Origin of the sequence: Tenacibaculum sp. 190524A02b, assembly GCF_964036645.1 — a bacterium.
Classification (GTDB): domain Bacteria; phylum Bacteroidota; class Bacteroidia; order Flavobacteriales; family Flavobacteriaceae; genus Polaribacter; species Polaribacter vairaonense.
In genome coordinates this window covers 3,729,731-3,787,401 of sequence record NZ_OZ038525.1, presented here as the reverse complement: position 1 = coordinate 3,787,401, position 57,671 = coordinate 3,729,731, and the positions used below count along the sequence as shown (strand labels likewise).

At 30.7% G+C, this 57,671-nt stretch carries 27 protein-coding genes (2 of these 27 running past the window's edge); 14 read left to right on the top strand and 13 right to left on the bottom strand.

Annotated features, from left to right (window positions below; translation table 11 throughout):
• From ABNT65_RS15430 to rsmI, 5 genes are all read right to left on the bottom strand, one after another.
• A protein-coding gene (locus tag ABNT65_RS15430; protein WP_348746236.1) for a non-ribosomal peptide synthase/polyketide synthase crosses the window boundary here: on the bottom strand, positions 1-9,720 show its start. Its footprint begins 16,041 nt before the window's first position; the window shows 9,720 of its 25,761 coding nt (coding positions 1-9,720); the start codon lies at positions 9,718-9,720; its stop codon lies off the left edge, out of view.
• A 13-nt stretch (positions 9,721-9,733) separates the two neighbouring features.
• Positions 9,734-28,702 carry a non-ribosomal peptide synthase/polyketide synthase gene (locus ABNT65_RS15425; protein ID WP_348746235.1) on the bottom strand — a complete coding sequence of 6,323 codons (18,969 nt, stop codon included), beginning with the start codon at positions 28,700-28,702 and terminating at the stop codon, positions 9,734-9,736.
• Positions 28,703-29,028: 326 nt separating this feature from the next.
• Positions 29,029-30,687, bottom strand: coding sequence for an ATP-binding cassette domain-containing protein (locus ABNT65_RS15420; protein WP_348739572.1), 1,659 nt, complete (start codon positions 30,685-30,687; stop codon positions 29,029-29,031).
• Positions 30,688-30,723: 36 nt separating this feature from the next.
• A complete protein-coding gene (locus tag ABNT65_RS15415) occupies positions 30,724-31,470 on the bottom strand; it encodes a thioesterase II family protein (RefSeq protein WP_348703018.1) in 747 nt (248 codons plus the stop codon).
• A gap of 774 nt (positions 31,471-32,244) precedes the next feature.
• Positions 32,245-32,916 (bottom strand): 16S rRNA (cytidine(1402)-2'-O)-methyltransferase, encoded by a 672-nt coding sequence (gene rsmI, locus ABNT65_RS15410; protein ID WP_348703019.1) that lies wholly within the window; start codon positions 32,914-32,916, stop codon positions 32,245-32,247.
• 66 nt (positions 32,917-32,982) lie between these two features.
• Between rsmI and dxs the strand changes: the two genes are divergently transcribed.
• Positions 32,983-34,752, top strand: a complete 1,770-nt coding sequence (gene dxs, locus ABNT65_RS15405) for a 1-deoxy-D-xylulose-5-phosphate synthase (protein WP_348746234.1) — start codon at positions 32,983-32,985, stop codon at positions 34,750-34,752.
• An 80-nt stretch (positions 34,753-34,832) separates the two neighbouring features.
• Here dxs and ABNT65_RS15400 read toward each other — a convergent pair whose 3' ends face one another.
• Positions 34,833-35,645, bottom strand: coding sequence for a M57 family metalloprotease (locus tag ABNT65_RS15400; RefSeq protein WP_348746233.1), 813 nt, complete (start codon positions 35,643-35,645; stop codon positions 34,833-34,835).
• Positions 35,646-35,892: 247 nt separating this feature from the next.
• Here ABNT65_RS15400 and ABNT65_RS21045 point away from each other — a divergent pair, with 247 nt between their 5' ends.
• The 7 genes from ABNT65_RS21045 to ABNT65_RS15370 are packed head-to-tail and all read left to right on the top strand — an operon-like array spanning position 35,893 to position 41,404.
• Entirely contained in the window at positions 35,893-36,363 is a 471-nt protein-coding gene (locus ABNT65_RS21045; RefSeq protein WP_412766825.1) for a prepilin peptidase, read from the top strand.
• Entirely contained in the window at positions 36,363-37,772 is a 1,410-nt protein-coding gene (locus ABNT65_RS15395) for a GspE/PulE family protein (RefSeq protein WP_348746232.1), read from the top strand. The genes ABNT65_RS21045 and ABNT65_RS15395 overlap by 1 nt, the downstream gene beginning before the upstream one ends.
• Positions 37,773-37,778: 6 nt before the next feature.
• The gene (locus ABNT65_RS15390; protein WP_348746231.1) at positions 37,779-38,240 is read left to right on the top strand and encodes a hypothetical protein; all 462 of its coding nucleotides are present in this window, start codon (positions 37,779-37,781) and stop codon (positions 38,238-38,240) included.
• Positions 38,240-39,493: a hypothetical protein gene (locus tag ABNT65_RS15385; protein WP_348746230.1), complete on the top strand. Its 1,254-nt coding sequence runs from the start codon at positions 38,240-38,242 to the stop codon at positions 39,491-39,493. The genes ABNT65_RS15390 and ABNT65_RS15385 overlap by 1 nt, the downstream gene beginning before the upstream one ends.
• Positions 39,481-39,822: a hypothetical protein gene (locus ABNT65_RS15380; RefSeq protein ID WP_348703025.1), complete on the top strand. Its 342-nt coding sequence runs from the start codon at positions 39,481-39,483 to the stop codon at positions 39,820-39,822. The genes ABNT65_RS15385 and ABNT65_RS15380 overlap by 13 nt, the downstream gene beginning before the upstream one ends.
• On the top strand, positions 39,809-40,264 hold the full coding sequence (locus ABNT65_RS15375; RefSeq protein ID WP_348703026.1) for a type II secretion system protein: 456 nt from the start codon (positions 39,809-39,811) through the stop codon (positions 40,262-40,264). Before ABNT65_RS15380 ends, ABNT65_RS15375 begins: the two co-directional genes overlap by 14 nt.
• Positions 40,265-40,270: 6 nt before the next feature.
• Entirely contained in the window at positions 40,271-41,404 is a 1,134-nt protein-coding gene (locus tag ABNT65_RS15370; RefSeq protein ID WP_348746229.1) for a type II secretion system F family protein, read from the top strand.
• 57 nt (positions 41,405-41,461) lie between these two features.
• Here the strand turns inward: ABNT65_RS15370 and ABNT65_RS15365 are convergent, their stop codons facing one another.
• A complete protein-coding gene (locus ABNT65_RS15365) occupies positions 41,462-41,872 on the bottom strand; it encodes a type IV pilin protein (protein WP_348746228.1) in 411 nt (136 codons plus the stop codon).
• Between the two features lie 292 nt (positions 41,873-42,164).
• Between ABNT65_RS15365 and ABNT65_RS15360 the strand changes: the two genes are divergently transcribed.
• From ABNT65_RS15360 to ABNT65_RS15345, 4 genes are all read left to right on the top strand, one after another.
• On the top strand, positions 42,165-44,306 hold the full coding sequence (locus tag ABNT65_RS15360) for a hypothetical protein (protein ID WP_348703029.1): 2,142 nt from the start codon (positions 42,165-42,167) through the stop codon (positions 44,304-44,306).
• Positions 44,306-45,496, top strand: coding sequence for a PilN domain-containing protein (locus ABNT65_RS15355; protein ID WP_348746227.1), 1,191 nt, complete (start codon positions 44,306-44,308; stop codon positions 45,494-45,496). Before ABNT65_RS15360 ends, ABNT65_RS15355 begins: the two co-directional genes overlap by 1 nt.
• Positions 45,486-46,007 carry a hypothetical protein gene (locus ABNT65_RS15350; protein ID WP_348703031.1) on the top strand — a complete coding sequence of 174 codons (522 nt, stop codon included), beginning with the start codon at positions 45,486-45,488 and terminating at the stop codon, positions 46,005-46,007. Before ABNT65_RS15355 ends, ABNT65_RS15350 begins: the two co-directional genes overlap by 11 nt.
• A 132-nt stretch (positions 46,008-46,139) precedes the next feature.
• A complete protein-coding gene (locus ABNT65_RS15345; protein WP_348746226.1) occupies positions 46,140-46,643 on the top strand; it encodes a hypothetical protein in 504 nt (167 codons plus the stop codon).
• Positions 46,644-46,713: 70 nt separating this feature from the next.
• Here ABNT65_RS15345 and ABNT65_RS15340 read toward each other — a convergent pair whose 3' ends face one another.
• The 3 genes from ABNT65_RS15340 to ABNT65_RS15330 form a co-directional block, all read right to left on the bottom strand.
• Positions 46,714-48,405: a glutamine--tRNA ligase/YqeY domain fusion protein gene (locus ABNT65_RS15340; RefSeq protein ID WP_348739563.1), complete on the bottom strand. Its 1,692-nt coding sequence runs from the start codon at positions 48,403-48,405 to the stop codon at positions 46,714-46,716.
• A 71-nt stretch (positions 48,406-48,476) separates the two neighbouring features.
• Positions 48,477-49,109 carry a hypothetical protein gene (locus tag ABNT65_RS15335; RefSeq protein ID WP_348703033.1) on the bottom strand — a complete coding sequence of 211 codons (633 nt, stop codon included), beginning with the start codon at positions 49,107-49,109 and terminating at the stop codon, positions 48,477-48,479.
• Positions 49,110-49,422: 313 nt separating this feature from the next.
• On the bottom strand, positions 49,423-49,983 hold the full coding sequence (locus tag ABNT65_RS15330) for a YceI family protein (protein WP_348703034.1): 561 nt from the start codon (positions 49,981-49,983) through the stop codon (positions 49,423-49,425).
• Between the two features lie 101 nt (positions 49,984-50,084).
• Here ABNT65_RS15330 and ABNT65_RS15325 point away from each other — a divergent pair, with 101 nt between their 5' ends.
• The gene (locus tag ABNT65_RS15325; RefSeq protein WP_348703035.1) at positions 50,085-50,921 is read left to right on the top strand and encodes a helix-turn-helix domain-containing protein; all 837 of its coding nucleotides are present in this window, start codon (positions 50,085-50,087) and stop codon (positions 50,919-50,921) included.
• Positions 50,922-50,956: 35 nt separating this feature from the next.
• Here the strand turns inward: ABNT65_RS15325 and ABNT65_RS15320 are convergent, their stop codons facing one another.
• From ABNT65_RS15320 to ABNT65_RS15310, 3 genes are all read right to left on the bottom strand, one after another.
• Complete coding sequence (locus ABNT65_RS15320) at positions 50,957-52,801, bottom strand: M1 family metallopeptidase (RefSeq protein WP_348703036.1); 1,845 nt, start codon at positions 52,799-52,801, stop codon at positions 50,957-50,959.
• A gap of 72 nt (positions 52,802-52,873) precedes the next feature.
• Positions 52,874-54,514 (bottom strand): S8 family peptidase, encoded by a 1,641-nt coding sequence (locus ABNT65_RS15315; protein ID WP_348703037.1) that lies wholly within the window; start codon positions 54,512-54,514, stop codon positions 52,874-52,876.
• An 11-nt stretch (positions 54,515-54,525) separates the two neighbouring features.
• A complete protein-coding gene (locus ABNT65_RS15310; protein WP_348703038.1) occupies positions 54,526-55,371 on the bottom strand; it encodes an MBL fold metallo-hydrolase in 846 nt (281 codons plus the stop codon).
• 302 nt (positions 55,372-55,673) lie between these two features.
• Here ABNT65_RS15310 and ABNT65_RS15305 point away from each other — a divergent pair, with 302 nt between their 5' ends.
• Positions 55,674-57,671, top strand: the 5' portion of a protein-coding gene (locus ABNT65_RS15305; RefSeq protein WP_348746225.1) for a T9SS type A sorting domain-containing protein. The gene runs 408 nt beyond the window's last position; the window shows 1,998 of its 2,406 coding nt (coding positions 1-1,998); its start codon is at positions 55,674-55,676; its stop codon lies beyond the right edge, outside the window.

The window sequence follows — 57,671 nt, the reverse complement described above, 5'->3', positions numbered from 1 at the left end:
TTCTGTTTTACGAATCATAGATACCAATCGAGTTGCTAATAAACTATGACCTCCTAATTCAAAGAAATTATCATAAACTCCTACCTGTTCTACTCCTAATAAATCCTGCCATATAGCTACTAAAATCTCTTCTGTCTCATTTCTTGGCCCTACATATTCTTTACTAGATAACAAAGTAATATCCGGATCTGGTAATCTTTTTCTATCTAACTTACCACTTGATGTTAATGGCATCTCCTCCAATTCAACCCATAGCATTGGAACCATATACTCTGGTAAACTTGCCTTTAATTCTCTTTGAACCGTTTCTTTATCAAATGAATCTCCTTCTACAACTACATAACCTACTAATCTCTTGGTACCTGATACATCTTCCTTGGCTAATACACAACTACTTTGAATTGTACTTAAAGATGATAATACAGATTCTATCTCTCCCAACTCGATTCGATAACCTCGTACTTTAACCTGATCATCCTTTCTTCCTACATACTCTAAAGTTCCATCAGGTAACCATTTCGCTAAATCACCTGTTTTATAGATTCTTTCTCCTGCTCGAAATGGATTATCTATAAATTTATATTGGGTTAATTCTTCTCTGTTTAAATAACCTCTTGTTACTCCTTTACCGCCTACACATAATTCACCTACAACTCCTTTGGGTAACAACTCATTTGATTCACTTAAAATATAAATCTGTGTGTTAGATATAGGCTTTCCAATAGTTTGAACTCCTTCTAAGCTTCGTTTGATAAACGTACTATAGGTAGTGGCTTCTGATGGTCCGTATAAATCATAAACCGCTTCTACTGAACTTTCCTTATAAATACGATCTACCAAACTTGGTAATAAGGCCTCTCCTGCTAAATTGATCGTCTTTACCGTATCTGGAATTGAACCCGATTCTAATAAACCTAATAATACACTTGGAACGGTGTTTATCAAGGAAACTGAAGCCTCTGAATCCTCTACTAAAGACAGTAAGTTGTCTACCAAATGTAGGGTTGAACCACATGATAAAGTGGTGAATATTTCAAAAATAGAAAGATCAAAGTTTATCGAAGTACTTCCTAACATTCCTACTTCTAAAGAATCCTTGAAGTTAGTTATTGCCCAATTTACTAAGTTGAACATATTACCATGTTCTATTAATACGCCTTTTGGCTTACCTGTACTTCCTGAGGTGTAAATTACATAGGCCAAATCACTTGTTGACATTGATTTGTAACTCAGTCCTCGAGTTGAATAATCTGAAATAGCATCCCAATCACTGTCTACTAATACAATCTTTATTCCTGACTTAGCCTCTAAAATAGAGCGATTGGATTCATTACTTAGTACTAAGCTAGTAGCTGTATCTTCTATTATAAAATCAATACGTTCTTTTGGATACGATGGATCAATAGGTACATAAGCTCCTCCTGATTTCAAGATTCCTAGTATTCCTACAATCATATCCAAACTACGATCCATACAAATACCAACTAATGTATCTGACACTACTCCTTCTTCTCGTAAATAACGAGCTAATTGGTTAGAACGTTTGTCTAATTCTTGATAACTAAGTTGCTCTCCTTGATAAACTACAGCTATACTTTTAGCGGAACTCTTAACCTGTGTTGAAAATAAATCTAAAAAAGTAATATCTGATGGATAGCTTACTGAGGTATCATTAAATACTTCTAATAATTCTTGTACTTCTGACTCTGGTAAAACATTTAAATCTGACACTTGAGACGCGTCTGCTTTTAACCCTTCCAATAATGCTCTCAGGGTTGCTTCCATATAAGATAATACTCGATCTGATCCTACACTGGATTCAACCTGAGCGGTTAATCCAAAGTCTACTCCATAATCATCTACATTTAACGTAAGCGGATAATTGGTACGTTCCTCACTCCCTATTACTGTGATCCCTAAATCAACAGCATCTGCTGGTTCTTCTTCCGAAACACTTGAAGAGTGACGGAAATTTAATAAGGCACTAAATAAAGATACCTCATTTGAAATTCCACTCCAACCTTGAACAGATGACAATGGTGTTTGCTCATATGATAATAACGTTCCTAGTCTGTTTTTTATCTCTGACACATAATCCGAAACACTTCCTTTAAGTTCTGCTAAAAATGGTAAGGTATTGATAAATAAACCTAACGAATCTGCAGCTCCCAAAGAACCTTGTAAACGACCTGAAAATAATGAACCGAAAATTGCATATTCCTTATTACTGCATTTTCCTATTACCAATCCATAAGCGGCATGGAATAAAACAGCTGGGCTCATCCCTAAATTGGTACTAACCTCTCGAACCTCTTTGCTTAAACTCGATGCTAAAACTATGCGAGACTCCTCTATATCATTTCCATTTCCTCGAATATCTGATAAACCAAATGGATACGTTGGCTCATCAATGTCTCCTAATAATTCCTTAAAATAAGAAGCACTATCATTGATAGATTGTTCATGTAAAGTATGACCTATAAAGTCTCTATATAAAACTGGTGTTGGTAAACTTGATTCTTGACCTAATAAATAGGCTTCTACTTCTGAGATAACTTTCTCCAAACCTACATGATCCAATACCAAATGATGCTCTAATAAAACTAAGTAATAATTATTATTTTCTACATCATCTGCCGACTTTAGTCTTATTAAAGGAGCCTTAGAAACATCCATCCATTGGCTTCCTGGAGCTGTTAAATCTTTTAATTCTGATACTATATCCTTAGAGCTATCAATTGTTAAACTCTCTACTGATAGTTTAGCTTCTCTAAGTACAACTTGAACTGCACTTGGTAAACCTTCACTTAAAACACAAGTACGTAATACATCATGACGGTTCACTACAAACTGTAATGCTTCTATAAAGTTAGCTCGCTTTTCTTTATCAGTAAATGATAATAGACTTGGTAAAACATAAGGATCTCCTGCTTCTTTATCACTCATTAAATGATGGAAATACATTCCTTCTTGTAAAGGTGATAATGGATACATATCTTGAATATTTGAAACTCCTCCCTCAACACTAGCTACAACTTTATCAATATCTTCTTGCTCGAAATCTAATAAAGAAACCATTTCTGGTACAATACGCTCTGTATCTGTAGTTATACCATTCGCTGGTACTTGATAAATAGACGATGAATTCGATACCTTTTCACTTATACTTGCTATGTTAGGATTCGAAAAAATATCTTTTACTGTGATATGATAATCTATCTTCTGTAAACGCGATATTAACTGAACTACCAATAAACTATGCCCTCCTAATTCAAAGAAATCATCATAGATTCCTACTTTTTCTACTCCTAATAAGTCTTGCCAAATAACTACTAACTCCTCTTCTGTCTCATTTCTTGGGGCAACATATTCCTTTGTTGATAATTTAGCATTATCTAAATCTGGTAAGGATTTTCTGTCTAATTTACCATTACTCGTTAATGGCATTTCTTCCAACTCAATCCAAAAACTAGGAATCATATAGTCTGGTAAAACAGCTTTTAAATCTTCTTGAAGAGCTTCTTTATCAAATTCCTCTTCGCTAACCACATAACCTACTAAACGTTTGTTCCCTGCGGTATCTTCTTTGACTAAAACACAAGAATGACTTACTGATGCTAAACTAGATAATGCATTCTCTATCTCTCCTAACTCGATTCGATAACCTCTTATCTTGACCTGAGCATCTTTCCTGCCTACAAATTCTAAATTCCCATCTGGTAACCATCTTACCAAATCTCCTGTCTTGTAGATTCTCTCACCTTCCTTAAATGGACTGACAATAAACTTCTCTTGAGTTAACTCTTCATTGTTTAAGTAACCTCGGCCTACTCCTGAACCTCCTACTAATAATTCGCCTACAACTCCTAATGGTACTAAATTCAAGTCTGCATCTGTTACATAAGCTGTACTGTTCTTGATGGGTGATCCAATAGGTAATGAACTATTGCTTGTTTCAATAGTATATGTGGTTGAGAATGTAGTATTCTCAGTTGGTCCATAACCATTGATAATGGTCAAATCCGGATACAACTCTTTTAACTTGTTCGTGTAATTAAATAGTACTACATCTCCTCCTACTAATAAGTATTTTAACGCTTTAAAAATACTTGCATCTTCTTCTACTACTTGATGAAACCATGAAGCCGTCATCCATAATGTATTCACCTTCTTGGCTTCTATTATTTCTTTGAAGCTTGTAGTATTTAATAAGGTATCTGTACTGGTTAATACTAATTCTCCTCCATTTAATAAGGTTCCCCAGTATTCTATAGTAGTCGCATCAAAGGATATAGAACCTGTTGACAACCAGACAGTATCACTATTTAAAGAAATATAATCACAACTGGTACATAAACTAACTACGTTTTTATGCTCTATTTGAACACCTTTTGGACGCCCTGTACTTCCTGAGGTATAAATTACATAGGCTAAATTGGAAGGGGTTATAATTGTGGTTAAACTTTCTTTTGAATGTTCAGCTATTCTATTCCATTCTTCATCTATAGTGATTGTGGTTAATCCCTCAATATCAGACAAAATACGGTTACTTGAAGTGTTACTTAATACCAAGTTGATATTGGCATCTGCTAACATGTAATTAACGCGATCTTGTGGGTATTCTGGATCAATAGGAACATAGGCGCCTCCAGACTTTAAAATACCCAAGATACCTACCAACATTTCTAGACTACGTCCGATACAAATTCCTACAAAGGTATCTGTTGTTACACCTTGTTCTTGTAAATAATGAGCTAATTGATTAGATCGTTCGTCTAATTCTTGATAACTGAATGCTTCTCCTTCATAAACTATTGCTGTTCCATTTGGTGTCTTTTCTGCTTGTTCTTCAAATAAGTCGACAATCGTTTTTTCTGATGGATATACTAATTCTGTAGCATTAAAGTCTTTTAATAATTGGTTCTGCTCTACTTTAGGTAAAATTGTTAATGTGGAAATCGATGTTCTCTTTTCTGACTTTAACTCTTTCAAGAGTTGAGTTAAAGTAGTTTTCATATAAGAGAGTACACGATCTGGTTCAATAGTATTATCCACCTGAACTGTCAAACCAAAATCAATTCCGTAATCATCAATATTTATTACTAATGGATAATTAGTACGTTCTTCTCCACCTAGAAAGTTAATTCCTAAATCATTGGTTTCATTAGTATCCACTTCAGATGGAGCTGAAGAATGACGGAAATTTAATAAAGCACTAAATAAAGGGGTTTCATTAGCAATACCACTCCAATCTTGAATTTTTGACAATGGTGTTTGCTCATAGGATACTAATTCCTCTAATTGTTTTTTAACTTTCTGAACATAATCTAACACACTACCGTTTAGTTCTGCAAAAAATGGTAAGGTGTTTATAAACAATCCTAACGAATCTGCAGCTCCTAGAGATCCTTGTAAACGTCCTGAAAATAATGAACCGAAAATAGCATAATCTTTATTACTGCATTTACTTATAATTAAACCGTAAGCCGCATGAAATAAAACGGCTGGGCTCATTCCTAAATGTGTACTAAATTCTCGAAGATTTTTACTTAACTCTGTTGGTAAAAGTATACGAGATTCTTTTATATCACTTCCATTTCCTCGGATGTTTGATAATTCAAAAGGATAAGTAGGTTCATCTACACTTTCAAATAGTCCTTTGAAATATGTAGCACTATCATTAATAGATTGTTGATGTAATGTATACCCTATAAATTCTCTATATAAAACAGGTGTTGGTAAATTTGCTTCTTTTCCTAATAGATATGCTTCTACTTCCTTTACAACTTTTTCTAAAGCTACATGGTCAAAAACTAAGTGATGTTGATTAACTACTAAGTAGTAATTGTTATCAACAGGATTATCAACTGTTTTTAATGATAACAGTGGTGCTTTAGAAACATCCATCCATTGGTTTCCAGGTGATGTTAGGTGTTCTAATTCAGATACTATATTTTTAGAGCTATCAATTGTTAAACTCTCTACTGATAGTTTAGCTTCTCTAAGTACCACTTGAACTGCCTGTGGAAGACCTTCACTTAAAACACATGTTCGTAAAACATCATGACGGTTTACTACAAACTGTAAAGCTTCTATAAAAGAAGTACGTTTTTCTTCATCTGCAAATGATATTAGATTTGGTAAAACATATGGGTCTCCTTCTTTTTTATCACTCATTAAATGATGAAAATAAATCCCCTCTTGTAATGCAGATAATGGATAAATATCTTGAATATTAGAAACACCTCCCGCTACACTTTCTACAATTCTATCTAAATCTTCTTGTTCAAAGTTTAACAACGGAACCATTTCTGGAACGATACGATCTGTATCTATTTCTATTCCATTAGATGGTACCTTATAAACTGAATCAGATGATGCTATCTTTTCACTTATAGCAGCTATTGTTGCGTTAGAAAAAATATCTTTAACAGCTATGTTATATCCATTTTTTTGTAAACTAGATATTAATTGAATAACTAATAAACTATGGCCTCCTAACTCAAAGAAACTATCATAAACTCCTATTTTTTCTACACCTAATAACTCTTGCCAAATTGTTACTAAAACTTGCTCAGTTTCATTTCTAGGAGCCACATATGTTTTAGTAGATAATATAGCGTCATCTGGTTCTGGCAAGGCTTTTCTATCTAGCTTTCCGTTAAATGTTAATGGCATTTCTTCAACCTCAACCCATAAGGTAGGAACCATATAATCTGGTAAGCTTTTCTTTAATTCTTCCTGTATTATCTCTTTATCTAACCTTTCTTCACAAACTACATAACCTACCAAACGTTTATTTCCTGTAATATCTTCTTTTGCTAAAACGCATGAATGACTTACTGAATCCAAACTAGATAATATGTTCTCTATCTCTCCTAACTCAATACGATAACCTCTAATCTTAACTTGATTATCTGATCTACCTACAAACTCTATATTACCATCTGGTAGCCATCTTACTAAGTCTCCTGTTTTATATAATTTTTCTCCAAGTTTAAATGGACTATTAATAAATTTTTCTGCAGTTAATTCTTCTCTATTTAAATATCCTCTAGCAACTCCTCTACCTCCCAAACATAGTTCTCCAACTACTCCTACAGGAACTAAATTCATCTCTGAATCTGTAATATAAGCTTGAGTGTTATTTATAGGTTTACCTATGTTTAATTGTTTATCATTAGTATTAATATCGTAAACAGATACTGTAGAAGTTACTGTTGTTTCTGTTGGACCATATTCATTGTAAAATGTATATTTTTCACTCCATAGTAACATTAGTTCTTTACTACAAACCTCACCTCCAACAACAACTCTTTTTAAAGACTTTAATTCTTTCTGTACAGGTAACGTACTTAACATACTTGGCGTTGTATGGAAATGCGTAACTTTTTCTTTTTCAATAATGTTTAATACTTCCTCTGGATTTATAATTTTATCTTTATCAATAAGAACTAATTTCCCTCCGTTTGATAAGCTTACAAAGATTTGTTCTACGGAAGCATCGAATACAAAATTTGAGAACTGTAAAACAACTTCTTTTGAATCAATAGAAAATTTTTCTGTTTGAGAAGCTATTAGGTTTACTACATTCCTATGTTCAATCATAACACCTTTTGGACGTCCTGTACTTCCTGAAGTATAAATTACATAAGCTAAATTATTTGGTGTTATTAACTCTTCTGGTTTTTCAGTTGAAAAATCAGCTATAATATTCCAATTCGTATCTAATGAAACAACTCTTAGATCAGGTTTATTTTCTAATATTTTATTGCTAGATGTGTTACTTAGTACTAAATTAATTCCAGCATCATCCAACATATATCTAATTCGATCTTGAGGGTAATTAGGATCAATAGGAACATAAGCACCTCCTGATTTTAAAATTCCTAAAATACCTACAATCATCTCCAGACTTCTTTCTAAACAAATACCTATTAAAGCATCAGGTGTAACTCCTTGTTTTTGTAGGTAATGAGCTAATTGGTTAGAACGTTCATCTAATTCTTTATATGTTAACGTTTCCTCTTCATAAATTACAGCTATTGCTTCTGGTGTGTTTTTAACCTGCTCTTTAAATAAGTCAACAATTGTATTCTCTAATGGGTACGATAACTTATTATCGTTAAAAACCTCTATTAATTGACGCTCTTCTTTTTCTGTTAGCATTGACAAGCTACCAATAGGCTGTGTGATATCATTTACAATATCTTTTAATAGTTCTTGATAATGAACTAATATTTGTTCAATGGTAGTTTTATTGAATAAAGCTGTACAATATTCAAGAGTTAACAAAATACCTGACTCTTTTTCAGAGGCGTTTAATGTTAAATCAAATTGAGAAGTTCCTCTATCTAAATTGTATTCTGAAATAACAACTCCTTCCATTTCTACACCTGAATTTGATGGTGTATTCTGTAACACAAACATTACTTGAAATAAAGGACTTACACTCATTTCTCTAGACTTAACGACTCGATCTACTACTTTTTCAAAAGGAGCTAACTGATTATCGTAACTCTTTAAAGTGGTTTGTTTAACTTCTGCTAATAGCTTTTTAAAACTAAGATCTGAGGTCAAATTACTTCGTAACGCCAAAGTATTTACAAAGAAACCTATCATTTCTTCTAACTCTGACTGTGTACGATTTGCTATAGGAGTACCTACACAGATATCTTCTTGACCGCTATATCTTGCTAACAACACTTTAAAAGCTGATAACAAGAACATAAACAACGTAACTCCTTCTTTATTAGACAAAGCTTTTATTGATAAACTCAATTCTTCATCTAATTCTAAAGAGCAATTTGATCCTACTGTACTTTGTGTAGAAGGGCGTGCATAATCAGTGGGTAATGATAAAGTACTTATATCTTTTAATTTCTCTTCCCAATAAGATAATTGCTTATCTAAAACTTCACCTTCTAAATACTCTCGTTGCCAAATTGCATAATCTGCATATTGCAAGCTTAACTTAGGAAGATTTACTGTTTTATTTTGTTTTAATGCACTATATAATTCTACAAATTCATTTGTTAAAATCCCTGATGACCAACCATCACTAGCAATATGGTGGAAAACACATGCTAATACATACTCATTATTTCCTAAACTGTATAAACATGATCGTAATTTATAATCTTTGGATAAATCAAATGGAATATTAATATACTCTTGTAAACTACTAGTTAGTAATTCCTCATTTGTTATTTTATTCTGATCTAATGACCAAGCATCAGCGCTCATTAAATCTTGATATCCTATACCATTAGTTGATAAAATATTAGTACGTAATACTTCATGACGAGCTACAATCGTTTTTATTGACTCTTCTAATACAGGTATATCTAACGCTCCTTCTAAGCGAATAATAGTAGGTATATGATAAGCTAATGTTCCTTCTAACTGATCTAAAAACCATAAACGATCTTGACTAAAAGATAATGGTATCTTATCAAGATCTTTTTTATCAAATGGCTTTATTTTTTCTAATAATTCTTTATTTGTACCTCTACGTTGATATTTTTGTTGTAATTCGGTAGTAGCATTTCCTCCTTGATATTCTTTTAAATGATCAATTATCAACGATTTATTACTTTTTATTTCTAAAAGTAATTCTTGACTTATTTTTTTATTTGATTTAACACTTAGTGAACCGTCTTTTAACACCAACTTCACCCCTTCCTTGTTCAACCTCTGAAAAAAACTTAATACATCCATAATTATTATAAAATTATATATCAATACTCATACTATACTCATCTACTGAATCACTAAAGTTGACTACCTTATAGTGTATAAAAGATGACATTTCTTCTATGGTACTGAATTCAAAAATATCTTGAATAGCAATCTCTATTTCTAATTCTTTACGAATCATAGAAACTAAACGAGTAGCTAATAAACTATGACCTCCCAACTCAAAAAAGTTGTCATAAATTCCTATACGTTCAATCCCTAATAATTCCTGCCAAACGGCTACTAATTTTTCTTCTGTTTCATTACGTGGTGCCATATATTCTTTGCTCGACATTTCAATTCCTTCCGGACTAGGCAAAGATTTTCTAGCTATTTTTCCATTACTTGTTAATGGCATAGTCTCTAATTCAATCCATAATGTAGGAATCATATAATCTGGTAAATGATTCTTTAATTCTTCTTGAACTATCTCTTTATCAAACTCTCCTTCTGCAACTACATAACCTATTAATCGTTTATTACCACTAGCATCTTCCTTAGCTAAAACACAACTTTGACTAATAATTGTTAGTGATGATAATGCATTTTCTATCTCTCCCAATTCTATTCGATAACCACGAATTTTAACTTGATTATCTTTTCTACCAATAAATTCTAAGGTCCCATTAGGTAACCACCTTGCTAGGTCACCAGTTCTATACAACCTAGCTCCTTCTTTAAATGGGCTCTTTATAAATTTATCTCTAGTTAATTCTTCTCTGTTTAAATAACCTCTTGCAACTCCTATACCTCCTACACATAATTCTCCTACTACTCCTATTGGCAATAATTTAGCTTCAGTATTTAAAATATAAGCTTGCGTATTATGAATAGGTTTTCCTATTGGTACAAGATCTTTTATAGCTCCATGATATGTTGTAGCACAAATACTTGTTTCTGTTGGTCCATAAGCGTTTACATACTTGTATTTTTCTGAAAAAGCTTTTGCTAATCCTAATGGAATTGCTTCTCCCGCAGTTACCAAGGTTTTTATGCTTTCTAAATCCTCAACTGCTAATAATTGTAAAAACGCTGGTGGTAAAGTGGCAAAAGTGATATTATTCTCTTTTATAAATTCTTTAAAGAATGATGTATCCGATTTTTTACCCTCTTGTATTATATGTAAACTTGCTCCACTTAAAAGGGTAATACCTATTTCCCAAATAGAAGCATCAAAAGATGGACTTGCAAACTGCAAACAATTGTCTTTTGAATTAATAGAGAAAGACGCTATTTGAGATAATAGTGTATTGATTATACTACAATGTTCAATCATTACTCCTTTTGGTTTTCCTGTACTTCCAGATGTGTAAATGATATAAGCTAAATCTTTTGGTTTAACCAAAAGGTCAAGTGACTCTGTAGAATATTTTGTAATACTTTCTTTAAATGTATTTAAAAAAGCATCATCTATGATTAAAATACTTCCACTATCTGTAAGGATATATTCTTTACGTTCATCCGGATAAGTAGGGTCTATTGGCACATATGCTCCGCCAGTTTTTAGAATTGCCAGTAAGGAAACTATTAACCAATCACTTCTTTCTAAAACAACTCCTATTGGATTCTCACTATTTATAGTATAAGTAGCAACTAAATAATTAGCTAACTGATTAGAAAGTTCATCTAATTCTTTATAAGTTAATTTCTTTCCTTTATAAACTACAGCGGTAGTTTCTGGACTAACCTCAACCTGATTAGTAAATAAATCAATTAACGTTTTATCTTGTGGATACGAAGCAGAAACATCATTAAAAGTTTCTAATAATTTTATTTCTTCTTTTTCTGTTAGCATAGATAAACTCTCTATACTAGTTCCATTAATTAAACCTTCTATAAGTTGCGTTAATATTTCTTCCATATAGGAAAGAATACGCGTTGGTTTAATACTTGGATCCGTCTGAGCTGTTAATCCAAAATCAATTCCATAATCATCCACAGATAATGAAAAAGGATAATTTGTACGCTCGTTTGCTTTTATAAAAGTAATTCCTAAATTAGCTTCAGCATCTTCCTCTTCTTGAGAAATAGAAGTGTGACGGAAGTTTAACAAAGCACTAAATAATGGCATTTCATTAGAAATACCACTCCAATTTTGAATACTAGATAGTGGCGTTTGTTCATAAGGTAACAATCCTCTTAATTCTTCTTTAATTTTATCTATATATTCAAGTACGTTTCCTTTTAGTTCAATAAAAAATGGCAGTGTATTAATAAATAACCCTAAAGAATCAGCAGCTCCTACTGAACCTTGCAAACGCCCTGAAAATAACGATCCAAAAAGTGCATAATCTTTGTTGCTACACCTACCTACAACGATTCCATATGCAGCATGAAATAAAACTGCTGGACTCATTCCGAAATCAGTACTAACTTTTCGAAGTTTTTCACTTAATTTTTTTGGTAGAAGAATAGTAGATTCAACTATATCACTTCCGTTTCCTTTTATATTTGATAATTCAAATGGATACGTAGGCTCATCAACCTCTCCTAATAATCCTTTAAAATAAGATTTACTATCATTAATAGATTGTGAATGCAACGTATGTCCTATAAAGTCTCTATATAAAACAGGAGTTAATAAACTTGATTCTTTTCCTGATAAATACAGAATAATCTCTGAAGTAATTTTATCTAATCCAACATGGTCTAATACTAAATGGTGCTGATCAATCATTAAATAATATTTACTATTACTTATATCATCTGCAGTTTTTAAGTTTAGTAATGGCGCTTTTGAAACATCAATCCATAATTTACTTGTAGCTTTCAATGATTCTAATTGTAATAACACATCTTCAGAAGTGTCAATATTCAGTTCTTCCACTGATAGAGTAACTTCCCTTAATACCACTTGAACAGCTTGTGGCAAGCCTTCGCTCAAAACACAAGTACGTAAAACATCGTGACGATTTATAATAAACTGTAAGGCTTCTATAAAAGACTTACGTTTTGATTGATCAGTAAATGATAATAAACTTGATAAAATATAAGGATCTCCTTCTTCTTGGTTACTCATTAAATGGTGAAAGTAAATCCCTTCTTGTAAAGGAGATAAAGGATACATATCTTGAATATTTGAAACACCTCCTTTAATACTATCTACAACTTTATCTATATCTTCCTGTTCAAAGTTTAATAAAGGAGTCATTGATGGAGTAATTCGATCTGTATCAATTGTAATACCATTAGCTGGTACTTGATAAACCGAAGTTGATGACGATAATTTTTCACTAATAATAGCTACTGTAGCATTAGAAAATATTTCTTTTACGGGAATATGGAAGCCTATTTTTTGTAAGCGAGTAATTAATTGAACAACTAACAAGCTATGACCTCCTAATTCAAAGAAATTATCATGAATTCCTATTTTTTCGATTCCTAACAATTCCTGCCATATAGCTACTACTTTTTCTTCTGTTTCATTTCTTGGCGCTATATATTCATTTTTAGTTAGCATTATCCCATCTGGGTTTGGTAACGCTTTTTTATCTAGTTTACCATTACTCATTAATGGCATTTCTTCCATTTCAATCCAAATAAGAGGTACCATATAATTTGGCAAACTCTTCTTTAATTGTATTTGAATATCTTCTTTATCAAACCCATTATCAGCTACAACATATCCTACTAATCGATTATTACCATTTACATCTGCTTTGGCCAGTACACAATTATTATGAATACCTTCTATTTGTGATAATGTATTTTCTATCTCTCCTAGCTCTATACGATAACCTCTTATTTTTACTTGGTTATCTTTTCGCCCCATATATTCTATAGTTCCATTAGGTAACCACCTTCCTAAATCTCCTGTTTTATATACTTTACCTTCATCTTTAAATGGATTCGCTACAAACTTCTCTTGAGTTAATTCTTCTCTATTTAAATATCCTCTAGCTACTCCTCTTCCTCCTACGCATAATTCTCCAATTACTCCAATTGGCAATAACTCTAAAGCGTCATTTAGTATATAAATCTCAGTATTATCTATTGGTTTTCCAATTGTTTGGATTCCATTTACTAAACGTTTAGAATAAGTGCTATAAGTGGTAGCTTCTGAAGGCCCGTATAAATCAAACACTTGACTAACTGAACTTTCCTTATAAATTCGGTTAACTAGATTTGTTGATAATGGTTCACCTGCTAAATTGATGGTTTGTACCGTATCTGGAATTTTACCTGATTCCAATAATCCTAATAAAACGCTAGGAACTGTATTCATTAATGAAACCGAAACTTCTGAATCTTCAACCAAAGACAGTAAATTATCTACTAGATGAAGCTTAGATCCTGATATCAATGAAGTAAAAATCTCAAATATCGACAAGTCAAAATTAATTGAGGTACTTGCCAACATTCCTACTTCTAATGAATCCTTAAAGTTTGATCTAGCCCAACTAATTAAATTGAACATATTACCATGTTCAATCATTACTCCTTTTGGTTTTCCTGTACTTCCAGAAGTATAAATAATATAGGCTAAATTATCTGAAGAGATTATATCACTTAAAGCTTCATCAGAATATGCTGCAATAGTATGCCATTCTGTATCTAAAGATATAATTGTTATCTCCTCTTGTTCTATTATGGTTTCACGACTATCAGCACTACTAAACACTAAACTTATCTCTGTATCTTTAATCATATAATCAATACGATCTTTTGGATAAGTAGGGTCTATTGGAACATAAGCTCCTCCAGACTTTAAAATACCTAAAATACCAACAATCATTTCTAAACTACGTTCTAAGCAGATACCAACTAAAGTATCTATTTGAACATCTTGATTACGTAAATAATGTGCTAGCTGATTAGAACGTTTGTCTAACTCTTGATAGGTTAACTGACTATCTTTATAAACAACTGCAATAGCTTCTGGTGTGTTTTTAACCTGTTTAGCAAATAAATCTAAAACTGTTTTATCAAATGGATACTTAACTGTTGTTGCATTAAAAACTTCTACTAGTTGTTTCTTTTCCTCTTCTGGTAAAATAGTTAGTGTATTGACCAATAACTCCTTTTCAGATTTTAACCCTTCTAACAACTGATTTAAAATCTTTTGCATAAATGCAAGCATACGGTCAGCACCTACACTTGTATCTACCTGAGCTGTTAACCCAAAAATATCTCCATAATCATCTACGTTTAATGTAAATGGATAGTTGGTTCGTTCTTCACTATCTATTACAGTTATACCTAAATCATTTTCTTCATTATCTCCCTCTATATTAGAGGAAATAGAAGAATGACGATAATTCAGTAATGCGCTAAACAATGGTGTTTCATTGGAAATATCACTCCAATTATGAATATCTGACAATCTTGTTTGTTCATAAGGTAACAACCCTTCTAAACTCTTCTTAACAACTAATACATATTCAGATACGCTTCCTTTTAATTCGGTAAAAAATGGCAACGTATTAATAAAAAGACCTAATGAATCTGCAGCTCCAACTGCTCCTTGTAATCTTCCTGAGAATAAAGAACCAAAAATTGCATACTCTTTATTACTACACTTTCCTACAACTATTCCATACGCTGCATGAAATAGAACAGCTGTACTTACTCCTAAATCAGTACTGATATTACGGAGTTCTTTACTAAAATCATTAGATAAAAGAATACTTGATTCTTCAATTTTGCTAGTATCTCCTATAATATTTGATAATTCAAACGGATATGTAGGTTCTTTAACCTCTCCTAATAATTCTTTAAAATACCTCTCACTATCATTTATGGATTGTGAATGTAATGTATGACCTATAAAATTTCTGTATAAAACAGGTTCTGGTAAACTTGATTCTTTCCCAGACAAATAAAATTCTATCTCTTGAATTACTTTCTCTAAACCTACGTGATCTAATATCAAGTGATGTGCAAACAACATCAAATAATAGCAATCATTGATTGAATCATCAACCGACTTTAAATCTAATAAAGGCGCTTTTGAAACGTTCATCCATTGCTCTCCTGGATTCATTAATGATTCTAGTTCAGTTAAAACATCTGCATTTTGTATATCTAAATGTTTTACTGACAAAGTAGCTTCTCTAAGTACTACTTGAACAGCATTGGGTAAATTTTCACTTAAAAAACAAGTACGCAAAACATCGTGACGATTGATGACAAACTGTAATGCTTCTATAAATGATGTTCGTTGTTTTTTAGTTTTAAAAGACAGCAAGTTTGGTAATATATAAGTATCTCCTTGATTTTTATCACTCATTAAATGATGATAATATATTCCTTCTTGCAATGGAGATAATGGATATAAATCCTGAATATTTGAAACACCTCCATCAACCATAGAAACAACCATATCTATATCCTCTTGATCAAAATTTAATAGAGGCAACATAGATGGAACAATATGATCAGTATTTTTTGTAATTCTATTAATTGGAACCTTATAAGAAGATGTTAATCCTAATACTTTTTCACCTATAGTAGCTATAGTGGGGTTTGAGAAAACATCTTGTACCGATATATGGTAGCCTACCTTTTGTATACGAGAAATTAATTGAACAACCAATAAACTATGACCTCCTAACTCAAAGAAATCATCATTAACACCTATTTTTTCAATACCTAGTAACTCTTTCCAAATGACTACTAATTGCTCTTCCGTTTGATTTCTTGGTGCTACATATTCTTTAGCTGATAATAATGTTTTATCTGGTTCTGGTAACGCTTTTTTATCTAGTTTGCCATTAGCCGTTAAAGGCATTTCATTTACCTTAATCCATAGGGTTGGAACCATATAATCAGGTAAGCTTTCTTTTAATTCTGTTTGAAGAGCTTCTTTATTTAAATCTCCTTCTAAAACAACATACCCAACTAAACGTTTAGTACCGTTACTATCTTCTTTAGTTAAAACACAACATTGGATTACTGATGGTATATTTGACAGTACATTCTCTATCTCTCCTAATTCTATTCGATAACCTCTAATTTTTACCTGGTTATCTACTCTCCCAATAAAATCTATATTACCATCTGGTAACCATCTACCTAAATCTCCTGTTTTATATAATTTTCCTCCTTCTTTAAATGGGTTTAACGTAAACTTTTCATTTGTTAAATCTTCTCTATTTAAATAACCTCTAGTAACTCCATCTCCTCCAATACATATTTCTCCTACAACACCTAAAGGAACTAAGTTCATTGTTGAATCTGTAATATAAACCTGAGTATTATTGATAGGTTTTCCAATAGGAATTTTTATAATATCAGCATCAACTACCTTATAATTAGTAGCTACTACTGTAGTTTCAGTTGGACCATAGTTATTATAAATATTAAGGCTTGTATTAGTATTTACAGATAAAGCATCTCCTCCAGTTAGAATAGTAATCTTTGATAAAGAAATTTCTTCTTCTATAAAACGTTCGCATAATAAGGTAGGTATATATGCGTGTGTAATAGTATTATATTCCAAAAACTCTGAAAACAAGTTTAAATCATAACGAATATTGTTTGATACAGGATACAAGCTTGCTCCTTTCAGTATATAAGGGTAAATCTCCCAAACACTTGCATCAAATCCTATTCCCGCAAATAAAGTACCTCTACTTAAACTTGTTACATTATATGCCGATTGATGCCAAAAACACAAATGAAGTAAGTTTTTATGCTCAACCATTACTCCTTTTGGTTTTCCTGTACTTCCTGAAGTGTAAATAACGTAAGCAAGGTCAGAAGGTGCTATATTAATTGATGGTGAATTTATTGAATAGACTGAGCTTGTCAACTTAAACTCTTCTAATAACGAATTATCTATTATAACATTGATGCCACTATCTTTACGGATGTATTCTTTTCTATCCTCTGGGTAAGAAGGGTCAATAGGAACATAAGCAGCCCCTACTTTTAAGGTTGCTAAATAAGCTACTATTAACCAATCACTTCGTTCTAAAACAACACCTACTAAGTCATTTATATTAACACTATAATTAGATATTAAATACTGAGCTAGCTGGTTAGATTTTTCATTTAATTCTTTATACGTTAATTCTTCTCCATTGTATACAACTGCTATAGCTTCTGGGGTTTCTTGAGCTTGTAACTCAAACAAATCAACCACTGTTTTATCTTTCGGGTAATCTAATGCAGTATCGTTGAAAACATTTAACAATTGATTTTCCTCTTCATTTGTTAGCATTGATAAACTACCAATAGATTGTGTAACATCATTTATAATATTACTCAATAACTCTTGATAATGAACTAACATTTGTTTAATGGTAGTTCTTTTAAACAAAGCGGTACAATATTCTACATTAAGTAGTAAACCTTGATCATTTTCAGATATATTTAATGTCAAATCAAATTGAGAAGTAATTCCTTCTAATTCATATTCAGAAATAGTTACATTTTCTATTGCTAATTTTGAGTTTGAAGGTGTGTTTTGTAACACAAACATTACTTGAAACAAAGGAGACATACTCATATCACGAGTAGTAACCATCTTGTCTACTACTTTTTCAAAAGGAACTAACTGATGATCATAACCTTCTAAAGTAGTAGTCTTTACTTCTTTTAATACTTCCTTAAAACTGGGGTTTCCGCTTAAATTACTTCGAAGTGCCAAAGTATTTACAAAGAAACCTATTACTCCTTCTAACTCTGCTTGAGTACGATTAGCTATTGGTGTTCCTACACAAATATCTTCTTGACCACTATAACGAGATAACAATACTTTAAAAGCAGATAATAAAAACATAAACATTGTTACTCCTTCCTGCTTACATAAAGTATTAATAGCACCTGTTAATTCTTTATTTATTGCAACAGAAATACCTGATCCTTCTGTACTTTGAATAGTAGGACGTGTGTAATCTAACGGTAGTTTTAAATAATCAACTCCAGACAACTTATTTTCCCAATAAGTCAGCTGACTTTCTAAAGCACTACCTTCTATGTATTTACGTTGCCATATTGCATAATCTTTATATTGTAAAGATAACTCTGGAAGAATTACTTCTTGTTGGGAATTAATTGAAGCGTATAATTCATCAAATTCAGACATCAAAATCCCACTTGACCAACCATCACTAGCAATATGATGAAAAACACATGCTAATATATACTGATTATTATCTAGATTATACAAACATGAACGTAACATATAATCTTTAGATAAGTCAAAAGGTAAGTTAATGAAGCCACTAATTTCTTTTTCTATTTTGGCTTCTTTTGCGATGGCTTCTTGATGTAAAAACCATTTGTTTGATTCAATTACTTTCTGGTAACCTATTCCTTCTTTTTCATAAATAACTGTACGTAATATTTCATGACGATTAATTATTCTACGTAGAGCTTCTTCTACAATACTTATATTTAAATTTCCTTCTAATTTTAGTACTACTGGAATATGATATTCTTGACTACTACCTTGTAATTTATCTAAAAACCATAAACGTTCTTGACTAAAAGATAAAGGAATCTGTTCAGAACAGTCTTCAACAACTACTGATGGAAGTAATATTTCTTCAAATTTAGTAGATATGTATAAACCTAAATCTGATATCGTATTGTATTCAAATATATCTCGAATGGCTATTTCTTTTCCTAATTCTTTACGAGTTAAAGAAACCAACCTAGTAGCTAATAAAGAGTGTCCTCCTAATTCAAAGAAATCATCGTAAACACCTATTTCCTCTACTCCTAATAGTTTTTGCCAAATAGTTACTAATTTCTCTTCTGTCTCATTACGCGGAGCAACATATTCTTTTGTAGATAACATTGATCCATCTGGCTCTGGTAATGCTTTTCTGTCTAACTTACCATTGACAGTTAATGGCATCTCCTCTAACTCAATCCATAAAGTAGGAACCATATAGTCTGGCAATACTTCCTTTAACTCTAACTGAAGCGCTTCTTTATCTATAGCTCCTTCTAAAACTACATAACCAACTAAACGTTTACTGCCAATACTATCTTCCTTAGCTAAGACACAACTCTGAGTGACCATAGATAAGTTCGATAAAGCATTCTCTATCTCTCCTAACTCTATACGATATCCACGTATTTTTACCTGATTATCCTTTCTACCTACATACTCTATATTCCCATCTGGTAACCATTTCGCTAAATCACCTGTCCTATATAATCTCTCTCCTTCCTTAAATGGATTCGATATAAACTTTTCCTCTGTTAATGCTGCTTTATTATAATAGCCTCTTGCTACCTGAACTCCGCCAATACATAACTCACCTGCCACTCCTAATGGAACCAAATTCATAGAATCATTTAAAACATACAAACTTGTATTAGCCACTGGACGACCTATTAATACTTTTGATATTGGTTCTTCTAATGGAACTGACCAGTAACTAACATCAATGGCGGCCTCGGTTGGTCCATATAAATTATGCAACTCTACATTAGGTAATTTCTCTTTAAATAAGTTTACATGATCTACTTGTAAAGCTTCTCCACTACATATAACTCGACGTAAACTACTACAATCTCCTGTACTTATCTCTTCTAAGAAAACACGTAACATTGACGGAACAAAGTGCATGGTCGTTATATTTTGTTCCTCTATTATTTCTTTTAAATAACGGGCATCTTTATGTCCTTCTGGTTTTGAAAAGACTAATCGTGATCCGCAAATTGAACTCCATAATAATTCCCATACAGAAACATCAAAACTAAAAGTAGTTTTCTGTAAAATAGTGTCATCTGACTGTAACTGATACTCTGACTGCGTCCATAATAAACGATTCACAATACCATTATGCTGATTCATTACTCCTTTAGGCTTTCCGGTACTTCCTGATGTATAAATCACATACGCTAAATTTTCTGCTGTGATTATTTTATTTAACCTCTCTGATGAATAAGTTGTAATGATTGTTTCCCATTCTGTATCTAATGAAATAGTAGTAATTCCTTCTCGGTTTGCTAATACTTCTTCACTTACCTTTTCACTTGTTAGTACCATATTTATGTTGGCATCAATCAACATATAATCAATACGATCTTGAGGATATTCTGGATCAATTGGAACATAAGCTCCGCCTGATTTTAGAATTCCTAAAATTCCCACTAACATTTCTATACTACGTTCTAAACAGATTCCTACTAAAGTATCGGGCTCCACTCCTTGTCCTTGTAAATAGTGACCTAATTGATTGGAACGCTTGTCTAATTCCTGATAAGTTAAACTTTCATTTTCATAAACTACAGCTATAGCTTTTGGAGTTTTGGCTACCTGTTCTGTAAATAAATCTACCAACGTTTTATCTAAATCATAAGCTACATCTGTTGCATTGAAATCTTCTAATAATTGAACACTCTCCGCTTCTGTTAAGATTGGTAAATCATCTATTGGTTTGTTAATATTTTTGATAATACTAACTAGCAATTCTTGATAATGTGTTAAAAAACGAGTAGCTGTTTCTTCTTTAAATAAAGCAGTACAATACTCTAAGTTTAAATTTATTACTTCATTACGTTCCTCTGCATTTAGTGTTAAATCAAATCTTGAGTTTGTACTTTTATTTGTAGCTAAAGAAATTTCTAAATTCTCTATATCCAAATCCAACATTTCAGGTGTATTTTGTAATACAAATACTACTTGAAATAAAGGAGACATACTCATGTCTCTTGAGTTTACAACTCTTTCTACTATTTTTTCAAAAGGAACTAATTGATGATCTCCTGCTTCTAAGGTTACTTCTTTGGTCTGTTTTAATACTTCCGCAAAACTTGGATTTTCACTTAAATCTGTTCGTATTGCTAGCATATTTACAAAGAAACCAATCATTCCCTCTAATTCTGATTGGGTACGATTTGCTACTGGAGTTCCTACGCAAATATCTTCTTGACCACTGTATTTATGCAATAATACTTTTAAAGCTGAAAGCATTACCATAAATAGTGTTACCTCTTGTTCTGCACAGATTCTTTTTATAGAACTTGTTAACTCTTTATTTAATGTAATAGAAATATCTGCTCCTAAATTACTTTGGATTAAAGGACGAGGATAATCAGTAGGTAAAGATAGAGGTGTAGTATTTTGAAGTTTATCTTTCCAATATGATAGTTGACTTTCTAAAAAGTCTCCTTTAATATTCTGACGTTGCCATAAAGCATAATCTGCATATTGTAAAGATAATTTAGGAAGTATTACCTCCTGCTTACTTTGTAATGCATGATATATAGTAATAAACTCATCTGCAAAAATAGTCTCTGACCAACCATCATTTGCTATATGATGAAATACTACCACTAAAATATTTTGATCTGAGCTTGTTTTATACACACAAGCTCTAAACATATAGTCTTTAGATAAATCAAATGGTTTTTCAGAAAAATCCTTTATTTTATTTTCTAAATCTGTATGTTCACTAACATTTTCAATGTTTAGCTTCCAATTTTCAGATGAAATTGCTTCTTGATACCCAATCCCGTCTTCTGATTTTATTACTGTTCGAAGTACTTCATGGCGGTCTACAATTGTAAATAAAGCTTTTTCTAAAATAGTAACATCTAAATCTCCTTTTAACAACAACCTACCAGGCATGTTGTATTCTGAACTGCCTTCTTGCAATTGGTCTAAAAACCACAAGCGTTCTTGACTATATGATAAAGGAATACGATTTTCTTTCTTCTGTACAGTTATTAATGGTAATAAACTTCCTCCAGCTTCATCTTCTATATGTATTCCTAATTCTGCAATTGTAGAATTAGCAAAAATAGCTCTAATGGTAACTTCAACATTCATCTCATTACGAATTAGAGATACCAATTGCGTAGCTAATAAAGAGTGTCCACCTAATTCAAAAAAGTTGTCATAAATACCAGCTTTTTCTATTCCTAGTAATTCTTTCCATATCTCTGATAACTTTTTTTCTGTTTGGTTACGTGGAACTACATATTCTTTTGTTGATAAATCTGAGAAGTCAGGAGTTGGTAGTATTTTTTTATTAACCTTACCGTTCGCTGTTAGTGGAATTTCTTTTAGTTCCACCCATAAGCGAGGAACCATATAACTTGGCAAGCTTTCTCTTAAAAAGTCTTCAATACTATCTTTATCAAAAGTAGTGCTTGTTACAACATATCCTACTAAACGTTTATTTCTACTCGCATCTTCTTTTGCTAAAACACAACAATTAACAATAGTTTTGTGATTAAATAATACGTTTTCTATTTCTCCTAACTCAATGCGATATCCTCTTACTTTTACTTGGCTATCTCCTCTCCCTATAAAATCTACATTTCCATCTGATAACCATCTAGCTAAGTCTCCTGTTCTATATATTAATGTTCCTTCTTCAAATGGGTTTTTAATAAATTTCTCTTTGGTTAATTCATTGTTGTTTACATACCCATTTGCTATTCCTTCTCCACCTATGTATAATTCTCCAACTACGCCTTGTGGTGTTAAGTTCTTATATGAATCCAGTATATAAAAACTCATATTGTGTAAGGGCTTTCCTATTGGAACATTCGATGAATAGTTTAAACTTTCTAGGCCATTAGTTTCATAGAATGAACTATCTATTGTTGCCTCAGTTACTCCATAACTATTTGTTATTCTAATTTTTTCACCAAAATTTTCATACAATTTTCTAAAGTCATGTACATGGAATATATCAGACCCCAAAATAATTTGTTTAAGTGAAGAATATTCTAATTTATTTTCATGAATATAATCCATTAAAGGTACTCCTAATGATGGTGTTGTCTCAAATATTGTTACTTGATGATTAGTAATCAACTTATATAACGCTACTAAATCAAAACGAACTTCATAAGGACAAATAATCATTTTACCTCCAAACAATAATGATTTACATAGGTCTCCTACAAAAACATCAAAAGCATAACTTGCCATTTGTAACAAGCAAGTCTCTTCACTAATTTCAAAAGAGCTATACCAACTTAAAGCAACATTATAAATACCTGAATGATTTACTGCTACTCCTTTAGGCTTACCTGTTGTTCCTGATGTATAAATTATATAGGCTAAGTCTTTAGGACTTGTTACAATACTCAACTTATTTTGAGGTTCTTTATTTATAACCTCAGCCTCTACATCTAATAAAATTCTATGAACCCCCTCATATGACGCTAACAACTCATTATCAATACTGTTAGTAATTAAAAGGTTTAACTCAGCATCTTTTATAATATGTTCTACGCGATCAGAAGGGTAGGTTACATCTATTGGCACATAAGCATTACCAGATTTAAGTGCCCCAAGAACACTTACAATCATATTAATTCCTCGAGAAACAAATATTCCTACTATCTCATCTGCTCCTATACCTTTTCTATTAATGTAATGCGCTAGTTGATTTGATTGGTTATTTAACTCTTCATAAGTTATTGAAGTCTCTTCATAAACAACAGCTACATTGTTTGGTGTTTTTAATACCTGCTCTTCAAATAAGTCTAAAATTGTCTTATCTTTTGGATAAATAGCAGTAGTGTTATTAAAAACATGTAGTAATTGATATTCTTCTTTTTTTGTAAGTAAGGGTAATGTATTAATTTCCTGATTGATATCATTTACAATACCTTGCAGTATTACTTGATAATACCCCAGCATACGCTGTACTGTTTCTTTTTTAAATAAAGCAGTACAATACTCCATTGTTAATGAAATACCTAATTCATTTTCATTAGCTTCTAAACTTAAATCAAACTTCGATGTATTTGATTGCAAGTTATACGATGAAATTTCTACTCCTTCAATTACCATAGATCTATCTCCAGGAGTATTATCCATGTCAAACATCACTTGAAACAGTGGACTCGTACTCATATCACGAGTTTTCACCACTCTATCAACTACTTTTTCAAAAGGCGCTAATTGATGATCATATCCTTCTAAAGTGGTGCTTTTTACTTTTTGTAAAACTTCCTTGAAACTATTTAACTCACCAAAATCTGAACGTAAAGCTAAAGTATTTACAAAAAAACCTAGCATACTTTCTAACTCAGATTGTGTTCTATTTGCTATAGAAGTTCCAACGCTAATATCTTCTTGACCGGTATACCTATACAATAATACTTTAAACGCTGATAATAATAACATAAACAAGGTTACCTTCTCTTGTTTACATATTTCTTTAATACTATCAGTTAAATCTTTAGATAGTTCAAAGTTTAAAATGGCACCTTCGTTACTTTGAATTAATGGTCTAATATAGTCAGTAGGTAACGCTAAAGTAGAAACATCCTGTAATTGTTTTTCCCAGTAAAGAAGTTGGTTTTCTAAAAACTCACCTGAAACATACTTAGACTGCCATAGAGAGTAATCAGAATATTGGAATGGTAATGGTAATACCTCTAAAACCCCACCTGATTGTAATATTCTATAATTCTCTAAAAATCTATTGATAAAAATAGGTATCGACCAGCCATCACTTGCAATATGATGAAAAATACAAACTAAAATATTTTCATTTTCACCTATAGTATATAAACAAGCTTTGAACATATAATCTTTTGCAAGATTAAAAGGTTCAGATATTAAACTTGCAACTTCATCCTCAACCTTAATATCTTCTTTTAAAATTTCTGTGCGTAACTTCCATTTATTTGAAGGTATGACTTCTTGATATCCTTTTCCTTTTTCTTCTTTAATTATAGTTCTTAAAACTTCATGCTCCTCAACTATAGCTACTAATGCTTTTTCTATATTTTCTTTGTCTATACTGCCTTTTAATTGTAAGCCACCAGCCATGTTGTACTCCACACTTCCTCCTTGCAACTGGTCTAAAAACCATAGACGCTCTTGATTAAATGATAAAGGAATATTTCCTTTTTTGTTTTGTGAAGTAATGACAGGTAATAAACTTTTATTTTTTCCTCCTTCTATATGAAGACTTAACTCAGCAATAGTAGGACTAGAAAAAACATCTTTGATAGCAACTTCACTTTCCATTTCATTACGAATCTTAGACACTAATTGTGTAGCTAATAAACTATGTCCTCCTAACTCAAAAAAGTTGTCATTAATACCTATTTGGTCTACCTCAAGTAAAGCTAACCATATGTTAGCCAATTGTTGTTCTATTTCATTTCTAGGAGCTACATATTCTTGGGTAAATAAATCAGAAAAATTAGGCTCAGGTAATGATTTTTTATCTAGCTTTCCATTAGTTGTTAAAGGCATTTCTGCTAATTCTATCCATAAACGTGGAACCATGTAGTCTGGTAAACTAGCTTTTAAAAAATCCTGTATCTCTTCTCGGTTAAAAACCTCTTCAGCTACTATATAACCTATTAATCGTTTATTTCCTTTAGCATCTTCCTTTGCTAAAACACAGCATTCCTTGACATCTTTATGGTTAAAAAGTACATTTTCTATCTCTCCTAACTCAATACGATACCCTCTTATTTTTACTTGGCTATCGCCTCTACCTATAAAATCTATATTTCCATCAGGTAACCAGCGTGCTAAATCTCCAGTACGATACATTAAAGTATCTTCAACAAAAGGATTAGTTATGAATTTATTTTCAGTTAATTCTTTATTATTCAAATACCCTTTTACAACTCCTAATCCTCCTATGTAAAGCTCACCTATAATTCCTTTTGGGACTAAATTTTGCGAAGCATCTAATATGTAAAATTCCATATTATGTAAAGGCTTTCCTATAGGAACGCTAGCTGAATATCCTAAACTCTCTATTGTATCAACCTCATAATATGAACTATCAATAGTTGCTTCTGTTACTCCATAACTATTTGTAATTCTAAGGTCTTTTCCAAACCTTTCATATAAACGTTTAAAATCATGAACGTGACAAATATCTGACCCTAGAATAACTTGCTCTAATGAAGAATAATTCAACTCATTATCATAGATATAATCCATTAAAGGAACCCCTAAAGCTGGAGTGGTTTCTAAAATGGTTATTTGATGGTGCTTTATTAATTTATAAATTTCTAATAAATCAAAACGGATATCATAAGGGCAAATAATCATTTGCCCTCCAGAGAATATTGATTTACAAAGATCTCCTACAAAAACATCAAACGCATAACTCGCCATCTGTAATAAACGAGTATTTTGATGAATTTCAAATGATTCTTGCCAACTTAAAGTAACATTTAATAATCCTAAATGTTTTACAGCAACTCCTTTGGGTTTTCCTGTTGTTCCTGAAGTATAAATAACATAGGCTAAATCATCTGTAGTTATTTTTGCTTTTAATTTACTCTCAGATTCTTTGCTTATTACTTCTGCCTCAATATCCAACACTACTTTTTGAATATCTACATCAAACGTTAGCAACTCATTATCAACACTATTTGTTATTAAAAGCTGTAACCCTGAGTCTTTTATAATATGTTCTATACGATCTGATGGGTAATTTGTATCAATAGGTACATAGGCCTTCCCTAGCTTCAACACAGCTAATGTACTAACAACCATACCAATGCCCCTTGATACACAAACACCTATTAAATCAGTTGTTCCTTTATGCTTTCTATTTATATAATTGGCTAACTTATTTGAACGTTCATTTAATTCTTTATAAGTTATTGAAGCCTCATTATAAACTACAGCAATATTATCTGGCACACTTGTAACCTGCTCTTGAAATAAATCTAGTACAGTTCTATCTAATTGATATTCCCTCTTAGTATTATTAAAAGTAGTTAATAACTCATCCTCTTCTTCTTTAGATAAGATAGAAATATCTTTTAATGGTTCAGTTAAACTTACCTCAAACTGTCTTAAAATAAACAATAACCTTTGTGTAAGTATTTCTATCTCTTCTTTGTTATAATATTCTTCTTGAAAATCAACATTTAAGATTAAAGAAGAATCTTCCCCATAATCACTCCAACGAAATGATAATGGGTCTTCTAAATCTATATTTGTAGATAAATGTTTTATAGCTACATGTAGTCCAGATGATAATGATTTAGGAAAAGGAAAAGGCTCGTAATTTACAATGATGTCAAAAACTTGCTTTCGATTTTCTGATAGTAAATTTAAAGACCTATTTAAATGAGATATTGGATATTGACGGTGTCTATAATCATTACGCTGTATTTGTCTTATCTCAGAAATAAAATCAGTTAAATTCTTATTTTCATCGTATGCTCCCTTAAAAGGAAGGATACTAGAAAACATACCCAATGCCTTGCGTTCATTTCTACTTACTCTATTATGCACAGGTATTCCAAAGCTAAACTCTTTTTGATTTGTGGTTTTCCCAAAATATAGTAATAGAGCTGCTATTGTAAATTGTGGTAAGTTAGCCTTGGTTTTTTCTGATAAACGACTAAATAACTCTCTATCTGACCTGGATATTTCAATAGAAAATCTATTACCATCTGCTATATCATCCTTTTTCTTATGATTGAGGATAGACTCAGGAATAGTATTAAATTTCTCTCTCCAGTAACTTGCATCTTTGGTATAATAATCAGATTCTAAATAATCATTACTCTTTCTTGCAATATCTGAGTAAGATGGAAATGATATTTTAACCTCATCACTATTTTTTTGTCTTTTATCATACTCTTCTATAACATAACTTACCATTAATGCTGAACCAAAACCATCATATAATAAATGATGATTATAACAACACCACCAATGCACATCTTCAGCTATTTTTATAAGTGTATAATCATATAGTTTCCCTTTTTGAATATCAAAAGCAGTATTAATTCCCTCTTGCATCCATTCTTTTGCTTTCTTTTCTGGATTAACTTCTTCCGAAAAATCAATTTCATTAAGATGTACATTCTCAGGTTCGCTTACATAAAACAAAGGCTCTGCCCCTGTAAAGTCGTATCTAAAGTTATATGTATCAAACGCTGAAGACAAACTACCAACAACGCTTTTAAATAAAACTTTATCTAAGACTCCTGTAAAAACAGCATATCCCCCCATATTATATATAGGGCTTTGAGGATCCATTAACTGTCCATAATAAACCTCTTGCTGAGCTAAATGTAACTTCTCTTTTAAATTCATTTTAAAAATTGTTTTTAGGGAATTTACCTTTTTGGTAATACTGAAAAACAAGAATATTTCATTCAACTATGGCATTAAAAACACCTAACCTTTGTATTTCATAAAAACAAGCCACTACTCCACATGTTTATGCAGGTAGAAATATGAAGTTTATGTTTGGTTAGAGATAGTAGTATAAATACCGAATGAGATAAAACTTATTCCTGTATCTTATAAATAAAAAAGGTATTAATAATTACTTTTAGATATATGTGTTAGTGAATTTAGGATTATATAATTCTAAATTTCAAAGTAAGATGTACTATTTATGTAGTATATATTTATTTTTAATAAGTTGGAACACCTAATGCTACTTCTTCGCGCATTTTTCCGTAATTAAATTTTATTAAACGATCGCACAATTTATAATATGCATCATCATGTGTTATTGCAATTACAGTTTTTCCTTTACTTTTTAGTGTTGGAATAATATTTTCATAGAAGTATTTTCGGAATTCAGGATCTTGTTCCGCTGCCCATTCATCAAAAATAAAAATATCTTTATCTTCTAATAGAGCATATATTAAGGCTAATCTTTTTTTCTGTCCACTTGATAAGGTTTGGAATATTTTATTTTCTTCCTCATTTTGTCTGATAACCTTATCTAGAGCCATTTCATCTAATAATTCTGTTAACCTTTCATTAGACTCACTTAAATCAAAACCATCATAATTTTCTGTAAACAAATAGTTATTGGAAAAAATACATGACAACTTATCTCTATAATATGATCTATTTTCATTTGTAATTATTGTATTATTAAATAAAATATCTCCGGTTTTCTGAACACAAAGTCCTGATAATAAATTTATAAATGTACTCTTCCCGCTTCCGTTACCTCCATAAATAAATATAACTTCCCCTTTATCAATCTCTAAGTTAACAGGTTGAAGTTTAAAAGTAACATTCTCTTCTTTTTCATCAAGATATTCATAAGTAACATTATTAATTGTAAGTTTTTCAAAAGCACCTAAATCTTTATTTTCTTCAATTTTAAGGTTCTCGTAGTTAAACTTACTTGTAGTAATTTCATTAAAATTATTCAACCTTGAAATAGCAATATTGAAACCAATAATTTGTGGAATAATCCCAACTAAAGTAGCTATAGGTCCCATTAAAAATAAAAGAGCTAACATAAACCCACCTATAACTTCTTGTTCAACATTAAAAGCAAGTGGTAATACAAAAAGTATAGAAGCTATTAAAAAATAGAAAGAAAACTCACCAGTTAATTCATTACCTAAAGAAGCTCTTTCTGATTTAATCATTAAACCAATAGCTTCTTCTCTATTTTTAGTTATATGATCAAAAAATAAAGTATTACTTCTTTTTGTACTCATTTTAATTTTATTAAAACCATGTAAAAAATCATTATAATTACGCATAAATGAGTCATCTAAATCTCTTTCTCTATCCATACTTTTTTCAATAATTGCACTACGATATACGTAAACAATACTTAAAACAACTACAAGTCCTAAAATTAAAAAAGCTCCTGGAGGATATAAATAAAACATGTATCCAATTGTCACTATAGCCATAACTATTGCATTCAATAACGCTATAAATGCTTCTGGAACATCCTCTAGCATCCCTATATCTTCCATGGCTGTTCTTACTCTTTCTTCTCCTAATTTCAAATACGATTCATAATCCGACAATCTAAGTCTATTTATAATTTTAAGCATTAAATCCTTTCCAAAAGTAAGGGTTACTTTTATTAAATGCCTCTTAAAAAAATAAGTAAATATGAATGAAGTAATTACAAAAAACATAAAAACTTGCCAATCGTATTCTCCTAGAATCGGCATAGGAGCATTTGCTATTTTATTATTTATTATTGCTATTAGTGCAGTGTTCCATAAACTATGAATCATCGTAAATAAAGCTAGCATCGGTAAAGCTAATTTGAATTTAAAAAAGCTAAATAGTGTTAATTTTTCCAATTTATATACGTTTTTAGTTGTTAATTTTATTTTTAATTAGTGAGGTGCTACAATTTTATTGCTTGTTGCAGCATTGTAAATTTTATTTGCTATTAATTCTGGATTATTTAAAATAAAAAAATGATCTCCTTTTAATAGTTCAAATGAACAAGGAGACGTTGTTTCATATTGCCAAGCTTTCATACTATCTATAGGTGTCTTATCATCTTCCTCTTTCCCTATTTCGTCTTCCCCCATACATATGTGTATAGGCATTGATAAAGGTCTTTCCATTTTCTGGAACTTATAATCTTCAATAGCTTTAAAATCATATTTCATTATTGGATAATATAAATCTAAAAGCTCTTTATGCTGAAATATATCACTAGGCAATCCTCCTATTTTATCTATTTCCTTCCAAAATTCATCCTTTGGTAAAGAAGATCTTTTTTTACTACATCTTTCAAATCCTGGTGCTCCTCTTCCAGTAAAAAAAAGACACGTTGGTTGTTTTAATTTTGCTTCAACAATTCTTTTTGTTAACTCATATCCCAATAGAGTACCCATACTATGCCCATACAATGCATAAGCCCCTTCTTTTAAAAGGTGAGGTTTAATCTTTTGCATAAGATCATCTACCATATCATCAACGTTTGATAATAAACTTTCCTTAAAACGGCTACCTCTTCCTGGAAGCTCTAAAGTTGTCCATTCCATTTTTTTTGACGCATGCTTCTCAATATCATTGAAACTGAATCGATTTCCTCCAGCAAATGGAAGTGCTATTATTCTCATCTTATTCATTTAATATGATTTTTATAGATAATTAAAAATTAAGACACTTGTATTTTACACAGATTAACCTACCTTTATTACAACAAAACCATATCGACCTATAATACAATTTCATATTATTCGCACATTAAAATATTGTACTATTCACAAAGTAAGTAACACTGAAAGAATGCATTAATGAATGCTATTTCGTAAAATAAAGCAGTCTATTAGAACAGTAATTAGATTATATTTTTGTTATTGATGTAAGTTTCTTTAGTTTTTAACAAGGTACTTTTTAATAAAAACACATTTAATTAATGCATTTTCAAATAAAACTAAAGACAGTAAATTTTTTGATTTTTTTATAAAAGAACACAGCTATCGCTACGCTAAGTCACATAAACTGCTTCCTTAGCTAGTACGCTTCAAACTGTAAAGTCTTAAAAACAGGGGCAATTTAGCACAAAAATCTCATAAAAACTACTACTAGATGTAAATAATAAGTTAATTGAAAATAATATAATTATTAGGAGAGATATTCATTAACATTTACCTTTATTTATAAACAAAGATTCTTAATTCTTTTTAAGAAAAAAAAGAAGTTATCCTACAAAGAAAACTTCTTTTCTACTAACCAAAAACCTAACGTTACGTAAATTGAAGATTTATTTTTCAAATTATATAACGCTGTAAAATTAAAGTAAAGATAGTCTACCTTTATAAATTTTAGTTATGATACTCATTTATGCAGATAGAAAGTAAAAAAGTAATGGCTAAATGAAATGCTATAAAAATAATTGTTTACTTCTTTCCTTCTACTACAATTACAATTTCCCCTTTAGCAGGTTTATTTGTGTAGTAATCTATAACCTCTAAAACAGTTCCTCTTTTCGTTTCTTCAAACAGTTTGGTTAATTCTCTTGAAACCGAAATTAACCTATCTTCTCCTAAATATTCTTTAAAATGATGAAGTGTTTTTAATAACTTATGCGGACTCTCATAAAAGATTATGGTTCTCTTTTCTTCTGCTAACAGTTTTAAACGCGTTTGCCTTCCTTTTTTTACAGGTAAAAAGCCTTCAAATACAAACTTATCATTTGGCAATCCTGAATTCACTAATGCTGGTACAAAAGCTGTTGCTCCAGGCAAACACTCTACATCAATTCCATTTTGTATACATGCTCTAGTTAATAAAAAACCAGGGTCAGAAATAGCCGGAGTACCTGCGTCAGAAATCAAAGCAAACACTTCTCCACTTTGAATACGCTTAATAATTCCTTCAACTGTTTTATGTTCATTATGCATGTGATGCGATTGCATCATCGTTGTAATTTCAAAATGTTTTAATAATTTACCACTGGTTCGGGTATCCTCGGCTAAAATTACATCAACTTCTTTCAGTACTTTTATAGCTCGAAAGGTTATATCTTCTAAATTTCCAATAGGGGTAGGTACTAAATACAATTTACTCATAAAGCAAAGCTACAAAGTTTTATGCTTTCTGTAAGGTTATATAAAGCTTTTTGTACATTTGTTTTCATGTCAGAAAAGCTATTACACACTATACAATATCCATCCGACTTACGTAAATTATCTGTAGACAATTTACCTATTATTGCTAAAGAACTACGAGAGTTTATTATTGATATAGTAGCTACCAAGGAAGGGCATTTAGGTGCAAGTTTAGGAGTTGTAGAGCTTACTATAGCATTACATTACGCATTTAACACTCCTGATGATTTATTAGTTTGGGATGTAGGTCACCAAGCTTATGGACATAAAATTTTAACTGGACGACGAGGTGTTTTTCACACCAATAGACAATTAAATGGAATTTCTGGTTTTCCTAAACGAGACGAAAGTGAATATGATACTTTTGGCGTAGGTCATTCTTCTACTTCAATTTCAGCAGCATTAGGAATGGCTATTGCCTCTAAGTTACAAGGAAAGAACAAACATCATATAGCAGTAATTGGTGATGCTTCTATTGCTAGCGGTATGGCTTTTGAAGCCTTAAACCATGCTGGAGATACTAATGCCAACTTACTGGTAGTATTGAACGATAATGCTATCGGTATAGATCCTTCTGTTGGTGCTTTAAAACATTACTTAACTAGAATAAAATCTACCAGAAATGATGTGGAACAACACAATATTTTTGAAGCGTTAAACTTTGACTACTCTGGGCCAATAGATGGACATAATTTGGAAGAACTATTAAGAGAATTAGATCGACTAAAAAACATCAACGGTCCTAAATTTCTTCATGTAATTACTACTAAGGGCAAAGGATTAAAACAAGCAGAAGAAAATCAAGTAAAATATCATGCACCTGGAAAATTTGACAAAATATCTGGAAATGTACTACCTAAACAAGAAAACAAATTCACTAAGTTTCAAGATGTTTTTGGGAAAACTATTGTAGAATTGGCCAGTTCTAATACGAAAATAGTAGGTATTACACCTGCTATGTTAACTGGAAGTTCTTTAAAGTTTTTACTAGAAAGTTATCCTGAAAGAACTTTTGATGTAGGTATTGCTGAACAACATGCTGTAACCTTAGCTGCTGGTATGGCTTCTGAAGGTTTAATTCCCTATTGTAATATTTATTCTACTTTTTTACAACGAGCGTATGACCAAATAATACATGATGTCGCTCTACAAAAACTACCTGTTATTTTCTGTTTAGATAGAGCTGGATTAGTAGGGCAAGATGGAGCAACACATCATGGTGTTTTTGATTTAGCTTATTTAAGATGTATTCCAAACTTAACCATCTTTGCTCCCAGAAATGAAATTGAACTACGAAATATTTTATACACTGTTCAATTAGGAATAAAACAACCTATTGCTATACGATACCCAAGAGGAAGAGGGAATATTCAGAATTGGGAATTACCTTTTAAAAAAATTCCGTTAGGTAAAGGAGTGTGCATAAAAGAAGGAACTGAATTAGCCATACTAACAATCGGAACTGTAGCTAAAACTATTTCTGAAATCATTGAAACCATAACCAATAATGATTTAATAGCTCACTATGATATGCGCTTTGTGAAACCGTTAGACCAAAAACTTCTAAAAAACATCTTTCAAAAGCACTCTAAAATAATAACTGTAGAAGATAATTCCGTAAAAGGAGGTTTTGGAAGTGCAATACTAGAAGTAGCTGCTCAACAAAATTATACTGGAACTATCAAAGTGTTAGGAATACCCGATAATTTTATAGAACACGGAACTGTGGAGGAATTACAAAAAGAATGTGGTTTAGACATTGATAATTTAAAAAGAGTTATTGAAAGCTTACTATAAATAAAAGACTACTTATAGGATTTATAAGTAGCCTTTCTTAATTTAAATTAGTAATAAATAGTAGTAATTAAACTTCTAGTTTATTTATATGCCCATCTTATTGATGTTCTATCATCTCTAGTCCAACCTGTAGCTGTGCTACCAGATCTCCAATTACAATTATATACTGAAGACTTCATGATTGAACCACAATTATTGGACGCATGGTAACTTGGCCCGTATGTTCCTGGAATTAAGTTACCTCTAGTCTGATCAGAATGTTCAAATCCAAGAATATGTCCCAGTTCATGAATCATTAATGTCATTTTTGTAGTTTCATTAGTAGTATTCAATGCATTGGCTGTATTAATACTTACCCAAGTCCCCGTGTAGCCATCTCTTCTAGGTAATTGTGCTCTTGCCCAAGCTCTATCACTAGCATTGTAATAAGAACTCACCAGTACTCTCGCAGTATTTCTATTGTTAGTTCTCCTAAAGTTAATATTAGGACTCACCCTACTCCAATGATATGCTGCCCACGCAAAGGCATTTGAGTATTGATTTGGAAAATTATTCTCTAGATAATAAGTTATATTTCTAGAGTTTACATATAACACACCAGAATTACCCATCCATTGATTCCGTTGAGCGGAATCATTACCTTTAATTTTTGGAGGAACATTCTTTTCAATACCAAAAGCCAATGCCGCATCATTATCGTAAATAAACGACTTGGTTTTGTAATCTACTTTAAGTAAATCAGGACTGTAATTCTCAACTTTAGTTAAATAGTTGAACGTTTTTTGCGCTTCAGCTGTTAGTTGTTCTGAAGTTTCGGTTTCATTTTTTTGGCAACTGCATACAATTAATGTAGCAACCAAAAAACCATAAAGTTTAGGTTTTGATTTTAACATGGTTAGAAGGATTTTAAAGTTTGGTTAAAGTTATAATAATCTGTACATTAACATTTTGTTAATCTTACCCATTACTAATATAATATTCTCAAAATCAAATAAATAACACTAACACCTAAATACTAAAAACCATTTACACATAAATAATAATAAACATTACTTTAAAATAATTTAACATTAATACTGTTTTAATTATGTTTTCTTTTTGATTTAAAGAACAAACTATAGTAATTTTGCAAATAAAAAGTTGATATATATATACTTAATTTTATTACTAATTATTTTTTATCAAGATTCTAAAGAAAGAAAAGTGAGTGCTTGGGTTTTAATTACTACCATAGTACTTGGAGGTACTATTTACTATCTAAATACACTACCAAGCGTATTTATACTTAATGTTAGTACCAATATTGGTTTTATACTTATAATAATAGGTATACTGCATCTTTATAGTAAGTTTAAAATGAAAAAAAAGATTAATGAGGGTATTGGTTTAGGTGATGTTTTGTTTTTTATTACTTTAGCTGTAAGCTTTCCTATAACCTCTTTTTTAATTTTACTTTCATTATCCTTAGTGTTTTCATTACTCCTATTTTTAATAGTAAAACCTAACTTACAACAGAAAGTCGCTCCTTTGGCTGGGCTTCAAGCACTGTTTTTGTTTATCATTTTATTTATAAATTTGACCTTTAATTTTGTTAATCTATACGCTCTATAATGAAAGAGAATAATTTTGATTTACCTACTGAAGTTTTACAATTAATCTCTTCAGATTTAGCATACGATTATCGTATTATTCCTGTCAAAGAAGAAAATAACTCTTATACTTTCATTACTGATTCAGAAAATATTGAAGATTTACAAAATGAATTACAAATTGTTTTAGGAAAAGCTGTTTTTTTACAACATGAATTAAGTGGTACTATTAATAACTACTTACAAAAAAATTACCGAAAAAGAGATACCAAAACAAGCTCTACATTACAATATTCTGATGACTTTCTATTGAATATGATTCATGAAGCTAAAGAAATAGGGAGTAGTGATATTCACTTTGAAGCTTTTGAAAAGCAAAAAAGAGTTCGCTTTAGAATTGACGGGAAGTTAATTGAACAATATATTATTCCTTTTGATGAGTATCCTAAAATTGTAAACCGACTGAAAATTATGGGCGGTATGGATATTTCAGAAAAACGTTTACCTCAAGATGGACGTATTAATGTAAGTACTGAATATGAAGATTTCGACATCAGAGTATCTTCGTTGCCTACTCTGCATGGTGAAAAACTAGTTCTTCGTATTTTATCAAAGAATAATGCGGGTATTCAATTAAGTAAATTAGGTTTTACTGAGGAAGAAATCAAAAGTTACAAAAGAGCCATAAAAAAACCTAATGGAATTATTTTAATTTCTGGTCCTACTGGTTCTGGTAAAACTACTACATTATATGCTACACTTAAACAATTAAATAACGAGGACACTAATATTTTAACTATTGAAGATCCGATTGAATATACCTTAGAAGGTGTTAATCAGGTTCAATTAAAAGAAAACATTGGTTTAGACTTTGCTAGTACATTACGCACCTTTTTACGTCAAGATCCTGATGTTATTATGGTTGGAGAAATTAGAGATGTAGCAACTGCAAACATGGCCATTAGAGCTGCTTTAACTGGGCATTTGGTTTTGTCTACCATCCACACCAATTCGGCTTGGGGAACCATTTCTAGATTAATTGACATGGGGGTTCCATCGTTTTTAATTGCCAGTACATTAAATGTAAGTGTTGCACAACGATTGGTTAGAAAATTATGTAATCATTGTAAAGTAGAAGAAAAAATAACAGATGATGCTTTTGATTATCAAGAATTACAAGAGTATATAGATACACACCACGTAGCCGTAGGGTGTGAACATTGTTATCAAACAGGTTATAAAGGCAGAAAAGCTATTTACGAAATTATTCCTGTTACCAAACCTATTGTTAAAGCTATAAAAAGAGAAGAATTAGAAGTAGATAGTTACTTAGAAGAAAATAACATTAAAACGTTAAAAAAGAATGCACTTGAACTAGTTAAACAAGGTATTACGTCTATAGATGAAGTGTATTCTTTATTAATATCATAAAATAGTATGACAAAGCAACAAAAAACATACTTACTCATGATTGCGGTAATAGCCGTTTGGGGTATTATAGGTTATCAAATATACAGTCATTTAAATCCTGAAGAAGAAGAACTTCCTGAAACAGTTTTTCAAAAAACTTCTTCAATAAAAAAAATGAATAAGGAATTATATACTGTCCAAAAACATAATAGGGATCCTTTTTTGGGAAAACTAGCCAATCAACCTAAAAAGAAACGAAAAGCAACTACCAAGAAAAAAAATACAACGCCTGTTATTTTTCCTAATATTATTTACAATGGAATTGTAGAAAGTGGTAATACAAAATCATACATAGTTACCATAAATAGTAATCAAGAGTTTATGAAACCTAACAGTGTACGTAATGATATTAAATTACTTTCAGGAACCCCTGAAGAAATAACTATCATTTATAAAGGTGAAAAGAAAATAATCCCTCTTAAGCAATAATGTCCTTCAAACTAAACAAATTAAAAGCTGGAGCATTGCAATATGTGCTCATCATATCGGTAATTATTGCAATTACCTTATTAGCTTTTATGAGTTTTATGTACGTGCAACGTCAATTATCTATAAAACATGACGCCTATAAAGAAGCTATTTACAATGTAAATAATGGTTTTGATTATCTAAAGTTTCATTCAATAAATTATAATGAAACTATTAACAAGCAGTTTTCTAACAATCCAAAAGAAAGTACTTCGCTCCAAAAAAAGGCTTGGGGTTTGTTTGATATTGTTACCATCACCTCTAAAATTAATAACGATTTCTTTCAGAAAGTAGCTTTAATGGCATGGAAAACTAAAAATGAAAAATCTATATACCTCCAAGACAACAACACGCCATTAGTCTTAGTAGGAAAAACCAAAATAATTGGAGATGCCTATTTGCCCAAACAAGGTGTAAAAAGTGGAAATATAGCTGGAAATTCTTTTTATGGTAGAACATTAATTTTTGGTAGAGAACTTAAAAGTAATAGTATACTTCCTAAACTTAATAATCTCAACCAAATAAAAGAAATATACAACTCATCGTATACTAATAATAGTTCAGAAAGATTTGAGTTAGAAGAAGAAGCTACTATTATTCGTTCTTTTAAGGATCCTACATTTCTTTATGAAGGAGGTGGAACCATTTTATTACAATATTTAAATCTAAAAGGAAATATCATTATTCAGTCTAACACAAAAATTAAAGTACATTCTTCGGCTAAATTAAATGACATTATTTTAATTGCTCCTGAAATAGAAATTCTAAAAGGAGTTACAGGCAACTTTCAAGCCTTTGCCTCTAAGAATATCATAATTGAGGAGAATTGTAAATTAAACTATCCAAGTTCACTTACTTTATACAGTACTGTTGATGATAAAAAAGAGAATAAAATAACTATTGCTAAAAATACTGAAATTAAAGGCACTATAGTTTACCTAACAAAAGACAAAGAAAAAACGAGTTATAAACCTCAAATAAAATTAAGTGAAGAAGCCACTATTGTTGGTGAAATTTATTCTGAAGGAAATGTTGAGTTGTTAGGTAATGTTACTGGTTCTGTTACTACCAAAAACTTTTTAACAGGACAGTTTGGAAGCATTTATATAAACCATATATATAACGGAAGTATTAATGTAAAAGATTTACCTAAACAATATGTAGGTTTAGCCCTAAATCCAAAAACTAAAAGTGTTGCAAAATGGTTGTACTAAAAAAACTAAAGGCATCTTCTTTAAACGAGGTTATTGTAGCAACTATTATTATTGTTACTGTTTTTGGTATTGCCATGGGAATCTTAAGCAATGTGCTTCAAAATGTAGTTGCAAAAGATACACAACCTATTCAGGTAAAAATAAATGAACTTGTTTATCAATATAAACATCAACAACTAAAATTACCATACATTACAAATGATGAACAATGGTCTATTGATGTTAGAGAGGTAAAAAATCAGGCAGCAAGTTTTATTGAATTTGAAGTTACTTTTAAAACAAGAAACAAAACATTGAAAAGAAAAATATTGCAGAATGAAGAAAGTTAAAGCATTTACTTTATCAGAAGTTTTAGTGGTTATGGTAATTTCTACCATTGTAGTTTCTATAGCTTTTTTGGTTTTATCTATGACGCAAAAGCAAATGAAACTTATTCAAACCAACCTGGAGTACAAACAAGATATTCAGCATTTAGAAAGAGTTTTATGGAAAGATTTTAACGAAGCACACCTAATTGAACAAAAAACAAAAGAGGTTTTTGTAGCAATTAAACAAAATGATACTGTTCCCTACACTATTTTAGACAATGTAGTTTTACGAGATAAAGATAGTTTTTTTGTAGCTGTAAAAGAAAAGGTATTTTTCTTTAACGGAAAAGAAACTCAAAAAGAAACAATAGATGCTATTAAATTGTTTTTTGATAAAACATATACTAACAAAGAGTTGTTTGTTTACACCAATAAAGATGCCTCTTTTTACCTTAATCAATAAGTTTACATGGGATTTCAGCTAGATAATATTAACAATAAGGAAAATAAAAAAGACGAAGGTTTTGATATTGATGCTCTATTAAAGAAAGAAATCAATTTATTTGGGAGCTCTTTTTCTAATAAAAAGAAAGAAGCATTCTATACAGAGTTATATGTACTATTGCAAGCTGGTTTAGAACTTAAAGATGCTTTAGACTTAATAGTACAACAGCAAAAAAAAGAGGCTGATAAAAAACTAATTAAAACGATTATTGAAAAATTAATTGCTGGAAAAAACTTTTCTGAAATATTAAAAGAGCAAAAACATTTTTCAACCTATGAATATTATTCTATAGAAATAGGTGAAAAAACAGGAACTATTGATAAAGTTATTGAAGAGTTAAGTAATTATTACAAAAAGAGAAATGAACAAAAAAGAATGGTAATGAATGCTTTGTCATACCCTATCATCATTCTATCAACAGCTTTTTTAGCTGTATTTTTCATGTTACAGTTTGTTGTACCTATGTTTGCGGATATTTTCAGACAAAATAATGTAGAGTTACCATGGATTACCACCAAAATTATAGGTTTATCTAATATGTTTAAAGAATATTACTGGATTGCTGCCCTAGGAATTATAAGCTTTCTAGTATTCAAAAAAACATTTCAATCTAAAATTTGGTATAAAAAAATAACATCTAATATTTATTTACGATTACCTTTTGTTGGTGAATTTATAAGAAAAATTAAAATAGCTCAATTCACTCAAGCGTTAACTTTATTAATAGGAGCTAAAGTTCCTATTTTAAATGGAATTCAATTAACTCAAAAAATGATTGACTTTTTTCCGCTGCAAACTGCCTTAAAAAAGGTAGAAAATGATGTACTAGTAGGTAAAACACTTTCTGAAAGCCTTAAAAAGCATTCTGTTTTTGATACTAAAATGGTTTCGTTAGTAAAAGTAGCTGAAGAAACTAACCAAAATCAAATAATTTTTGGTCGTTTAACAGAACAGTACAATAAAGACATTGAATATCAATCAAAAATGTTAAGTACAGCTTTAGAACCATTAATCATCTTAATTTTAGGTATTATCGTTGCTACCATACTTATTGCTATGTATATTCCTATGTTTAAACTTAGTACAGTTATCGGATAAAAAATAAGGATGCTACTTACAACATCCTTATTTTTTCTATTATATAAACAGAAACTGTTAATCTTTCACAACTTCTTTTAGTTCTTTATCTTGGTTTACTTCCCAAACATTAAACGTACCATCACCATCAAAGTCACTTACCGCAGTAGCTCTAGCCTTGAATGAATTATTGGAAGATTCAATAATTTCATAACTATAATAAGCAGTTCCTCCATTATTTACGTTTTTTGGCGGAACAAAATCTATTTGGTTAAAGTCATTAGAATACTTAGAATGTAGATAAAAGTAATTCTTTTGCAAACCATATAAATGATTTAACTGAATTTTAGCTTCTAAACTTTTGGCTTTCGCTATTTGAGGCATCAAAGTTGGTAATGCTATTAAAATTAGAATACCAATAATAACCAATACAACTAAAAGCTCTTGTAAGTTGTAAGCATTCACCTTTTTAAGTAGTTTCGATTTCATATTAAAATTTATTTAAAATCGTGTCAAAAGTAAAAAAATATTTACTTTTACACCCTGATTTTATTTTTTGAATAAAATTAAGATAATATTACTAATAGTTACGCGTTACTATTTTTGCGTTTTGAAGAACTTTTAAGATAGTAAGTAATTATTAACAAAACAATTGTTGAAATATTGTTTTAAATTAAAGTATTAAATAAAAGATAGAATATGATGGAGAATAAAAAACGTAGTTTCAGCACATGCTATGTAAAGAAATTTTTACCTTTTACTATTAATAAAAAATGAACCCTTGAAAAAGACTATTATTTCATTAATCGTTTTATTATTTGTTGGCTACTCACATGTATTTGCACAACAAGAAAGTAGTAGAATTCAACAATTACGTTCTACTTTAAATAACTTACAAGCTACTGTACCTGGCTTATCTCAAAAAGTAGACTTTAGTGTTAACAATATTGAGTTACCAGTTTTTGTACGATCTGTTGCTAATACACATAAAGTAAACATAAGTGTTGAACCTGAATTAAGAAGTTTAGTCTTATCCCATAATTTTTCTAATGCTTCTGTTCAGAATGTACTTTTATATTTATGTAAAGAACATTCTTTAACCATTGATTTTATAGGCAATATTTTATCTATAAAAAAATATAAACCAGAGTTAGAAAAACCAAAACCTAGAGAAATACCTGTTACTTATGATTCAAGTACAGATCATATTTCTTTAGAGCTAAATAACGATTCGTTATCTGTTGCTTTTAAAAAAATAACCAATGTTACAGGTAAAAACTTAGTGTATGCCATTGGCTTAGGAACTAAAAAGATTTCTGGGTATATACAAAACAAACCTTTTGCCAGTGCCTTAGATAAATTAGCTTTTTCTAATAATTTAATGGTTACAAAAACCAAAGATGATTATTATTTATTTGAGGATTTAGGTACAACAGCAAGTAGCAGTAATAATAGGGGAACTAACAACAGAGGAAAGCAAACTCCTAGAAGAAGATACAAAGACTCAAATTTCTATTACAAGGTTACTGACAGCATTAATAAAATAGTAGAAGTTGATTTTGAAAATGTAGATATTGCTGCTATTATTAAAGACATTGGTTATGATTTAAACATAGGAATCTTTACTAGTACTCCACTTACAGGTATTGGAAAAGCTTCAATTAAAACAAAAAACATTAGTTATGATAAATTATTAGCCAAAATTCTAGAAGATACTGCTTATACTTTTAAAAAGGAGAACAATTTATACTTTATAGGTAAAAGTGATCAAAGCTCGTTACGAAGTATTGTTACTGTTCCTTTATTACATCGATCTATTGAAATTATGTCTACACCTACAGGTGGTGGCTCAAGAGGCGGGCAATTTAGTTCTCCTAATACTTTTTTTGGACAAGGAAGCTCAACTAGTTTTAACAATCAAAGTTTAACTAATCCTAGTCAACAACGTATTGGTAGTAGTTCTGCTTTTAATTCTCAAAGACAAAATATAAATACACGTAACTCTAGTTCATTTGGAAACTACAATAGCAAAGCGGAAGCTTTAGTAAATATTCTTCCTAAAGAATTAATTCAAGGATTAGAAGTTAAGACAGATATTGAACATAATAGTTTTATTGTAAGTGGTGATACCCAAAAAATAGAGAAGTTCAAGGAATTTATTAAAAAAATAGACAAACCTGTTCCCGTTATTCTAATTGAAGTTATGATATTAGAAGTAAGTAAATCAGCTACTGTTGATACTGGAGTAGAGTTTGGGTTAGGTGAAAAGCCTGTTACAGATAGTGGTCAATTATTTCCTTCGGGAGATGTAACTCTTGGAGCAAAAACTATTAATAAAATTATAGGAGGATTTAATGGTTTTGGTTCATTAAATGTAGGAAAAGTAGTGCCTAATTTTTATGCTAAAATTAAAGCTATGGAAACCAATGGAAATGTAAAAATACGTTCTACGCCTAAACTATCTACTTTAAATGGGCATCAAGCACTATTATCTAACGGAAGACAATCATACTACGCAGTAACAAGAAGAGATATTATTGGTTCACAAAACCCTCAAACTACAGAGGTTAAAAATTATGTTCCTATTAACGCTGATTTATCCATAGCTTTAAAACCAATGGTGGCTGGTGACAACCAAATAACCATGAGTATAAACGTAGTACAATCTAGCTTTAATGGAGAGCGAATAGATAAAGAAGCTCCTCCTGGTATTGACTCTAGAGAGTTTACTTCTATTATTAGAGTAAAAGATCAGGATGTTGTTATTTTAGGCGGGCTAGAAGAAAAAGTTAAAAATGATTCTGGTTCAGGAGTTCCTTTTTTAGCAAGAATCCCTATTATTAAATGGTTTTTTAGTAGAAAAACTAGAATAGATTCTAAGAAAAAGCTATCAGTATTAATTAAACCAACCATTATTCGTTAATGCTGAAAGAAAGACTACTATACGGTAATACATACTGTTCCGTAGAACATACTATAACTGAAAACGGAAAAGAAGTCTTTTATGTGCTTTTGCTCACAAAAAAGAATAAAGAGCTTGTTATAAAAGAAACGGCTGATTTTTACAATCAAGAAGAGGTTATTAACTTTTTAAAAGAAAATAAACAACAACATATTGTCTTAGTAATAAATAACCAGCAGGTTCTTACAAAAACTGTAGAGTCTGTTGAGGAAAGTTTTAAAGTTTTACAAAGAGCTTATTCTAATTTAAATCTAAAGGATTTTTACTCTCAAATAAAAACTGCCTCTAATAAATCTTTCGTAACCTTAGCTAGAAAGTCTTATGTTGATGAAGTAATCAATTCCTACCAAATCAAAGGAATAACACCTCTTGATTTTTCATTAGGAAACTTGTCTCTTTTTAGCTTAACTGGAGTTTTTTCAAATAAAGAAAGTATTTACACTTCCAATGCTAAGGTTTATTTAGAAAACAATCAATTAATTTCTATTGCTACTAAACAATTTAGTGAAGAAAATTATTTGGTAAACGGACTCACTCTTAAAAATAACAAATTACTTACTTTAGGAGCCATTGTAGACTTATATTTAAGTAAACAAGTATACCAAGGTAAAGAACGAATAGATGAATTTGTTAGTAAAACAATTTTCACAAAAGGATTTAAAGCTGCTTTAATTGCCTTTTTTGTAGCATTACTTTTTAACTTTATTGCTTTTAACTCGTACTATTCAAAGGTTCAAAAACTAAGTGATCAGTTAGATTTATATAGAGATAACAAGGAAAAACTTACTTCGATTCAAGAAACTGTATTAGAAAAGAAAAAGTTTTTACAAGAAATTCAAAATTACTCTTCTACTAGTTATGCTAAGTATATAGATCAAATATCTAACTTTGTTCCAGCATCTATCTTACTAACTGAATTCAATTTTCAGCCATTTACAGCAACTATAAAGGAAGGAAAAGAAATAAGCAACCAACTGCATCAAATAAATATTAAAGGAGTTTTAAAGAAAGAAAACGAATTTAGTAATTGGATAGATGCTATTGAAAAAATTGATTGGGTAAAAGAGGTTTCTAAGCTAGCTATTGATAACGATAAAAAAAATAGATTTTCAAAGTTTAACATCACCATAACTATAAAAAATGAGTTATAAAAAGAAAAACATCTTCTTAGTTATTGGTATTGTATTACTTGCCATTATCACATATTCGTTAAGTATTTCTAAAACGATTGATTATAAACATAAGCTAAAAGCTCTACAGAAAGAGAAAGACGGTATTGAAAATATTTCTACACAATTAGTAACCCTAAAAAAAGAGTCAATCGATTTAGATGCTATTTTAGCTCAAGAAAACATTTCTGTTACTAATTCATTTCAGCAAATACTTTTAAAAAAAATAAATGAATATAAAAGTAAAAACTCTATTGATATTGTTGAGTTCAACAATCCCATTTCTGTAAAAGAAAATGGAGCTAACGTTTTATTATACCCATTCGTCATTAGAGGTAATTTTAATTCATTACTCAGTTTTCTGAACTTCATAGAACAACAAGGTTTGGGCGAAATCAAAAACTTTAAGTTTATAAAGAAAAAGAATTTTGCTAGAAAACGAGAGTTTTTACTACTGGAACTTTATATTAAGAAAATAGTTACAGAATCTTAGAAAAATTTTCTACAAACAGACTATTTTATAAGTAAATGAAAGTTCAAAATCGGCTTTAAAATTAACATAAAAAGAGCTTTTAAAAAGGTTAAAACCCTTACATTAGCAACATAATTGTTAAACTTTTAAACTATGAAAAAACTATTCATCCAAACATTTTTAGTACTAACCTCTTTATTCTTTTTTTCTTGTTCAGGCAATGATGACAATCCTGAAGAACAACTTTCTGTTAATGAAATTAAAATGACTGTTAATGGAGAAGAATTAATCTTCAACAAAGTAGTAGTCGGTACGTACACCTATCATGCTTATGGTGAAAATATCCCTAAGCTAACGGGAACTATTGACAACTCTACCGACAAAATTATAACTATAATTTTACGTAAAAACGATGTTGGCTCTGGCTCTTTAGCAGAAATAGAGTATCATGAAAAAGGAGTAGATTATCGTTATAGTCCTATCATAACTCATATAAACTGCTCTAAAGATGGAAAAATCACTTTTGTAACTTCTGAAAATGATGGGGCAAATTTTGCAGGAGTTTTTTCTGGAAGAATACAATCTTGTCCCATAGATACTAGAGTAATAAATTATATGAATATTACTAATGGATCTTTTAAAGTAAAAGCTAAGTAAAGAATTATTTCTTATTGTAGTTCAATAGATAAAAACACCCTGATGTTTCATCAGGGTGTTTTATTTTAAATTATTTATTCTTTTTAGCCCAAGTATCACGCAGGCCAACTGTTTTATTGAACACTAATTTTCCATCATTGGTATCATCATCAACATTAAAATACCCTAATCGTTGAAATTGGAATCGATCTCCAATACTAGCTTCTTGTAAACTAGGTTCAACAAAAGCGTTAATTACATTTAATGAGTCTGGGTTTAAAAACTCCATAAAATCTTTGTCTTTATGACTTCCTGGAGCTTCGTCAGAAAACAATCGATCATAAACTCTTACCTCAGCTTCAACTGCGTGTTTTATAGAAACCCAATGTAAAGTTCCTTTCACTTTTCGTTTACTTTCTTCAGTACCACTTCCAGATTTACTCAACGGATCATACGTACAATGAATCTCAGTAATATTACCCTCACCATCTTTAATACAACCTTCTCCTTTTATAATATAGGCGTTTTTTAAACGTACCTCCTTACCAATAGTTAAACGAAAATACTTTTTATTCGCTTCTTCTTTAAAATCTTCTCTTTCTATATATAATTCTCTAGAAAAAGGTACTTCCCTACTTCCAGAATTTTCGTCTTCAGGGTTATTTTCTGCAATTAATACCTCGTCAGTATTTTCAGGGTAATTTGTAATCACTAATTTAATAGGATTCAATACTCCCATTACCCTATTTGCTGTTTTATTTAAATCTTCACGAATTTTAAATTCTAACAACGCAACATCAATCACATTTTCCCTTTTAGAAACACCTACTGTTTCAATAAAACTACGAATTGCTGCAGGTGTGTATCCTCTTCTTCTAAGCCCTGAAATAGTTGGCATTCTAGGATCATCCCAACCTGAAACAATTCCTTCTTCTACTATTTTTAGTAACTTTCGTTTACTCATTATAGTATAACTCAAGTTTAATCGAGAAAACTCACGTTGTTTTGGCGACAATGGATACGTTTCTTTACTATACCCATACACATTATCTCTAAACCAATTATACAGTTCTCTATGAGGTTTAAACTCTAACGAGCATAAAGAGTGAGAAATTTGCTCTATATAATCACTTTCACCATGTGTCCAATCATACATTGGGTAAATTACCCAATCATTACCAGTACGATGATGTGCTTTTTTTAAAATTCGATACATGATAGGATCACGCATTAACATATTAGGTGACTCCATATCTATTTTTGCTCTCAAAACATGAGTACCTTCATCAAACTCGCCATTTTTCATTTGAGTAAAAAGTGTCAAGTTTTCTTCCACAGATCGATCTCTATATGGTCCAGCAACTCCTGGTTCAGTTGGTGTTCCTTTCTGTTGAGCCATTTCTTCAGATGTTTGAGAATCTACATATGCTTTTCCATCTTTTATCAACTGAACTGCCCAATCATATAACTGTTGAAAATAATCAGAAGAATAACATTCATTAGCCCATTGATACCCTAACCAAGACACATCCCTTTTAATAGCATCTACATATTCTTGCTCTTCTTTTGCAGGGTTTGTATCATCAAAACGAAGGTTTACTGGTGCATTATAATGTTCACCCAAACCAAAACTAATTCCAATAGCTTTCGTATGACCAATGTGTAAATAACCATTAGGTTCTGGAGGAAAACGAAAACGCAAGTTTTCTTTAGGCATTCCATTTCCTAAATCTTCCTCAATTATTTGTTCAATAAAGTTTAATGATTTCTTTTCGTCTGACATTTTCTATTAAATTGAAAGAACAAAATTACATAAAATAGTTGAGGGAACATTACCTAAACTTTACAGCTTATTTAGTTTATAATACCATACTTTTTAATTTCTTCAGGAGTCATATTATGAATAGCATTTGCTGGCGCTGCTTTTAATGTAAACCAATAAAAATCGCGCACAATATTCATTTCTTCATAATACTCTAAATACATTGTATGCACCTCACTATTCTCTGGATAATCTCCTCCTTCTTTATCACCATCTGCCCAAGAATGTACTCCTATTTTTGCCGTTACATGTGCATTTCTTTTAACACCAGCTAAAAACATATCTGTGCCTCCTGATGCTACCATTCCATTATTTGGAATGTAGGTATTTATATTTCTTTTTCTTATTTCTCGTGAAGCTAATAAATTTATATGATCATCAATTGAGCCTGGTACCTCAAGCATAACCAACGTTGTTATTTGATTATTTCTATCTAACTCTTCTTTCAAATCATCTAAAGTATTACTGTAAATAACCCCTTTCATATAAAGAGTATCTTTTAGCGCAGAATTTTCACTATAATAAAACCTAGCTGTTTGTTCTCCCATTACCTTCATCATTATTTTTTGACCTATACCTGTTGCAAAGTATACCTGAGGAAAAAAGAAAAAAGTGACCACTCCTGATAACAATAAAAAACATAAACCTATTAATAATTTTCTCATAAATTTTAATTTTTAAATTAAACATAAAAAAACTCCATATACCTTATCTAAAATTTTAGATAAGGTATATGGAGTTCATCATTCCATAAATAACAACTTACTTTCTCAATTTCTTCCTTATGTTAGAAAAGTAAGTATTTAACAATAAGACGTTAATTTCCCTTATATGTTACACTTTATGAAAAAATAGGAAACTGTTCAATAGAACAGCTTCCTAAAATTCACAGTTTTCCAAACAATTTTGTATAGATAGATCTTTCTTTAATCAAAGCTCCTTTTTTACTCATCTGCTTAAATTTAAAAACTTTAAAAATTATTGTTGATTCATTTCGATATTTACAATTACACTTATGTCTTTACCTATTGGATTCATTCCTGTCCCTAAATTAAACTCTTCTCTTTTAACTATAGTACTTAACTTTAAACCAGCTTTTTTCTTACCATTACTTCCATTTATAATACCATTCAATTTCCCTTTAAACACTGCCTCCCTCGTAATATTTTTTATTGTTAAGTTTCCTTTGACTTCAAACTGTCCTTTTTCTAGCTGTTTGTAGGTTGTGCTTTTAAAAAACACATTAGGGTATTTTGTTACTTCTAAAAAATCTGATGATTTCAAATGGTTATCTCTTCCTTTTTGATTAGTATTTATTGTAGATGCATTAATAGTAACTTCGAATGTTGGACTTTCAAATTTCTCATTACTATTTGCTGTAATATCAAAACCTTCAAAATTACCTGTTACCTCAGAAATCATAAAATGCGATACTGAAAAAGTAATGGAAGAGTGTGCTTTATCAACTTTCCAAAGAGTCTGAGCCTCTGACATATTTATAAATAAAAGAACAGTAAGTAGTAATAAGATTTTTTTCATTGATATTCTTTGTTTTTTGTGAAAGGCAAATCTAGATAGCTTATCTTAAAATATACTTATGAAAAAACGACAAAAACTTATAAATTTGTTCTTTTTTATAAATGATTACCAAGAACAAGATACCAATTCATAACATTAATAGTGAATTTAATATCAAAATTGAAGACATTCCACATATAAACCCTTATAATTATAAAGAAATGCATAGGCATAATTATTATGAATTTATGTTTTTTACTAAAGGTGGTGGGTATCAATTTATAGATTTTGATAAAATATTTCTTAAAAATAATTCTTGTTACATTGTAAAACCAAGGCAAGTTCATCTTGTAAAAAGAAACAAAGAAGCTGATGGTTTTCTAATACAATTTAAAACAACTGCTTTACCTACAGAACTAATAAATTCATTACAAATTTTACAATGTCATTCTGAGCCAAAAATTTTATTTGAAAACAAAAAAAATTTCATAGAAAAAATAAGTTCATATGTTAATTTAATGAAGAATACTAATGAATCTGAACCATTCTATGATCAAAAGTTAAGACACTTATTAACTGTTATACTTTATGATTTAGAGGCATTTTTACCAGAAAATAAAAATTTCAACTTAAAAAAAGAAAAAATATTATTTGATTTTAACACTTTAGTCAATAGTCAAAAAAATAAACTTACGGTCAACGAGTATGCTGAAAAACTAAATATATCTACTAAAAAATTGAATGAAATAGTAAAAAAAAACTATGGAATAACACCTTTACAATACATTCATAACAATTTATTATTGGAAATTAAAAGAGAGCTTATTTTTAAAGATGTAAACATTAAAGAAGTTTCCTATAGTTATGGCTTTGATAATCCTTCTAATTTTAGCTTATTCATAAAGAAAAAAACTGGATTCACACCTACTGAGCTTCAAAGAAGGTTAACTAACTTATAAAAAAAGTGAAGCTTTCGCTTCACTTTGTATTCTATCTATTTTGAAAAAGTATTATTTTTCATATTCACGTCTGCCATTAATTTTGAGGGATCAATCTCTACCGATTTTATAGCTTTTGATACTTTAAAACTATAAGTTGGATGCGCAAAAGTCCAATCCTCTATAATTATAGCTTTTGTTGGTTTTTCTCCACGCATCATACGTAATGGAATATTAAACATTTCTTTAGAACCATCTGTGTAAGTTACCTCAACATCTATGGGCATTGGCATTTTACCTATACGTTCTAATGTAATTTCTTTTCCATTAACACTTTTAATTCCATAATCAATAGTATGTGTAGTTTGTGTCCATTCATTTAAATACCAATCTAACTGAATTCCAGACACCTTTTCCGCTGTTCTTTTTACATCGTTAGGTGTTGGATGCTTAAATACAAAATCATCATAGTATTTCTTAAGTGTTTTAGCTACGTTTTCTTTACCAATAACGTACTCTAATTGTGTTAAAAATATGCATCCTTTAGAATAACTTCCCATTCCATATGCCATGTTCGTATGGTATCTATCTGCATGTGTAGACAAAGGTTCTTCCATATTATTTCCAACAACATAATTATAATACTTATACGCACCTTCATTTGGATTTTCTTTTCCTTTATTTAAAATTTCATCTACTGATTTATTCGAAATATACGTAGTAAATCCTTCGTCCATCCATGGATGTTTGGTTTCATTAGTAGCTAATAAAAACTGAAACCAAGTATGTGCTAATTCATGAGCGGTAACACCAATTAAACTGCCCCATTTACGTTTTCCTGTAATTAACGTACACATCGCATATTCCATACCTCCATCTCCCCCTTGAATAACTGAGTATTGTTTATATGGATACGGTCCTACATGCTTACTAAAGTATTCCATTAACTCAGCAGTTTTACCTGGTAATTGTTTCCAGTTAGCTAGGTACTCTCTATCTAAATCATTCTTGTATAAAAAATGTAACTCAATACCATTATCCATAACAAGCTTATCATGTTCATAATTGGCATCTGCAGCCCAAGTAAAGTCATGAACATTTGGTGCTTTAAAATGCCAACTTAACTTATCTCCTTTAGGAAGATTTAAAGGCTCATTTTCTTTTTCATAACCATGTCCTATTTCTTGTGGATTTTGTAAATATCCTGATCCTCCAACTGTATAATTCTTATCTATATGAATCGTTACATCAAAATCTCCCCAAACTCCATGAAACTCTCGTCCTAAATACGGAGGTGTATGCCAACCTTCAAAATCATATTCTGCCATTTTTGGGTACCATTGTGTCATTGACAATGCTACACCTTCTGCACTATTTCTTCCAGAACGACGAATCTGCTTTGGTACTTGTGCATCAAAAACCATATCAAACGTTACACTTTCTCCTGATTGAATAGGTGTATTTAAAGTTACCTCTAAAATAGTTCCAACTGTTTCATACTTTACTTCTGCCCCGTTCTGTTTTAGAGACTTTACGTTAATATATCCTATTTCAGAAGATGACAACTTACTAATTCTATCTCCAACTCTTTTATCTGGATCTTCAATATTTCTTGAACGAACGTCCATTTGAGAGTTTGGTTGAAAAGCATTGAAGTATAAATGATAAAATACTTTATCTAAAGCATCAGGCGAATTATTGGTATAGACTATCTTTTGTTTCCCTTTATATTGATATGTTTTTACATTCACATCAATATCCATAGTATAGTTTGCGTGTTGTTGCCAATAAGTATTGGTAACGGCTTGCTTTGTTTGTAAAGTGGGTGTTGTTTGTTGTTGATTAGCGGATGCGCAAGCAAACATCGATAGTAATGAAACCCCTAAAATTATTTTTTTCATTCTCCTTTATTTAATAAAAAAGAGCATTTTTTAAACAAATGCTCTTTTCAAATATACTTAATAATCAATAAATTATTTTCTTCCGTTCACCATTCTATCTGCCATTCTTAATGCATTATACGCATTAACTACACGTCCTGAAACTGATAATTCAGAAAAAGAAACTAATTCTCCTGTTGGGTTTTGAGCAGATTGAGAACCTGGCTTTACCACACTTAAATTAATTTTAGTTCCTGAATTCATTAAAATGTGCTTTACTTGACTCGCAGATAATTGTGGATAATAAGAACGGATTAAAGCTGCTACACCTGCAGTTGAAGGTGCAGCCATTGAAGTACCACTAAACTTTTTATACTCATTATCTGGAGTAGTAGAATGTACTTGAACTCCTGGCGCAAAAACATCTACATTCTTTTTACCATAGTTAGAAAAACTAGCTGGTAACTTTTCATTATAGTTTGAGCTCATTGCTCCAACTGTTAAGAAGTTATCAGAAATTTCATTTACTAAATCTGGAGCATCATTTGGGAATGATTTTTCAACATCAATATTTTTCCCATCATTTCCAGCTGCATTTACAATTAACACATCTTTTTTAGCTGCATATTTGATTGCATCATAAACCCATTCCTTATTTGGTGAGAAAGGTTTACCAAAACTAGTATTGATGATTTTTGCTCCATTATCTACCGCATAACGAATACCTAAAGCTACGTCTTTATCATACTCATCTCCATCAGATACTGAACGAACTGCCATAATTTTAACATTATTAGCTACACCATTCATTCCTTTTCCGTTACTTCTAGTTGCTCCTATAATACCAGAAACGTGAGATCCGTGAGCTTCATCTTTTTCTGAATGTCCAGTATTTCCGTCTCCATAACCAGGCTTATCTTTAATATCATAAGCGTTATCACCAACTACAGTTCTGTAATCAGTTTTTAAGTTATCTCCATTAATCGTTTTATCTGCTTTCTTGATACCGTTTTCAAAATATTCTTTAGCTTCTTTAAAATCAGAAAAATATCCTAACATTTGCCCAGCAAACCCAATTGCCTTTTGCAAATCAGCATCCTGACTATTAATTGCTTGAATTTCTTTTAAAGTATAATCAGGTTTTCCAAAATACTTCGTTAAAGCTTTATCAGAACTTTCACATCCAACCACTAAATTAGCATATCTATCTTTCGTTTTCTTAGCCTCATTAATTTTATTTTCTTGATACGCTTTAACTTCCGATAAGGTTTCAGCATCAGCTACAGTTGGATACATTAAAATACGCTCATATTCTAAATGTTCTGTATATGATTTACCAAGGAAATTCCATCCATTGATATCATCAACATATCCATTTTTATCATCATCAATTCCATTACCCGCTATTTCATTTTTATTAATCCAAGCAACATCTACTAAATCTTCATGTTTTAAATCTGTACCACTATCAACAACACCTACAACAACTTCAACTCCTTTTTTACCTTCTAAAAACTTATAGGCTTTGTCAACACTCATTCCTGGAATAGAATCTGTTGCTAAATCTAAATGCTGCCAGTTATCTTTTTCTACATCTGTTAACGCTGCTTTTTTTGCTGAAATATTAACTACTGCATTACTACCCGCAGGTACAGGTAACTTGTGAATTGACGAACAACCAACTAAAGTTGTAACCGCCATTGCCGAATAAAATACGGGTTTCAAAACTCTCATAAATATCTATCTTAATTAAAAATGTCTGTAAATTTATAGCTCTCTTTCAAACGAACGCCTTTTTCAGTATGTTTCACTGTGCATAATTCATTATGTGCATCATGCTCTAAAAATAGGTAAAACTCTTTATCAGCTGCTTCGTTTAAAAAAACTTGTTTTTCTTTTATTGTAAGTAAAGGTCTAGTATCATACCCCATTACATAAGGAAGTGGTATATGACCAACTGTTGGTAGTAAATCTGCCATAAAAACAATGGTTTTCCCTTTGTATTCTATTTTAGGAAGCATTTGTTTTTCTGTATGTCCATCTACAAAAATGACATCAAAACCAACTTGATCTTTTGTATTTCTATGTACAAAGTTTAATTGACCATTTTCTTCTATTGGTAAAATATTTTCCTTTAAAAAAGAGGCTTTTTCTCTTGGGTTGGGGTTTACAGCCCAATCCCAATGACGTTCATTGCTCCATACTTTGGCATTTTTAAACGCAGGCATATACCCTGTTCTATCTTTATTCCATTGAATTACACCTCCACAGTGGTCAAAATGTAAATGTGTCAAAAAAACATCCGTAATATCATCTCGATGGAATCCATGCTTAGCCAAAGAAGTATCTAAAGAAAAATCACCATACAAATAATAATAACCAAAAAACTTATCGGATTGTTTATTACCTAACCCTGTATCAACAAGCATCAATCGATCTCCATCTTCAATAAGCATACAACGCACACTCATGTCAATCATATTCTTAGTATCAGCTGGATTTGTCTTTTGCCAAATAGATTTTGGAACAACACCAAACATGGCTCCACCATCTAATTTAAAGTTACCTGTTTCTATAGGATATATTTGCATGACAACAAAGATGGGAAATTTTAACGAATTTTATGTTAAGGAAAACAAAAAAGCGTATTGATATTCAATATACTTTTACATACATTTTACAAAATAAAACTCTAGTAGATAGAATTGAAAATCAACATCAGTCTATTTCTTATTACATGTTTTATTTAAGAAAAATGTGCTTATAGCTTTTAACTTTTTAACACTTAAATCAACTTACAATTTTAATTGTATCAAAAAACCACCCTAAACGGGTGTTTTTTTGCTTTGATACTGTGTATAGGTTTGTGCCTTAAAACCTAAATATGAGCAAAATGAAATATAATTACTTTTTTTTATTAATGTTTTTAATTCCATTAACTATACATGCACAATGGATAGAACCTAAAACAATACAAGATGTATCAAATTCTTCTTTTGGAAATGCTGTTCACTATAGCAAAGATGGTAATACATTAGCTATTGCAGCCAAAAACGGAAAAGGAATGGTACGCATATACCAAAATATATCTGGTACTTGGACACAAATAGGCAATGATTTAACTGGTGAAAACGATGGTGATGCTTTTGGAACTAGTATTGACCTAAGTTCAGATGGTTCTTTAATAGCTATTGGCGCTATTTATAATAAAGGCACAAGTACTGATGCTAATGCTAGAAGAGGGGAAGTAAAAGTTTTTAGAAATATAAATGGATCTTGGCAGCAAGTAGGTGAGGATATAAGTAGCTATACCAAAGACTCTCTTTTTGGATATAGTGTAGCAATTAGTGATGACGGAAATACCTTAGCTATAGGTCAGCCTAATATAGATGTAAACGGTTATATCAGATCAGGAATTGTTCGAGTGTTTAATTTAGAATCATCTTCATGGGTACTAAAACACGATTTAGACAATACCGGTCCTTCAGCTGCACTAGGAACTTCAGTTGATTTATCTTCAGATGGAACAATTTTAGTGGCTGGTGCACCAGGATATAAAATACCTACACCAGACTGGAATAATTATAATGGTTTAGTTAGAATATACTCTAAATCGGCAGTTACTGGAAACTGGTGGAAAGAAAAAGATATTTATGGAAAGCACTTAGAAGAAATTGGTGCCAAAGTTACTATTAATCAAAACGGAACCATCATTGCTATTGGTGCTCCTTATGGTAATAGAGGTAAGAAAGCAGATGGAAGTGTTAAAGTGTATCAAAACAAAACTAATTCTTGGAATCAGTTAGGACAAACTATTCATGGAGAAAATAGTGAAGATTATTTAGGAGCAGATATTAGTTTAAGTAATGATGGTACTCTATTAGCTATAGGCATCAGTAGAGAACAAAACCCTAATAAAGAAGGAGCTGTAAAAGTTTTTCAACTAAAGACCAACACATGGAAACAACTAGGAAACACTATTAAAGGAAGCTCTAATACTGATATTTTTGGCAGTGCTGTAAGCTTAAATGGAGAAGGCAATCAACTAGCAGTTGGTGCTAGAGGGGTAAATAAAGTAGTAACTTATAAGTTAGATCCTTCTGCTTTAGACCCCATTATAAATATTCCTGATGTTAATTTCAAAGATGCGTTGTTAGATGAAGGCGATATTAATAATGATGGGGAAATACAGGTTTCGGAAGCTAAATTAATAACTTCTATTTATACATTTAATCAAAATATAGCAGACATAACAGGTATTGAATATTTAATAAACTTAGAAAGTTTATCGCTACACGATGTTAAAATAAGAACGATTAACTTATCAAAAAACACAAAGTTGAAACATCTAAGTATAGTTAATATCCAGTCAAATAATCACTTATTAACTGATATAGATATATCTAAAAACACCTTACTAAACTCTTTAAAAATTGTTAATCATCAGTTAGCAACCATAGATGTTTCGAAAAATATAGCTTTAAAAACTATAGATTTATCTGTTAATAAGTTATCCAGCATAGATGTTTCGAAAAATACTTTACTAACATCTTTAGAATTAAACGGCAATCCAATAAATCAGATTGATCTTTCCAAAAATAAAATGCTAACTAAATTAAGTTTAAGCCGCTACAAATTTAATTCTATAAACCTATCCTATAATATAGCTTTAAAAAACTTAAGCATTCAAAATAGTGAACTTACAACTATTAATTTATCTAAGAATACCGAATTAAGTTCCTTAATTTTAACCTACAATAAGCTAACAAGTATTGACCTAACCAAAAATTCTAAATTAAAATCTATATACCTACACAATAACAGGTTAACAAGCATTGATTTATCTGATAATAAAGAAATTACAAGATTCGAAATCAACGGAAATAATTTA

Excerpts from the sequence above, each read along its gene's own strand:
- ABNT65_RS15425 (WP_348746235.1), bottom strand. The coding sequence starts at position 28,702 with ATGAATTTAAAAGAGAAGTTACATTTAGCTCAGCAAGAGGTTTATTAT.
- ABNT65_RS15415 (WP_348703018.1), bottom strand. The coding sequence starts at position 31,470 with ATGAATAAGATGAGAATAATAGCACTTCCATTTGCTGGAGGAAATCGA.
- rsmI (WP_348703019.1), bottom strand. The coding sequence starts at position 32,916 with ATGAGTAAATTGTATTTAGTACCTACCCCTATTGGAAATTTAGAAGAT.
- dxs (WP_348746234.1), top strand. The coding sequence starts at position 32,983 with ATGTCAGAAAAGCTATTACACACTATACAATATCCATCCGACTTACGT.
- ABNT65_RS15400 (WP_348746233.1), bottom strand. The coding sequence starts at position 35,645 with ATGTTAAAATCAAAACCTAAACTTTATGGTTTTTTGGTTGCTACATTA.
- ABNT65_RS15395 (WP_348746232.1), top strand. The coding sequence starts at position 36,363 with ATGAAAGAGAATAATTTTGATTTACCTACTGAAGTTTTACAATTAATC.
- ABNT65_RS15390 (WP_348746231.1), top strand. The coding sequence starts at position 37,779 with ATGACAAAGCAACAAAAAACATACTTACTCATGATTGCGGTAATAGCC.
- ABNT65_RS15385 (WP_348746230.1), top strand. The coding sequence starts at position 38,240 with ATGTCCTTCAAACTAAACAAATTAAAAGCTGGAGCATTGCAATATGTG.
- ABNT65_RS15380 (WP_348703025.1), top strand. The coding sequence starts at position 39,481 with ATGGTTGTACTAAAAAAACTAAAGGCATCTTCTTTAAACGAGGTTATT.
- ABNT65_RS15375 (WP_348703026.1), top strand. The coding sequence starts at position 39,809 with ATGAAGAAAGTTAAAGCATTTACTTTATCAGAAGTTTTAGTGGTTATG.
- ABNT65_RS15370 (WP_348746229.1), top strand. The coding sequence starts at position 40,271 with ATGGGATTTCAGCTAGATAATATTAACAATAAGGAAAATAAAAAAGAC.
- ABNT65_RS15365 (WP_348746228.1), bottom strand. The coding sequence starts at position 41,872 with ATGAAATCGAAACTACTTAAAAAGGTGAATGCTTACAACTTACAAGAG.
- ABNT65_RS15355 (WP_348746227.1), top strand. The coding sequence starts at position 44,306 with ATGCTGAAAGAAAGACTACTATACGGTAATACATACTGTTCCGTAGAA.
- ABNT65_RS15350 (WP_348703031.1), top strand. The coding sequence starts at position 45,486 with ATGAGTTATAAAAAGAAAAACATCTTCTTAGTTATTGGTATTGTATTA.
- ABNT65_RS15345 (WP_348746226.1), top strand. The coding sequence starts at position 46,140 with ATGAAAAAACTATTCATCCAAACATTTTTAGTACTAACCTCTTTATTC.
- ABNT65_RS15340 (WP_348739563.1), bottom strand. The coding sequence starts at position 48,405 with ATGTCAGACGAAAAGAAATCATTAAACTTTATTGAACAAATAATTGAG.
- ABNT65_RS15335 (WP_348703033.1), bottom strand. The coding sequence starts at position 49,109 with ATGAGAAAATTATTAATAGGTTTATGTTTTTTATTGTTATCAGGAGTG.
- ABNT65_RS15330 (WP_348703034.1), bottom strand. The coding sequence starts at position 49,983 with ATGAAAAAAATCTTATTACTACTTACTGTTCTTTTATTTATAAATATG.
- ABNT65_RS15325 (WP_348703035.1), top strand. The coding sequence starts at position 50,085 with ATGATTACCAAGAACAAGATACCAATTCATAACATTAATAGTGAATTT.
- ABNT65_RS15320 (WP_348703036.1), bottom strand. The coding sequence starts at position 52,801 with ATGAAAAAAATAATTTTAGGGGTTTCATTACTATCGATGTTTGCTTGC.
- ABNT65_RS15315 (WP_348703037.1), bottom strand. The coding sequence starts at position 54,514 with ATGAGAGTTTTGAAACCCGTATTTTATTCGGCAATGGCGGTTACAACT.
- ABNT65_RS15310 (WP_348703038.1), bottom strand. The coding sequence starts at position 55,371 with ATGCAAATATATCCTATAGAAACAGGTAACTTTAAATTAGATGGTGGA.